The following is a 57671-nucleotide window of genomic DNA, read 5'->3' on the forward strand; positions in this document are numbered from 1 at the left end:
TGCCCTCTGGGGTTTTCCCGGGGCCTCCTTCCCTTGAAGGACGATCGCCGGTCGAGACGCTCCGTGGGTTCCTCCCGCTCTCGCGCACGGACACCGCTCCGCACGACCATCTCGCGGAGCTCGCCGCAGGCGAAGCCCCCGCATCTGTTGTCGTAGGCCGGATGGTCGACCGTGGACATCGGGCTCAGTTCGAGGTCGTCCGCGATCGGCAGGTCGCGTACCATCCGCCGTCCTCGTCTCTCCGGCGAGGAGCCGCGATTCCCTGCCGATCCGCTCAGCGGTCCTAGGCCATCGGACGGAGCCTCCGCCGAGAGTTGCGACGCCGATCGTCCCGAAACTACGGGCTTATGGAACCGAGATGACCCGGTGTTCGGCCAGGACTCGCAGCAAGTTCCTGGAGGTATCCGGCCCGAAGGTCCCCAGATCGAGCCAGCCCTCACCCTCGTGGGAGGTGGAGGCCAGCCAGCCCATCCCGTCCCTGCGGTATAACGCGAGATGCTCCGGGAGATTCGGGGAGATCCAGGCGTAGAGCTTGTCGGCCTTGGCAACGATCTCGATCGACGCCTTCGTGATCGTGTAGCAGCGGACTCGAGCCTTGCCGCCCAGGAGCTTGGTCCCGGGCCATTCGTGGGCATGGCGTTCGTAGCAGAGCCAAGGCTGGAGCCGTCGGGCCAGTTCCCGGGCGGCTGTTCGAAATGGAGCTGGTCCCTCCGACCAGGGCGAACGCATGACAGTGCTCCGCCGCGAAGTCGAGGATGGCCCGGTCCGCTTCATCGGCCGGCTCCTTCTCGAACAGGACCAAGCCCGGCGCGGCTTCGCGGTCCGCATGTGCGCTATGGTGAGAGCTGCCCTCGGGGTTGGAGACCATGCGGTCCGTCGCCCGGATGATCGATCTGATCCGAGGCCAACCGGAGTCTTTGGGCTCGAACACGACTCTCTCCGAGAATCATCCGATCGACAGGCACGGGCATCCGCTCAGCACGGATCATACCGCGTTGATCGGCCCGGCACGCCCTGAAGTGGGGTGCCGCCCTCGTGCTGGCTTCGGCCGAGGCTTTTCGGCCGCCCAGGTTCTTTCAGCGGGGCCGCCGCCGACGTTTCCAGACGGCCTGCACGCCTCGGCCGGAAGGGGCGGGGTGGTATTCGAGGATCAGGCGGTCGAGGTCGGGGATCGTCATGAGGCCCTCGCCGGGGAGCCCGACGGTGCGGGTGAGCTTCAGCCGGTGGAGCTGGGCGGTCAGGGCGCAGACGACGGCGTCGAGCTGGTGCTCCGAGGCGTCGGGGCGTCGCAAGCCAGGGACGAGCGGGCGGAGGGCCCGGTGGATATCGCGCCGGCCCTCGGCCGTGCGCTTGCCGCGCCAGGGGAGGCCCAGCAGCTTGAGGGTGGCGAAGGGGTAGACTTCCAGCGGCGTGCAGCCCGATTCGCGGAGGGCGGCGGCGATCCGCTCGCCACGGCGGGCGAGCACCTTGATGAGGGCCGTCGCGAGCGTCGGCACCCGCATTCGGGCCAGCTCGCGTTCGAGCTGGCGGCTCCGCGTGCCCGGATCCCGGCGACATGGGCAGTCGTCGTCCAGGCAGCACCGCCCCAGCGGCCGGGTCAGCGGCGCGTTGACGGCCACCGTCCCGCGCCGCCCCGCGAGCGCCGCCAGCCGGAGGATCTCGGCATCGGTCGACGCCGAGGTCAGCAGCTCCAGCCGTCCCTCGCGCAGCACCGCCACGCCGGTCTCGCGATGCTCCACCCCCGCCAGGTCGATCCCCACGCAGGCCGGGGCCTTCGACGCGGCCAGGGCCCGGATCTTCCGCTCCGTCGTCGTCATCCCGTCATTGTTCGGGGCGGCGTCATGGTGGACAAGGGGATAGTTATCGCTTCGACTTCATTCCGGCCGGGGCGGGTCGGGCCCGACGGCGAGCCAGGGATAACGGGGGGCGCGTTCGTACTTGACGAGAATCGGCTTCAGTAGGCGACCAGCCGCCTGGCGCGGTCGGGCTCCCTGGGCCGGGCCGCTTGGAAGGACCGGCCCCAAATCCATCGGTCTCGGCGCTCCATCTCCTCGATGCGTCGGCATACTGCGAGCCAACGCTCGCGGGTCCGGTTCTGGGAGTTCTGTCGAGGTGCAGGCCCGACCCGCAGATGCACGACCGCGTCACCCGGACGATGGCGTCCTGGGGTGCAGGAGCTTCGGCATCGTCTTCTCGTCGACGCGGACCCGCAAGGGCCCCCGATCGTTCACGGCCAGGATCGGAGTCGGCGCCTCCCTGGAGTGTCGTCCGGCCGACGGCCTCGGCCCGTCGCGCCCCGCCCCCGGGAGATCTGCGAACCGAGGGCCGGCCCGCGGCCGAGGCGGGCCGCCGGGGGGGTCTCCTCAACGCCCCTTGGACCGGGAAGAGGGGGCCTTCTTCGTCGCGGGCTCGGCCCTTCCCTGCTCGTCGACGATCTCGCCCGTCTTGAGCCTCACGCGGATCGACTTCGCGGGGGCCGCCTCGTCGTCGCCACTTGATGAGAGGGAGTTGCCGATGTTCAGGATCAGCGTCTCCTGCTTCTCGTCCAAGTGGTGGCCGCGGCCCCACCAGATCGAGCTGACGGAATGGGGCAGGCCCTTCACCACCTCCGGGGCGAGGAAGTCCTCCAGGCCCATCGAGCGGACGAGCTTGCCGTCGCGGTCGTACACGACGACGACGTTCGAGCCGTACCCCATCGAATGCCAGTTGTCCAGCGTCACGACCGATCCATCGTCGGCGACCAGGGCGGACGTCGGGGAAACGTCGTTGGTCAGCGGGCGTTCCCAGACGATCCGGAACTCTCCGGCCTCGGTCTTCTCCTCAAGCTTCCCCCTCGCCTTCGGGCGGGAGGCCTCGTCCGGATGGTTTTGAAACAGCTGGATGAACGGGTTCCCGTTCGCGGGCTCCACCGTCAGGCGGTGGCGGCCCTCCTTCGAATCGACCTGGAAAGTCTTCGGGGGCGACCAGGAGTCGGCCCGGGATCGGGTCGGGGCGGCGAGGGCGAGAGCGATGGTGACGGCCAACAAGGCCGGGATGGGGCGAGGCGTCGGCATGATGTCCTCCAACTCCGGGTCGACGGGACGTCCGCCGGGGCTTCGGGTCGAGTGGTCGTCGCCCCCGCGGTGCCGGCGGCGAGGTGCCAGGGGGGCGAAACCCGCCGGACGACCCGCCCTTTCCTTCGACCCAGGATCTGCCCAAGGAGTTCCCTTCAGGATGGACCATCCGGCGAATGCGCCCGTTTCGCGGGCTTGCGCCGGGCCGATTTCGGGGCCGGGCTCGGAGGTCCGGGGCGTCGCCCTCAGGGGGCGGCCGGCTCCAGCTCGGCGACGACCATGGTGTGGACGTCGACGCGGGGGACGAGGACGGCGGAGCCGTCCAGGGGCAGGTCGAGCCCCTCGGGCTCCTGGCGGACGCGGGCGAGGCGGTAGCCGGGGGCGAAGGCGACGCGGACGTCGCGGATGGGGACGACCTCCTCGCGCAAGGGGACGTCGTCGTCGGGCTTCGCGTGGTGGGCGGTGGTGTTCAGGTCGTTGAAGAGGTGGACGATCAGGCGGTCGGACCCGCCGTGAGACTGGCGCATGACGGTCGCGTGGACGCACATCGGGGCCTCCACGGCCACCGGCGGCGGCGCGGGGGCGACGTGGTCCACGGCGGCCTGCAGCAGCAGGCGCTGGTAGGGGTAGGCGTAGAGGTAGTACGCGGCGTCGAACCCGGCGGCGAGGTAGACGACCCGCCCCCGGCCGTGCGCCCGGGCGACGACCGCCGGGGTCTCGGGGGCGTCCGGGGCGTCCTTCGGGCGGATCAGGCCGGCGACCTGCGCGGCCGGGTCCGTCACCTCGACCCTCACGGCCGGGCCCTTGAACGTCACGGGGCGATCGGCCAGCAGCCGGACCAGGACCGGTGCGTCCAGGAACGAGCCGGGGGCGGGGCGGAAGTCGAAGACTCCCTTACGCCTCTCCCAGTACTCGGGGCCGACGGCCTTCGCGAAGTTGACGTCGAGCGCCGTCGGTTCGCCCCCCTTCGCGTCGAGGACGCCCCGGTGCTCGACGCCGAGGACGTCGGCCAGGGCGAGGCGCTCGCGGGGGTCGCCGTACTCGTCGAACAGCGAGGCGTCGAGGCTGGCGACCAGCCCCCCGCCGCTCCGGACGAAGCCGTCGACGGCCGCGGCCTGGGCGTCGTCCAGGCAGGCGACGTTGGGGAGGATCAGGACCTTGTACTTCGCCAGGTCGGCCGGGTTCAGGTTCCAGTCGTTGAGGATCGCGAACGGCCGGTGGGTCTCGGCCAGCGCGCGGAAGGCGCCCAGGACGGCGGCCATCGAGCGCTCCTCGACCAGCCCCGGCGAGCGGCCGTAGAAGTTGCGGGAGTCGTCGCTCAGGACGATCGCCGCCCAGGGCTCGGGCGACTTGTCGACCAGCCAGGGCCTGCGCCGGCGGACCTCGTCGAGGCAGGCGTAGGCGTCCTGCTGGAGCGGCCCCGGCTGCGAGACGGCCAGGCTGGGGGCGGCGCCGTAGGTCAGGGCGAGCATCATCCGGCGCGAGATCTCGTGGGGCGGGAACGAGTCCTTGCCGTAGGGGTTGCCGTGGCTCATCAGGTAGGGCTCGCTGAAGGCGACGCGGTGGTTCGTCGTCGCCCAGATGTACGCGTTGGCGAGGGCCGGGGCGATGGTCGCGCCGCGGTTGGTCTCGTCGAGCCAGAACTCCTGGTCGGGGGCGTCGAGCAGCAGGTTCATCCGCGAGGGCATGTTGCGCGGGACGCTGAGGAAGTGCCCCCAGCGGCCGGCGTTGGTGGTCCAGGTGACGAGGGCCGCGTCGGGCTTGATCCCCTTGAGCCGCGTCTGCATGCGGCGGATCAGGCTTTCCATGCGGCGGTCGGCCCAGTGGCGATAGCGGCGGAAGGCGGGGTCGTCGAGGTTCGCGTCGGGGATCTCGGCGCCGGCGTCGCGGCGGTAGGCGTCCCGGCATTCCTTGCAGTAGCAGACGCCGCCGTCGTGGAGGCCGTCGAAGCTGAAGGCGTCGACGTCCGGGAACAGGGTCAGGATCTCGGCGAGGACCTCGATGAAGAAGTCGCCGTAGGGTCCCTGCAGGCAGAGCATGCCGCCGTAGGGGTTCTGCTTGAGGTCGACCGACGGGATCTCGGTCGTGTTGCGGTCGATCCGCCGCCACTCGGGGTGGGCCTCGTAGACCTCGCCCTGGAGGCAAGGGGGGTAGACGGCCAGCACGCGGACGCCCAGCATCTTGTACTCGGCCAGGTCCTTCTCCAGCCGGTCGGGCGGGACGTGGGGGCTTCGGCGTTTGAGGAGCTTGCTGTCGTAGTAGGCGTAGAACGGGTCGACGAAGCCCAGCTCGCTGATCGTCACGCCGTGGGCGGCGGCCTCGGCCCGGCCCTTCGAGTCCATGCCGGACAGGGTGTAGCCGACGCCCGTCGTCTCGCGGACCCATCGCGGCGGGACGATCGGCCGGAACGGCTCGACGTCGAACGGGGCCTTCGGCAGCGGGTCGCCCCAGATCCCCTCCTGCGCCCCGGCCGGGGCGACGAACGCCCAGGCCAGGACCAACGACGCCAGCGATCGCGGCGGACGGGCCTTCATCGTGCGATCCTCCTCGGGGACGGACGCGGAGTCGGCGACGGACGCGGGACCGGGCAGGTTACCACGGCGGGCGGCCGGTCGGGTTGGAAATCGTGCGAACCCGAGTACAATCCCCGGTGACTGATGGCATCGGCGGGCGACGGACCGCGAGGGAGAGGACGAGGGGACCGGGGCGAAACATGTTCGAATCGTTGAATCAGAACCCGTTCTTCTCGGGCGGGATCTGGCTGATGCTCGTCGGGGCCGCGGCGGCGATGCTGCGGAACCTGCCGGCGCGGATCTGGGAGTTCGTCCAGCGCTGGTTCTCGATCGCGGTCGAGGTGCCGGACCGCGACCCGGCCTTCCGCTGGCTGCAGGTCTGGCTGGCCTCGCAGCCGTACGCGGGGAGGGCGCGCGACCTGAGCCTGGCGACGACCTGGGTGCCGGCCGACCCCGACGCCGAGGCGGAGGCCGCCGTCTCGTTCGACGACGACGAGTCGACCACGCGGGGCGGGGCGTCGCGGGTGAAGTTCCTGCTCTCGCCCGCGCCCGGCGTCCACTGGATGATGTACCAGAACCGGCCGGTGATCCTGAACCGGGACCGTCGCGACCTCCAGGCCGGCGGCGCCCGGACCTTCCAGGAGACGCTCTCGCTGATGGTCCTGGGCGGGTCGCGGGCCCTGCTGGAAGACCTGCTGGAAGAGGCCCGCGCGCTGGCCTGCCCGAAGTCGCCGGGGGTGAGCATCCTCACCAGCCGCTATGAGTCGTGGGAGGCCACGTCGTGGCAGCCCCGGCGGCCCCTGGCGTCGCTGGTGCTGGGCGAGGGCGTGCTGGAGGACGTGCTGGACGACCTGAGGGAGTTCGCCCGGTCGCGCACCTGGTACGTCGAGCGTGGGGTGCCGTATCGCCGGGGATACCTGCTGCACGGGCCGCCGGGCAACGGCAAGACGACCCTCGTGCTGGCGGCGGCGGGAGAGCTAAACCTGTCGGTCGCGGTCCTCAGCCTGAGCAACCGGATTCTCTCGGACGACTCGCTGCGCGCCATGGTCGACGCCCTGCCGCCGGCGACGATCCTGCTGATCGAGGACGTCGACTGCGCGTTCAAGACCGAGCGGACGACCGGCGACCAGACCGGCGTGACCCTCAGCGGCCTGCTCAACGCGCTCGACGGCGTCAGCTCGCGCGAGGGCCGGATCCTGTTCCTGACCACGAACCACCCGGAGCGGCTCGACCCGGCGCTGGTGCGCCCCGGCCGCGTCGACAAGAAGGTGACGCTCGGCAACGCCACGCGGGGCCAGGCCCGCCGCCTCTACCTGTGGTTCTACCGCGGCTGCGGCCTGGCCGACGACCGCCTCGAAGCCCTCGCCGAACTCTTCGCCGAGCAGGTCCCCGAGGGGGAGGTCTGCATGGCCGCCGTCCAGGAGCACCTCCTCCGCCACCGCTCCTCCCCCGAGGCCGCGGCGCACGAGGCGGACTTCGAATCCCCCGCGCCCGACCCGGCCCCGATCGAGCACCCGTCGCATGAACGAGCGAACGCCCCGGCTTGAGTTCGTCCGCCTGCTGGCCCGCGCCGCCGAGGCCGGCCGCGTGCGATGGGACCCGCAAGGGCCCGCCGACGATGTGTTCGTCTGCCGGGCCGTCGCCGACGGTCGCCGGTACGAGTTCCGCTGGATCTGGTGGTACGGCGTGGACGGGACCACGCTCGACCGCCAGGCCGTCGTGGTCGCGTCCGACGCCGTCGCCGTCGCCTCGACCTGGGGGACCGAGGCGATGGACCCGGCCCTCCGCCTGCTCGCCACATCGAAGCCCGGCTGGCGCGAGCACGTCCGCCGGATGGTCGATCCCGAATTCCAAACTCTCCTCGAAGCCCCGGAGCCGACCATGGCCGAGCCCCCGACCGTCTCCGCATCCTGGCGGGACTACGCCGTCGCGATCCGCGACGCCAGCGTCCGCGGGCGGCTCCGCTGGGAGCGTTCGCCCGCGCCCGATGATTGCGAGATATACGTGGCCGAGGTCGACGGGGACCGCTCGCTCGTCGTCGAGATGCTCCGCCCGGTCGAGGGAGAGGATCGGAGGCCCCACCTGATGGCCGTCCGCGTGATGGGCCTCGGCGGCGCGATCTTCGCCGCCGGGACCGAGGGGATGGAATTGATCCGCGAGGCCCTCGCCGCGAGCCTCCCCGACTGGGCCGCGACCCTCGCCGCCGAGCGCGAGGCGCTGGAGGCCGAATGCCGGTTTCTCCGGGAGCCTTGCGGATCGTAGGCGGAAATCGAGGCGGGCTCAGGTTCCCGGCGGCATGGGGACGATGACGAAGGTGTCGTCGGCGTCGAGCTTGAAGTCCAGGCGGTAGCGGTCGAGGATCGTCCAGAGGATCTCCTGGAAGTGCAGGTCGTCCTTCGCGTTGCGGGCGACCTCGACCTTCAGGTCCTTCAGGGCCGGGTCGAGCTTCAGGCGGCGCGGGCCCGAGATGGGCGTGCCCCGCTGGAGGTCGATGTACCACTCCAGCGAGGTGCCCGGGCCCAGGCTGTTGGGGCCGATGCGGGTCGGCTTGCCGAAGCCCGCGACGACGGCGGCGGCGAAGAAGCGGGCTTCGCGAGAGGCCTCGGGGCCGCCGTCGCGGGCGAACTCGGCGAGGAAGTCGCGGGCCGCATCCGATCGGCCGCCCAGCCCGTCGAGCCGCGCCAGGATCGCGACCTTCTCGTCGCGGGGGGCGTCCCCGACGTCGCGCAGCAGGGCCTTGATCCGGGCGAGGTCGGCCGCCGGGTCGGCCTTCTTCTTCGGGGCTTGCTTGCTCGCGGGCTCCTCGGTCGCGAGGAGCGGGCCGGCCACCGGCGAGGCGAGGGCCGCGAGGATGAGGAGGGGGGCGAGGCGACGCGGGCGGGGCTTCATGGCAGGCCTCCTGGGTGGGGCGTCGCGGGTCTGCTCGTCTTCCCTTCCCCCCCGGTGGGGGAAGGTGGCCCGGAGGGCCGGATGAGGGGGACCATCAAGGCGGACTTCACGAATGAGCGACGGCTTTCCGAACCGCCCCCCTCATCCGGCCTTCGGCCACCTTCCCTCAGGGGGGAAGGACGATTCGCGACGGTCGGGCCGCCCGTTTCTCCGTCGCATTCCCTGCTCGTCTTCCCCCTCATCCGGCCGCCTTACCTCAGAGCGTCAGGGCCGGGGGTCCTCGGCGCGGGGGATCCAGGATTCGTCGAAGAAGCCGGCCTGGACGATCTTGCGGGGCTCGCGCTGGGTGGTGGGGGCGGTCACGTCGACGACGGCGAAGTCGGGGAGCTTGGGGGTCTGGCGGGCGTTGTTGAGGTCGTCGAACTCGCGGTAGGTGAAGCCGCTGTTGAGGACGACGTAGCGCGCCGGGTTGAGCGGGTTGGGGAAGATCAGGATCGGCGCGTGCGTTTTCGCGTCGTGAGATTCGCCGGCGATCTCGACGCGGTCGGCGGTCCACTTCACGGGGAGCCCGTCCAGGACCTTCGCCAGCACGGCGTTGCTCCCCGGATCGCCCCAGAGGATCAGGTTGGACGAGGCGACGTCGGCCTCGGTCACGTCCCGGTCGTCCTTCACCGGGGCCCGGCCGCGGAACTGCTTCCGCCAGCGGTCGAGGGCGAGGGAAAGCTCGGCCTGCGCCCAGGCGCCGACCTGTTCGTTCCGAGCCGGGCCGGTGGGGCGGACCATCAGGAAGGAGTCGTAGAAGGCGTCGTCGATCGGCCCCTGGAGCCCGTGACGCTTGGCGAGGCCGCCGTCCTCCTCCTGGCCGGCGAGGGTCCAGTGGCCGTCGGCCCGGCGGAAGCTCGCGGTCCACGAGCGGTCGGAGAGGGGCCTGGGGGCCGCGACCTCGTCGCCGTCGATCCGGACCCGGACCGGCTTGCGGACGTCGAACGGGCAGCGGCCGGGGGGTAGCGACAGGGTCAGCGCGGCGACGTTCCGGGTCTGCAGCTCGGGGCCGATCTCGCCGGGGAGCATGACGCCCCCCTCGTGGAAGGCGTACAGCTCGGCCTCGACGCTCGCCTGCTCCCAGTGCCGCCCCAGGGCGTCGAGCCGGACCCAGGCGGAGCGGTCGTAGCGGAGCGTGAAGGTCGTGAAGAGGACCCGGTCGGGCAGGGGGTCGCGGCCGACGCGGGCGATCGCGTCGAGGCGGCGGTCGATCTCGGCCTTCGCCTCGGGCGTGTACTTGTGGCCGGCCCCGACGCCGATGACGTGCACCAGGTCGATCCCCTCGTCGGCCAGCGCGCGGGCCATGAAGTCGGCGGCCTGCTTCTGGCCGTCCTTCTCGCCGCTGTAGGCGACGGTCGGCACGTTGAACAGGTTGGCGGCGTAGCCGGTGCTGTCGTAGAGCCGCCAGAGGGCCTGCTCGTACCAGGGCGGGGGGGGCGGCGCGCCCGGGCGGAAGATCCCCAGGAAGTCGGCCGATTCCGAGAACCCCGCGCCGGGGGCCGCCGCCGCCCAGACGCCGGGGAAGTGGGTCGCGAACTGCCAGGCGGCCGCGCCCCCCATCGAGAACCCGCGCAGGATCAGGCGGTCCTCGTCGATGGGGTAGTGGGCCTTCACGTCGTCGAGGGCCTCGAACAGGTCGACCTCGCCGGCGAACTTGTTGGCGTTGCAGAACCGGCCGTAGGGGTGCAGCACGAAGGCGTCGGCCGGCGCGAACTCGCCGACGGACGTCATCCGCTGGCGCAGGAAGTTCAGCTCGCTCAGGGTCTCGCCCCGGCCGTGGCACCAGACGTCGAGCCGGGACCGGTGCGGCGAGCCGTCGCGGTACGACTCGGGCACCACCAGGCCGTAGGGCTGGACCGAGCCGTCGATCTTCGAGACGTAGCCGCGGACGACCAGGCCGGTGGCCGCGTCCCAGGGGGCCTCGCCTCGCTCCAGGGCCCCGGCGCGGTCGGCGCCTTGCTGTAGCAGTTCGCGGGCCCAGCCGACCTCCTTCAGGTCGAAGAACTCGCCGTGCCGCAGGGCCGAGCCGACGGCCTCGCGGAAGATCTCGACGTCGGGGAGGAGGGCGAGGAGCTTCGGCCGGTCCTTGAGCGACTCGCGGAGGGCGTCGATCCGCCGGCCCAGGGCGTCGGCCCCGGCCCGCAGCTCGTCGCGGTCGGCGTCGGGCAGGGCGACGCCGGGCGGGGGGATCGGCCGGAGCTTCTCGCCCGGGCCCTGGGCCCGCGACGGGGGGGCCGCGGCGAGCGCGATCGCGAGGCAGAATGCGGCGACGGAGAGGAGGCGCGGCATCGGCGGTTCGTCCTTCCCCGGATCGAGGCGCGTCGATCCGGCCCGGGGGTCATCGAGGTTCGCCCGGCCCGGCGGAGGGCCGCGACCGTCCCGCCCCCGATCATACGGGGAGCGCCCGGCCCCGTCACCAGGGCGTCGGGGCGGTCGCCGACTCCGGCTCGCAATGGCCGGCGTAGATGCTAGGATGGGTCCGTTCCGCGAGCGTCCGGGCGATCGCGGCTTCCTGGTTCCGTCGGGGGTCCGCTTCGCTTATGGTCGAGCAATACGGCGTCTACATCATGCTGGCGGGGCTGGCCCTGATGGTCGTCGGCTGGCTCTGGCTGACCGTCAAGGCGTTCCGCGACCGCACGGCCTGGGGGGTGGCGGTCCTGCTGTTCCCGCCCCTGGCCCCGGCGTACGCGCTGGCGAAGGGGGGGGCGGCCTGGGCTCCGGCGGCCGTGCTGGCGGCGGGGGTGGGGCTCACGGCCTTCCCGCCGCTCTACACCCGGTACGTCCCGGTGGACCTGGGCCCGTACGAGCGGATCGTCGACGGCGAGCGCCACCTCACGCTGACCGGCTGGGACCGCGAGGACTACGCGATCCTGGGGTCGAAGTCCGACGCCGTGGTGCTCCAGATGGCCAACCCCGACGTCACCGACGCCACCCTTCGGAACCTGAAGGGCTTCGACCGGCTCCGCGAGCTGGACCTGAACGAAACGCAGGTCGGCGACGAGGGGCTGAAGGCCCTGGCCGACCTCCCCGCCCTGGCGAGCCTGCGGCTCAAGGGGACGAAGATCACCGACGCCGGGTTCCGGGCGACGCTCCTGAACAAGGAGTCGCTGCGGCGGCTTGACTTGACGGGCACGGCCGTCGATCGTGAGACGGTGGAGGCGTGGCGGGACGCGCAGCCGGGCCGGCGCGCGATGCAATAACAGCCGCCCGCCTCCGCACCGCGACGATCGGGCGACGGGGTCTGTCTCTTCGGGGGGGTCGCAATCGTGTCCACCAAGCTCGACGTCTCGCAGCACGGCAGCCCCCGGAACGCCCTCCTGCTGGGCGAGGCCTGCTCGCTGGCCTACCTGGCCGAGCCCCAGGCCGCGCAGGGCTTCCGCGAGAATCTCGGCCTGGAAGCCCGCCTGATCGCCGCCGACAACACCCAGGTGTATGTGGCGCAGAGCCCCGAGGTGGTCCTGGTGGCGTTCCGGGGGTCGGAGTGCCCGACGAGCCTCGACGGCTTCAAGGATTGGCTGCTGACGAACGCGAACAACTACCTGATCCTCCCCGAGGGCCGGATCGGCACCGACTTCGTGGCGGCGGGGGTGGGGGCGCGGTTCCACCGGGGGTTCATGGGGGCGCTCGACGAGATCTGGACCCCCCTGTACGCGGCCGTGGACGAGGAGCTGCGCCGGGCCGAGCGGCCGCTCTGGGTGACCGGCCACAGCCTCGGCGGGGCGCTCGCACTGCTGGCCGCCTGGCGGTTCGAGCGCAACTTCCTGACGGTCGACGAGGTCGTCACCTTCGGCGCGCCGATGATCGGCAACGAGGCGGCCGCCGCGGCGTTCGAGAAGCAGTTCGCGAAGAAGATCTCGCGGTACGTCAACCTGGAAGACCCGGTGCCGCTGCTCCCCTCGGTCAGCCTGCTGACCAACACCTACGTCCACTGCCCCACCGAGGTCTCGCTCGCCGACGCGGCCGCCGCCGGCTCCGCGCTCGACGCCCTCAAGCAGAAGGCCGGCGCCGCCGCCGACGCGGTCCTCAGCGCCAGCCTGGCCGACGAGGTCTGGGCCGCCGTCCAGGGCCGGATCGCCGCCCATTTCATCGACCGCTACCTCGACCGCATCCGCAAGCGGGCCGACGAGACGGCCTGAGGGCGAAGGCGCGAGGTCGAACGTCGCGAGGGCTCGACCGAGGGAGAGACCAGGCATGCCCTATCAATTCGCGGGATTCTTCGCCCGCCCCGCCGTCCCGAAACCGGCGGATCCCCCGCCGGACGCGGTCTGGCGCGACGTGGCCTCGCCCTTCGTCGGCGTCGGCGTGCTGCTGCCGGAGTGGATCGGCCGCACCCCCGCGCCGGGGCGCGTCCGCGCGCTCGCCCGTCGCCTCGGGCTGGATGCGGCCGAGGGCTGGCTGGACCTCACCTACAGCTGCTGGGGCGGCGACGTCGACTTCGTCTACGGCCTCGGCGTGCGTGCGGGCGAGGCGTTCGGGCCGATCGAGGTGAAGGAAATCGGACGGGCGGAGGCCGCCTACCTCGACCTGATGGGACGGTTCGGGATCTCGGCCGAGGACGCCTTGCGGTTCGAGCCGTTCACGCGGGGCTATTGGGGCGTCCACCGCGACATGGGCTGACCCGCCCTTCGCCGCCTTGGATGCGCCGGCATGGTTCTTGCACTGGATTCCCCGACACGGCGCTCAATCCCGGTCGATGGCGACTCGCGGGCGACCGCGATTCAGGCGTTGTTGAAGGCGGAATCCCTCATGGACCTGGTCATCACCTACTTCCCCAGGCTGGAGCACGTCCACACGTCCTGGCTCCTGCTGGGCATGCTCGTCGGGGCGGCGGCGCTGGCCGGCATCCTGTTCCAGATCGGGCTGGTCGGGTGGGTGTTGCAGATCTTCGGAGCCGTCGCCCGGACGAGCATCCGGGGGGGCTTCCGCACCTGGGAGGCCCTGCTCGGGTGGGCGTCGTGGGAGCAGTACCTGGCGGTCACCCTGGGGCTGCTGGCGGTCGGCGGGATGCTGGGGAGCTGGTTCCCGCCGCTGCGGATCTTCTGCGGCACGGCGACGATCGTCATGGGAGCGTCGGCCTGCCTGGCTTACATGTTCATCGACCTGGAGCGCAACGAGGTCGAGCGCGGCTACAAGGCGGTGCACAACCCGCTCAAGGGGCAGCAGCCGGCCGAGAACCTGCGCAAGCACGGCAAGCAGGTGACGGTGCCGCTCTTGATCTCGGCCACCGTCGCCACCATCGGCGGGTTCGCGCTCCTGAACCAGGGGCTCTATGAGACCGTGGCGTCGAGCTGGTACGCGGTGTCGGACGACCTGGAGGCGCCGGCCTACGTCGACTTCCTGGCCTTCTCGCTGACGCGGGTCCTCCGGCTGGTGGACGTGCTGGACCTGGCGAAGTCGCACCACATCCTCGGGGCGGAGTCGGTCCGCGCGGCGGCCTGGCCGGCGTCGAGCCTGGCGGCGGCCTTCCGGATCTTCTTCACCGTGGTCCTGCTGCACCAGGTCTTCGCCTCGCTCCGCCAGGGGAAGATGCTGGCCGAGACGATCGCCGACTTCTGGAGCCCGCACGAGCCGATCCACGTCCGGGCCCGCAACGCCCTGCCGGTGTACGGGATCGTGGCGATCGGCCCCCTGCTGCGGTCGCTGCGGTCGGTCGAGTCGCTGACCAAGGAGCAGCGCGAGCAGCTGCCGATCGTGCTGGAGTCGATGGGGCCGTCGATCATCCCGGCCCTGGACCGGCACCTGTTCGACTCCCACGAGTACGTGCGGGCGATCTCGGCGTCCGCCCTCGGGCGGCTGCACGCGGCCGACTCGGTCTCGGCCCTGGTGGCCCTGGCCGGCGACGAGAGCCCGGCCGTGCGGCAGAGCGTGGCCGAGGCCCTGGGGCGGATCGGCGGCGAGCCGGCGGGCAAGGCGCGGAAGGGGCTCTTCTTCCGGGGCCGGCCGGGCGGCCGGAGGCGCTGGACGCGCTGGCTCCGCTGGCGGCGTCGCGGCGTGGTGGTCCCGGCCTCGCCCACGGCCGACCCGATCGAGCTGGCGGTGAAGACCCTGGAAGGGGCCCTGGAGGACGAGTCGTCGACGGTCCGGGCCGAGGCGGTCGAGGCCCTGGGGCGGATCGGCCCGGCGGCGGCCCCGGTCGCCCCCCGGCTGATCGCGCTGGCGAAGGAGGAGGACGAGAGCCTGCGCTGCCAGGTGGCGCGCTCGCTGGGGGCCGTGGGCGGCGACCCGGGGCCCACGGTGGAGGCGCTCGTGGCGCTCCTGGGCGACGCCGGGCCGACGGTGAAGGCGGCGGCGGCGGCCTCGCTGGGGGCGATGAAGGCCCAGGCGGCGCCGGCGGTCTCGGCCCTCTCGACGCTCCTGCAGGACCGCGAGGAGTCGGTGCGGACGGCGGCCGCCGAGGCGATCGCGCAGGTCGGCCCGCTCGACGTGGCCGCCACCGAGACCCTGGTCGAAGGCCTGGCCAGCGAGGACACCGTGGTCCGCGCGCAGACCGCCGAGGCGCTGGGGACCATCGGCGCGGCGGCCGAGGAGGCCGCGCCGGCCCTGGTCGAGGCGATGGGCGACGAGAACGACCGGGTCCGCGCCGAGGCCGTCGAGGCGCTGGGCAAGATCGGCGCGAAGGCGGCGGACGTCGCCGTGCCGGCCCTGGTCCGGGCCCTGGACGACGGGGACGACGCGGTCGCCGCGCTGGCCGCCGAGGCCCTCGGCCGAATGGGCCCGGCGGCCGCCCCGGCCGCGCCCGCCCTGGTCGCCGCGCTCGGCCACCTCAGCCCCCGCGTCCGCCACGACGCCGCCGAGGCCCTGGGCGAGCTGGGCCCGGCCGCGGCGGCCGACCGCCCCGAAGTCCGCGAGGCCCTGGAGGCCGCCGCCCGCGACGAGGACGGCGGCGTCCGCGGCCGCGCCCTCCACGCCCTGGGCGAGATCGGCGACCCCTCGCCCGCCGCCCGCCGCCTGATCCTCGACGCCTTCGACGACGAGGACCCGCTCGTCCGCTCGGCCGCCGCCGCCACGGCCGGCCTCTGGGGCGACCCCTACGCGGCCGTCGTCCGCGGCCTGCTCGACCTGCTCGACGATCCCAACGACCAGGTCAAGGTCGAGGCCGCCCGCGTCCTCCCCCGCCTCGCCGGCGCCACGCCGGAGGTGGTCGAGGGCCTCTGCCGCCAGCTCCTGGAGGACGACAGCGACACCGTCCAGGCCCACGCCGCGCTCGCCCTGGGCAAGCTCGGCCCCGAGGCCGCCGCCGCCGGCGAGCCGCTCCTCCGCGCGGCCCGGACCGGCGAGGTCGGCGTCCGCGAGCAGGCGATGCGCGCCATCGCCATGATCCAGCCCCCCGAGGCCGTCGAGGCCTTCGCCGTCGGCCTCAAGGACGCCTCCGTCGAGGTCCGCACCCTGGCCTCGGCCGGCTGGATGAACGCCGAGGCCGTCCCCCCCGAGGCCGCCCCCGCCCTGGTGGAGGCCCTGCGCGACCCCGAGTCCCGCGTGCGAGCCAACGCCGCCCAGGCGATCGCCAAGCTCGACGCCGTGCCGACCGACGCCGTGCCGCTCCTGGTCGAGTGCGCCGCCGAGCCCAACGACGCGCTCCGCCTCGCCGCCGCCACCGCCCTGAAGTCCGCCCCGGCCGAGGCCGTCGCCGAGGTGATGGAGCACCTGACCGAGGACCCCAACCCCCGCGTCCGCCTCGCCGCCGCCGGCGCGATCCTCTCCGTCGACCCCGACGACCACCAGGCCGCCGCCGTCCTCCTCGACGCCCTCGCCGACCCCACCACCCGCGTCCGCGAGACGGCGTTGGAAGTCTTCGAATCCCTCGGCGAGGAGGCCTCCAAGGCCCTCGACGCCGTCCTCCGCGAGCAGGGCGTCGCCATGCCCACCGAGCCGGAACCGGAGCCGGAAGCCACGCCCGAACCCGAGCCCGGCCCCGGCGCGACGCCGGCCGTGACCGCGCCCTGAGCCGACCGATCGAGGACCAAGTGACCGACCGTGAAGCCCTCCACCGCCGCTTCGCCGAGCGGTTTCACGCCGGCAAGCGGATCCGCCCGGCCGCCGAGTCGCAGGTCGACGCGGCCGAGGCCGTGCTCGGCGTCCTCTGGCCCGAATCGTACCGCCGCGTCGCCCTCGCCTGCGGCGTGCTTTCCACGGGGTCGCTCCTCCGCCTGATCGCCGAGCGCGATCCGGGATTCTCGGACGTGCAGGAGTTCCTCACCCCTCGCCAGGTGGTCGTCGAGACGCGGCGCTCGGGCCTGGAGCCCGCCGGGGCGTGGGTCGTCATCGCCACCGACTGCTCGGGCAACCTCTTCGCGTTCCGGGATGTGCCCTCGTCGCCCCCCGGGCCCGACGACGCGCCGGTGTGGCTGTTCGACCACGATGAAGACTCGATAGCCGTCGAGGCCCCGTCCTTCGACGCGTGGCTCGCCCGCTTCCTGGCTTATGTGAAAGCGTCCGACGCCCGCGGAGCCCCCTGCAGCCGGCCGTCCGGCGGGAGGCTCGCGGGGTGACGTTTCGTCGGCTCAGCCCAGGCTCTCCATCGTCGCGACCGACTTCGAGTCGACCGAGGCGCGGACGAGGAGGCAGGCCAGGACGGCGGCGCGGCCGTGTTCGACGGTGCAGACCGGCTCGCTGCGGGTCTGGACCGACTTCACGAAGGCCTGCAGGGCCAGCAGCGTGTTGTTGGTGACCGGGCCGCCGAGGACCTGGTCGGGCTTCTTGGAGTCGGGACGGTACGAGAAGGTGCCCGAATTGAAGTCGACGCCGCCGGCCTTGCCGATCAGGCGGGTGTACTCCTCGTTGAACTTGTTGGGCGCGACCCAGCTGTGGACGATGTTCACGAAGACGTTCCCGGGGTACTCGACGACCCCCGCGTAGTAGTCGTGCACGTCGCGGTCGGGCTGCTTGTCGCGGAAGAGGTCGTCGCGGCCCATCGCCATCGCCCGCACCGGCGCGGCGCCGACGGCCCAGTTCAGGACGTCCCAGTTGTGGACGGCCTGCTCGACGATCCAGTCGCCCGAGCGCTCGCGCTTGCCGAACCAGTCGTAGAGCGGGCCCCACGAGTTCGACCAGAGGATGCGGCCCTCGACCAGGTCGCCGATCTCGCCCTGGTGCACCGCGGCGATGGGCTCGATGAAGTGGGGGTCGGCCCGGCGCTGGTGGCCGATCTGGACGATCTGCTTGCTCCCCCTCGCGGCGTCGACCACGGCGTCGAGGTCGGCCCGGCTGAGGCACATCGGCTTCTCGCCGTACAGGTCCTTGCCGGCCGCGATCGCGTCGAGGTAGCAGCGGGCGTGCAGGTCGCACGGGATCGCGCTGACGATCGCGTCGATCCCGTCCTGCGCCAGGATCTCCTTCCACGAGCCGTCGGTCGACCCGGCGGGCCGCTTCTGGCCGGCGGCCTCGACCGTCTTGAGACCGCGCTCCAGGTGCTCGGCGTCCACGTCGCAGATGGCGCGGACCTCGACGCCCGGGATCTGCAGGAGGTTCTGGAGCAGCGCCGAGCCCCGGTTGCCGGCGCCGATCAGGCCGATCCCCAGCTTCTCGTTCGCCCCTTTCGTCCCGGCGGCCAGCAGGGGGGCCGAGGCCAGGGCCCCGGCCGTCGCGCCCAGGAAGGTTCGTCTCGGCATGCTCTTCATCGCAGGACCTCCGGCCGGGACGGCCCGGACGCTCGGCCCGCCCACCCGAGGGACGGCCCGTCGGCGCTCGCCCGACCGCCGTATTCGACCCGATCCGCCGGCGCGTCGCAAGCCACCGCCGGCGGGCGGGGTGCCTCGATCCGCATCGCTTCCGCCCCCGGATGGCCCGGGGTTTGCACTCTCAGGACGGCCGTGATTCGAGGCCCGCGAAGGCGAGTCCTCGAGGCCCGTTGGATTCCCCATTCGATGAAGGATGATCCCATGAAGACCCGGACCACCAAGCTCGCCGCGCTGGCCCTGTTCGTCTCCCCGGTCCTCTTCCTCGCCACCGGCTGCGAGTCCCAGGGCCCGGCCGAGCGCGCCGGCGAGAGCCTCGACCGCGCCGCCGACAACGTCAAGGACGCCGTCGACCCCCGCGGCCCGGCCGAGAAGGCGGGCGCGGCCGTCGATAACGCCGTCAACAAATGATCGACGACCGTCGACCCTTTTGACGAGACACGAGAGGCCGTCCCTCCAGGGACGGCCTCTTTCGTCGCGCGGCGACGCCCATCCCAACCAACCAGACTCGCCCGTGCTTCGTCCGCCCAGTCCGTCCCGTTTCCGGCCGGGCCGTTCAGTCGATCCCCGGCCCGTCGTGGTTCACGTCGCCCACGTCGTGGGTCTCGCCGCTCGCGATGACGAGGTCCTTCACCAACGCCACACGCCGCGCTTGTGGATATTGCTTCATGCTGGGATCGGGCTTCCAGACGTGGAACGTGTATTTGCGGCCGGGGATGAGCCCCTCCATGCGGAAGCGGCCGTCCGGGCCGGTCTTCAACTGCCCTGGGCGCGGGACTTCGTCGGGCCGGCCGCTGATCCATAGGGTGGCGGGCTCGATCTCCCAGTTGGGGACGGGCCGGCCTTCGGCGTCGACGAGTCGGCCGGCCACTTGGCCGTGCTGCTCCAGCTTCAGGACGACTGGCCCGGCCTCGCCGAACGCGACCTTGACGGTCCCGATGAGCTTCTTCTCCGGCAGGAACGCCGTCACGTTTCGAGGCGCGTTCGGCACGAGCTTCTCCACGACGAACTCGGCCGACGCCTCCGGCTCTCCCGACCCGGCCAGCAGATAGTCGCGCGCCCCCAGGATGACCGCCCCCGCCAGCGGCTCGCCGTCCGGCCCGACGACCCGGCCCTTCACCGTCGGGCTCCGCTCCACGAAAAGCGTGCACGTCGCCTCCGCCTCGCCCGGCTTCGGGTCGATCCCCGCGACGGCCTGGTAGTCGTAGGGCCGGAACCAGTCGGTCAGGGTGTCGACGAGCCCGGATTGGACGTTCTTCCACTTCAGGCCCGGGATCGCGTCCACGCCCGCCCCCCGGCGGTAGGGCATGCCCTCGCCGTCGTAGACGAAGCGCTTGCCGTGGACCTGCGCGGCGAGGGCGCCGGGGCCGAGGCGGGCGATCAGCTCGAAGTTCCCGTCGTCGTCGGTCGTCGGGCCGCCGGGATGCGACGACCGGGAGGTGGCCTCCTGGGTCATGTAGGGATTGCCCGCCAAAACGAAGTAGGAGACGATCGAGCGCACTCCCCGGCCGGTCTCCTTGTCGACGACCCGCCCTTTGACCCGGACCCCGCGACGCAGTTGGAGGTCCACGACGGTCGGCTTCGATCGGTCCCCCTCCCCGATCGGCGTCGTCCCCCACAGGTACGGGGCCCCCGCCATGCGGGCGGCGCCGACCGCGTCGACTCCGGGGGTGAAGGGGCGGTCCTGGGCCGGGAGGCCGACGAGCCTGTAGCGACCCTGGGCGTCGGTGACGGCCTCCATGTCGTAGTCCATGAGCGTCGATTGGCGGACGGGCCACACGGTCGCGCCGGGCACGGGCTCGCCGGTGTCCACGTCGGTGATCGTGCCGACGACCTCGCGCCCTGGCGGTGCGGCGTACTCGAACGTCGCGCCTCGGTAGATCTCCTTCGGGCCGTCCGTGCGGCCCGGGACCAGGAGATTCTCGACGGTCGGCATCTCGCGGGTGGCGACCTGCACCGAGGTCGTCTCGATCCCCTCGCCGGCGATCCGCAGCGTGACCAGCCGCTCGCGGCCGACCCCCCGGAGCGTGAACCGCCCATCCCGATCGGCTACGGCCGGGGGCACGATCGGCGTCCGCGAGAGGTCGGACCTCCAGTGGCGAGGGGCGTCGGCGGCCTGGGGCCCGGGGGAGAGCTCCAGGGGCGGGGCCGCGGCCGGCCCGGGGCCCGACTCGCCGGATCCGAGAGGCGTCACGGTGGTCACGGTCGTCACGGCCTGCGTCGGCCGGAACGCCGCGATCAGCCGGTCCAGGTCGCCGCTCGGGTTCCAGGCGATCGCGTGGACCCGGACCGAGGCCCCGACGACGGGACGGCCCTGGGCGTCGACGACGCGGCCCCAGATCGGCACGTCGTCGCGGACGAGCTTCAGGAGCATCTCCCCCGACACCGGCCGGTCGACGAAGCCGGGGCCGAGACCCTCGGCCGTCGCGACGATCTCGGCGTTCGGGTCGGGGAGTCGGATCGATCCGTCCGGGCCCGAGTCGCCGATCGGGGCCGGGGCGACCGGGGGGGCGCCGTGGAAGGGCGTCGTCGCGTAGACCTTCGCGCCGATCATGGGCCGACCGTCGGGGTCGAGGACGCGGGCCTCGACGCCGGCGCCCGGCTGGATCTTGGCGGGGACCTGCGGCGCGGGGTCGTCGGCCACGGCGATCGGGCGGAGGGTGAGGAGCGAGGCGGCCGCCACGGCCGAGGCGGTGACGAGGCGGGCGGCCAGACGCCATCGGGCGGGGCAGGTGGTCTCGAACCGGGTCTTGCCGTCGATCAGCATGGCGATCCTTCGCTTGATCTGGGAGGGCCTTTCGAACAGCGCGACGGAGCCCCCCGCCGCGCCCCAGAGCCGTTCCGGCTCGCCCCGGGACCAGGCGAGCAGGGCCTCGGCGTAGGCCAGCCGCCCGGAGGAGCCGGCCGCCGAGGCGTCGGCGAGCATCTCCTGGTCGAGGCGGACGCGGCGGCGGAGCCACCAGTAGAGCGGGTGGGCGTAGAGGGCCGGCAGCAAAAACCGCGAGAGCGCGATCAGCCCGAGGTCGCCGTGGCGGACGTGGGCCCACTCGTGGGCCAGGGCCGCGCGCAGGCGGGCCTCCGGCTCGTCCAGAAACCGCGAGGGGAGGAGGATCGTCGGCCGCAGCAGGCCGGCGGCGACCGGCTGCCGGAGCGCGTCGCTGACGAGCAGGGCGGGGGGCTCGGCGCCCTCGCTCACCTCCGCGAGCAGCGCCTCCACCCCCGCCGGGGCCGGTCGCGAGCCCCGCCGCACGACGGCCAGCCGCCACGACCCGATCGCCAGCCAGGCGAGCATCAGCCCGGACCCCGCGAGGAACGCCCCGACGACGATCGCGGCGAGGCTCGGGGGTGACGCGGCGATCGGCCGGTCGGGGATCCCGGCGATCGGTCGGGCGGGCGTGAGAGGGGCCGGCGCGGCGAGGGCGACCGCGGCGGGGCGCCCGGCCGCTTCGGCCGGTCGGGGCGTCGGGGCCGTCCTCGGGGCCGGGTCGACGGCCGCGATCGTGGCGGCGGCCTCGCGACGGCCGTCGCGGCCCAGCCCGACGCGCGGCCAGCCGGGGAGCGAGACGAGGACCAAAAGCGCCAGCAGGCCCGCGAACGCGCAGCGGCAGGCGACCAGGCGACGCGCCGGCTGCCCCATCGCCAGCAGGATCGGGACGGTCGCCAGCAGGAGGCCGGTCGCCAGGGCGTAGTAGTCGGCCAGCCAGTACGCGAGCCTTCCGGCGTCGGTCGTCATCGGCTCCCCCCCTTCCCGTCGTCGCGGGCGCGGGCCTGCGCCTTCGCCTCGGCGATCATGGCCTCGATCTCCTCCAGCTCGGCCAGGCTGGGCTTGCGCGACTGGAGCGCGCGGGCGACGTACTCGCCCATCGCGCCGTCGAAGACCTGGTCGAGGAAGCCGCCGGCGAGCTTGCGGAAGACGCCGTCGCGGCGGGCCTTGGCGAAGTAGGCGTAGGACTTGCCGGCCGGCTCGTGGCCCACGAACCCCTTCCGCTCCATCGTCTGCAGCAGGCTGAGGACCGTGGTGTAGGCCAGCTCCCCCTCGGCGGGGCGCGGCATCTCGGCGTGGACCTCCCGCACGGTCGAGGGGCCCCGCCGCCAGAGGACCTTGAGGGCCTCCAGCTCGCGGGGGGACGGGGCGACGTCGGCCATCTCCGGTCTCCTACGTACGTGTCGGGCAGTCGTTACGGGCTGAATGGTACTAGATGGACAGTAGATGTCAAGACGGCGGCGAGACGCATCGGCCCGCCCGGGGCCGGCGGGAGGACTTCGAGCGCGGTCGGGCCCCGCGGGCCGACGCGTTGTCGGGGGCCTCGGGCGCGGCTTAAGATGTTACGGGCCGCGAGAGGGGGGCGCGCGTCGGGGCGTGCTCGGGCCGGGCTGGAGACTCCTTGCGTCGGGGCGGGATCCGTTTCATGAAGAACGAGGATTTCGAGAGGCTCGGGGTCTTTTATCTGGGCCGGGAGTACGACGTGAAGGCGCGGCGGGCGACGCCGGGCCTCCTGCTGTACGACTCGAAGCAGCTCACGACCCACGCGGTCTGCGTGGGGATGACCGGCAGCGGCAAGACGGGCCTCTGCATCGCGATGCTGGAGGAGGCCGCGATCGACGGCATCCCGGTCATCGCGGTCGACCCCAAGGGGGACCTCGGCAACCTGCTGCTGGACTTCCCCGAGCTTCGCGGCGAGGACTTCCTCCCCTGGGTCGACCCCGACGAGGCCGCGCGCAAGGGGATGGACCGCGAGGCCTTCGCCGAGAAGACCGCCGAGACCTGGCGCGAGGGGCTGGCGGAGTGGGGCCAGGACGGGGCCCGCATCCGGCGGCTCAGGGACTCGGCCGACATGGCGATCTACACGCCCGGCAGCTCCGCCGGGCTGCCGCTGACCGTCCTCCGGTCGTTCGCCGCGCCGACGGCCGCGCTGATCGAGCAGGGGGAGGCGTATCGCGAACGGGTGGCCTCGGCCGTGTCGGGACTGCTGGCGCTCCTGGGCGTGGACGCCGACCCGATGACCAGCCGCGAGCACATCCTGCTGGCGAACCTCCTGGACGCCTCGTGGCGCGAGGGCCGCGACCTCGACCTGACCGACCTGATCCACGGCATCCAGTCGCCGTCGTTCGACAAGGTCGGCGTGATCGACCTGGAGACCTTCTACCCGGCCAAGGATCGGTTCGCCCTGGCCATGCGGCTGAACAACCTGATCGCCTCGCCCGGCTTCGCCGCCTGGATGGAGGGGGAGGCGCTCGACGTCGGCGCGCTGCTCTCCACGCCCGAGGGGAAGCCCCGGATCTCGATCCTCTCGATCGCCCACCTGGGCGACGCCGAGCGGATGTTCTTCGTCACGATCCTGCTGAACGAGGTCCTCTCGTGGGTCCGCGCCCAGCCCGGGACGTCGAGCCTGCGGGCGATCCTCTACATGGACGAGATCTACGGCTACTTCCCCCCCACCGCCAACCCGCCGTCGAAGAAGCCGATGCTCACGCTGCTCAAGCAGGCGAGGGCGTTCGGCGTGGGGGTCGTGCTGGCCACCCAGAACCCGGTGGACCTGGACTACAAGGGGCTCTCCAACTGCGGCTCGTGGTTCCTGGGCCGGCTCCAGACCAAGCGCGACAAGGAGCGGGTGCTGGAGGGGCTGGAAGGGGCGTCGAACGCCGCCGGCCACGGCTTCGACCGCGACGAGATGGACAAGGTCCTGTCGTCCCTGGGCCAGCGGGTGTTCGTCCTGAACAACGTTCACGAGGACCGGCCGATCGTCTTCGAGAGCCGATGGGCCCTCAGCTACCTGCGCGGGCCGCTCAACCGCGAGCAGATCCAGACGCTGATGGCCCCGAAGAAGAAGGCCAGGGCCGCCGCGCCCGCCCCGGCCCCGGACCCCGCCGCCAAGCTCCCCCCCGCCCGGCCCGCCCTCGTCCCGGCCGACCCCGATCCCGACCCCGCGCCGGCCGCGATTCCGGCGTCCCGGTCGTCGGCCGCGCCCTCGACGGGACGGCGGCCGGTGCTGCCGCCCGACGTCCCCGAGTTCTTCGTGGCCGACGCCCCGTCGGCGTCGGCGAGCCCCCCGGCGTATCGGCCGGCGCTCCTGGGGGTGGCCCGGCTGCACTACGTCGAGAAGAAGGCGGGGGTCGACTACTGGGAGACCCTGGCCGTCCTCCGGCCGATCGGCGGCGAGGTCCCGGCCGACGTCTGGGAGGGGGGGAAGAACCTCACCGGGCGGATCCCCGTGATGGACAAGACCCCGGAGCCGGGCGCGACGTTCGCCGAGCTTCCCGCCGCCATGGCCCGGGGCAAGAGCTACGCCGAGTGGACCAGGTCGCTGAAGAACCACCTGTATCGCGACCGCCGGCTGACCATCTGGACGTGCCCCGAGCTGAAGGCCTACGGCCGCCCCGAGGAGACCGCCCGGGACTTCCGCGCCCGGCTCGCCCAGGCCGCCCGCGAGCGCCGCGACGCCGAGGTCGAGAAGCTCCGCGCCGAGTTCGGCCCCCGCCGCGCCGCGCTGGAGGCCAAGCTCCGCGGCGCGCACGAGGCGCTCCAGAAGGAGCAGGAGCGGGCGTCGCGGTCGGGGTGGGACGCCGCCGTGTCGTTCGGCACGTCGATGCTCGACGCCTTCACCGGCCGCAAGACCTGGACCAAGACCAAGGTCACCAAGGTCGGCTCGGCCGCCAAGGCCGCCACCAAGGCCATGCGCGAGCGCGAGCAGGTCGGCACGGCCCAGGAGCGGGTCGACGCCCTCAACCGCGACTACGTCGACCTGGAGACCGAGTTCCAGACCGAGCTGGAGCACATCAAGGCCACCCGCAGCCCCGAGCTGCTCAAGCTCGTCCCGATGGAGCTCACCCCGCGCAAGGCCGACGTCACCGTCGACCAGGTGGTCCTCGCCTGGACCGCCGGCCCCGTCGAGGCGAGCGACGGGGCCTGACGGCCTCGGGTCGTCGGTTCGATCATGGGATGTAGACGACGCCCCGGGAGTTCGTCAGGTCGACGTTCCCCCGGGCGTTGCCGACGATCGTGGAGTTCCGCACGACGGTGCCGGCGGAGTCCCCCTCGGCGTAGAGGCCGTAGCCCTGGTTGGAGAGGATCTCGACGCCCTGCACGGCGTTGTTCCTCGAGGACCGGACGGCCAGGCCGTCGCCGCCGTTGCCGGCGATCCTGACGAAGAAGGGCGAGGCGTCGCCGCCGATCCGGGTCCCCTTGGTCCCGGGTCCCAGCAGCACGCCGCCGAGCCGGTTGCCCAGGATGCCGAGGCCCTCGGCGTCGGTGCCGACGTAGGTGTGGAAGATCGCGTTGTCGCGGGCCTGCTCGACGACCTCGATCCCGTAGCCGCCGTTGGCCGAGACGGTCACCCGAGGCTCCACCGAGGGCTGGAAGCCGCCGATCGCGTTGCCCCGGGCGCGGCCGGCGATCCGGATGCCGCTGCCGCCGTTGGGGATGGCCGTCTGGATGTTGGTGTTGGTGCCGATCGACGTGTCGGTGATCTGCACGCCGGTCGCCTTGCCGCTCAGCTCGATCCCGTCGCCCAGGTTGCCCGAGACGATGCTCGTGCGGACCAGGTTGTCCCCGCCGCTCGACGTGATCAGGATGCCGTCGCCCCGGTTCGGCGCCGCGCCGGCGAACGCGAAGATGCCGGCGAACGTGTTGAACGAGATGAAGCCGCTGGCCTTGTCGCGGACCTCGATGCCGTTGCGGTCGTTGCCCGAGATCACGTTCCCCAGCGGGATCACGCCGCCGACCTGGGTGTTCCGCGAGCTTCCCGAGATCAAGAGGCCGTTGCCGCCGTTGGCGACGATCGTGGCGTTGTCGGCCCCGGCGCCCAGGAAGTTCGCCTGGACGACCGTGTCGTTGGAGTTGGTCACCCGCAGGCCGTTGCCGCCGTTGCCGCTGAGCACGTTGTAGAAGACGAACGGGCTCTGCCGGAACGTGGTGCCGAGGAGCTGGTTGCCGTTCGCGCGGTCGATCGCCACGCCGTCCAGCCGGTTCCCCAGCGCGGCGACGCCGGAGGCGGTCGTCCCCACGAAGTTGCCGGCCAGGACGTTCCGCGAGGCCCCGCCGTTCAGGAGCACGCCGTTGCCCCGGTTGCCGGAGATCAAATTGCCCTGCGGGGGCCGGACGAACACGCCCCCCGTGGGATTATTGCCGCCGGTCGCCTCGCCGCCGATCAGGTTCCGCGAGGCCCCCTTCGTCACCAGCACGCCGCTGCCGCGATTGCCCCGGGCCGAGGTCCCGGAGGCGTCGGTGCCGATGTAGTTCATCCCCAGGACGTTGTCGTCCGAGCCGTAGATCCCCACGCCGTTGCCGCAGTTGCCGGCGATCACGTTGGAGAGCTGGAAGCCGACGTTGATCGTCGCCTGGTACGAGAAGACCCCCGTGTCCGCCAGCACGATGCCGACCACCTGATTGCCGACCACCGAGTCCGACGTGACCGAAGCGTCCACGCCGGGGTACGACAGGTCCACCCAGGCCGCCTCGCCGAAGCTGCCGTCGGTGTTGCGGCGGACGGTCGCGACCGAGCCGAGCTCGAAGGTGCTCGTCCCGGTCAGGCTCGACCCCGCGCTTAGCGTGTAGACCCCATTCTCGACGCTGCTGATCCCCTCGAAGTGGGTGACGAACTCCAGGCCCGCCGGCGATTGCGGGTGCTCGTAGGACTTCCAGTTCGTGAACGCGCCGGTGGCCGAGTCGTAGTCGACGATGTAGCCCTCGCCGATCGGCCGGTGCTGGTCGTCCAGGTTGTTCACCGGGGTCTGGGCGTAGCCGCCGACGATGGTGTAGCTCGTCCCGCCGTTGTACCAGATGCCGTAGGCGGTGTTGCTCAGCGAGCCGGGGAAGGTGATGTCGGTGACGAACGACGCCGTCGCCACGTCGTAGAGGAAGGCGCGGCCGGGGCCGATCGGCTCGCCGTTCTGGGTCGGGCCGTCGTAGTTGCCGACGGCCAGGCCCCCCATCGTGCTGTGGACGTAGTTGAACTTCGCGTCGGGCTTGGCGATCGTCCGGTAGTTGGCCGCGTTCGTCAGGTCGGCGGTCGTCCCCTCGAAGACGAAGCCGTTGACCACCCCCTCGCCGGTCCGGTAGCTGCCGACCAGGCGGACGCGGTCGCCGTCGAGGTTGTCCGGGCCGTAGACGCTGGTGGTCGTCGCGCCGGGGTAGTTGACCGCGTAGCTGGTCCCCCCCGCGCCCGAGATCGGCCCGACGTAGAGCAGCCCGGCGCTGTTGGAGGTGCCGCTGATGAGGTACTGGCCGGCGGAGTCGGCCTGGCGGATCCCCTGCCAGCCCGAGACCGGCTGCATGCTCACGGCGTCGGCGTTGTAGTAGGTGATGCTCGAAACCGGGTCCTCGCGGCCGATCAAGTTGCCGTGCGAGGAGCCGTTGATCCGCACGCCGTCGCCCCGGTTGGCGGCGACGGTGGAGCCGTCGGCGAGCAGGCCGATGTAGTTCCCCTGCACGGTGATCCGCGAGGCGTTCAGGGTCACGCCGTCGTTCCCCGCCCGCACGATCGCCAGCGACGAGAGCGTGGAGCCGTCGCTGCCGCGATCGAACCGGAAGCCCTTCGAGTTCTGGAAGTCCACCGTGACGACCGGCGCGCCGGCGAAGCCCGGAGCCGAGCCGCCGTCGATCGTCACCGCGTCGGTGATCGCCGGCAGCGACCGCCGGCCGACCCCGATCGTCCCGGAGACCGCGAAGTCGATCGTGTCGGGCCCGGGCCTGGCGTTCGACTCGACGATCGCCCACCGCAGCGAGCCCTGACCGTTGGGTGCGAGGCTGTCCACCGTGAAGGTCGACAGGAGCTGTCGCTCCTCCAGCGACTCCAGGGCCAGCTTGGGCCGGACGGTCGCGCGCCGGCCGCCACGCGGCGAGCCGATCCGGGAGGGGGATGCGGGGCGATGGTCGGGGCGGGAAACCGTCATGGTGGGATCCTCAGAGGGTGCGTGAGACGACGGGGGCCTCTGCGTAGGGCCCCGGAAAGACGATCGCCGGCGACGTCGCCGCAAGCGCGGTGCGCGGCCAGGGCGTCGGGGATTTTGAAAGGAATCTAGGACACGAAAGGGGAAGTAGCGCGGACAAACAGGTGGGGGCGAGATTCGAAGGAGGCCCAATATCCTTCCCCCCTCGCGGGGGAAGGTGGCCGAAGGCCGGATGAGGGGGAAGACAAGCACGAACGCCGTCGCGGTCTCGTCGGGCCCGACCGCCTCGTGATCCACCCCCGACAGTGCTGCGAGTTGCTATGCAGCTGCCCCGAGTCTCACACTGGGAGCGGACTCGTTTGAAGGGGGCAGGTCACCGCCGACCCCCGCCAAGGCGTCGCTGATGGCCCCGTCGTCGATGTCAGCCCCCTGAGGGGGGCGTTGCTGATCGCTAGGGACCTGACGGTTCCCGTCGCCTCCTAAGCCCGCTCGCCCGCCCCGCCTCGCTGGGCCGCCCCGACGTCGTCGCGGACCTCGCCCCACGAATCGCCACCCAGAAGCCTGCTTTGCTCAATCTCCGAGACCCTGAGACGGGCCAATACATCGTCTACAGCCGGACGAACTACTCACTCCCCAACACGACCCGCTTCGTGGTCAACGACCCCGGCAAGCGGGCTTCCCCGACGGCCTCGAAGGACGCGTCGGCGACGCCTTGAAGCGGGGCGTAACCTCGAACTGCTACCGGGGTGGGCGCTCGTCCCGCTCGATGCGATGGGTCCCCGGACGCGGGGCCTGGAACTGGCGACCCGTTCCGTCCTGGCCACCTCCTTGCCCGCGTCGCCCCCCGAATTCACGGACGTCCTCCGCGGCAAGTCCGCCGTCGGCCTCCTCGGCGTCCGCTTCGCGAGCATCAACGGCCGACATCAACTGGCGAGCATTACGACGAAGACGTCGGCCACGGCGGCGGGATGGATCGCGGACGGGGATCCGGCCCCCAAGGCTCCCCGATCGTCGAGGACCCGGGCGGCGGGACGAAGACGCTCGCGGTGTCGAGGATCGTCGAGCGGAAAGTTTGGAATTCGAACGACGACGACTTGGGGTAGACCCAACAGTCGTGTCGCCAGCCGCCATTAGGCGACGGCACCCTCGGTCCGATCACGAGGCATCACCACATCCGGCGCTCGGTCCTTCCCGGTCACCCGCCAGCAGCTGTGCGAGGATCGTTTCCAAATCACGCACACGCTGTAGGAGTTGCTCGCTGCTCGGGGGCGGTCCTGAGGGGGCCAGCGACTCCCGACGGATCTCGTTCAACCGGGCTGCCGCCTCGGCCGCGATCGAATTCGTCTCCGAAAAGCGAGGCGGGGCGGGAGGCGTGGAGGTGCACATCATCCTGGCGACAGTTCGGTGATATTGGTTTTGCAGCCGGCCACTGAAAGGGAAAGAGAAATTAAAAATGTTGTGGTCACAAATAAGTTTAGAACCAAGATCGTAGTCGTCGCGGGTGCCTGCTTTAATCGCGACTTGCTCGTTCTGGGCGAAGAAATTCCTGTCAACGATGCAGGATTGCGCCGGGCACCCACGCACCAGCACCCCGCTCGACACCCCGCCCCTTGGATTGCCGTTGCTCTGCGGAATCCCTGGCATCCAAACCGAATTATTCATAAATACGTTGCAGTGAATATAAATATACTGGCTCGTCCGATTGGGCAGTTCGGTGCACCGGTTGACTACGCGGTCGGGAGTCGGAAACGCCAATTCGATGGAGGCTTCTATGTCGTCTTCATCGTCCTGATCCGAGCCGTCGATCACGGTTCCCGTTTGGTTGAGGTGGACGTCGAAGGCGCTTCCGTGAGGGTCGTCGATAAAGTTTCCCCTCGCCTCGTAGCCGGTTTCGAACTCCCCGTTCGACGCTACGCCATGCCAGTTGTCCTGGAAATAATTCCCCTCGACCAGGATGAACGTCGGTTGGGTTCCGACGAAAATTGGGTAGGCCCGATCTAGGCCGCGGGGAATGCCTAGAGCGGGATTTTCATTGAATCTTTTGAAACTTACAAACGAACAGTTTCTCACGACGGAATCGATGCTTCGACCGAACCCCACTCCCGTCCCGGGCACGCTCCGGAAGTCGCAGCTCTCGATAGTGCAACGGTTAGCGTCGACTACCGCAACCATGTTCGCGCGAATGCCGAGTACGTTCACATCGGGGCCTGAAATTCGAACGCCGACCAATCGGGCGTCGTCGCCGGACAAGCGGATGAACGACGAATACACCCCGGTGGGATTGCCGTCTGAATCTGTCGCGTGTCCGCCACCTGCGACGTTGTCGTAGGTGACGAAGAGCTTTGCGCCCTGTGAGTAGGAAAAACGCCCCCGGGGGTCTCTGATGAATTTACCCCTGCCACTCGCCAGCGTAACGCCTGCCTTTATGACAAGTTCCCTGGTGGTCCCGTCGTCGAAGACGTCTGTTCCTTCGTCGCACCGGATCTCCAACGCATCATCCACATAGACGATATCTCCCGGTAGGGCCCGGTCCAGCAGGCCCCTCAATTCGTGGTAGTTTGTGTTGTTGCTTCCAGATTCGCCTAGAACGTACATGGTCATTCTGCAACGTACCTTCTGTGAACGGGCGATTTGGGGATCCAGCAGTCAGTGCCACAATACTCCATCAAGTCCGAGTTTTGCGGTCAAGAATCCAGTGCCACCAAACTGCACTTTCCGGAACTTTGTTCGTTCGACCGAAGTCAGGCGTTCTGAGCGAGGGATCGCCTGAGGAATAGGTCCCCGGTGTGATCCTCCCGACACATTCCCCGAACTTCCGGGGGTCGAGTCTGGCGAAGACTGACCTGCCCCCCACAGTGCTTCCGGTTGCTATGTTAGTGCCACGTGCGAGAAACGGGGGCGGACTCGTCGGAAGGGGGCAGGCGGCTACCGGATTCGAAAGACTCCGGCCGCCGTGACCGGTCGCCCGCGATCAATCGAGCCGTACGGTCTTCCCCTCGGCGGCGGAGCGGCGGGCGGCGTCGAGGATCTCGACGACGAGGAGGTTGTTGCGCAGGGAGGAGGGGCCGGAGGGCTCGATCTCGCGGCGGACGACGGCGGCGAAGTAGCGGAGGAAGTCGTCCTCAGGGGCGGACAGGGGGGCGGCGCGGCGGGTTTCTTCGGGCCGGCCTTCGAGGCGGACGCGGACGCCGTCCTGGGCGACGGTGAGGACCTGGCCGGTCCGGCCGTAGACCTCCATGTCCTTGCGGTCGAAGGGCCAGTTCCACGAGGCCTGGATGATCGCCTGGGCGGTGGGGTACTCCAGGATGATGGTGGCCTCGTCGTCGACGCGGGGGTAGACCTCGGGCTTGAACCGCCGGGTGACGGCGGTGACGGACAGGGGGCGGGCGTCGTCCATCAGCCAGGTCATGAGGTTGGCGCCGTAGCAGCCGAAGTCGAACAGGGCCCCCGCGCCGTTGCGGTCGGGGTCGGTGAGCCAGTCCAGGAACTCGGGCTGGACGCCGATCTCCTTCGGCCCCCCGTGGCCGTCGTGGAAGACGACCTTGCAGATCGCGCCCAGGGCCTTCGCGGTCTTCGCCAGGGCGTAGGCGGCGTGGTTGGACGGGTGCCAGGTCGTCTCGTAGTTCACCAGGACCGGGACGCCCCCCTCGGCCGCCGCCTTCTCGATGGCGCGGGCCTGCTCGACCGAGACGGCCAGCGGCTTCTCCATCATCACCGGGATCTTGCGGCGGGCGCAGGCCTCGACGACGGCCAGGTGGTCGACGGTGCTGGTGAAGGCGACGACGGCCTCGGGCTTCGCGCGGTCGAGCATCGCGTCGAGCGAGCCGTGGACCCGCGCCGGGTCGAGCCGGGAGCGCTCGACGTAGCGCGCCGCGACGGCGCGGTCGGGCTCGGAGACGCCGACGAGGTCGACCTCCCGGGAGTCGCGATAGCGGCCCAGGAACCCGGCCGCGTGGCCGTGAACCAGCCCGGCCATCCCCAACCGCAGGGGCGCCGCCGCCGCCGGGGCCGGGGCCGTCGCGACCAGGGCCCCGGCCGTCGTCCCCAGGAACGTCCTTCGCTTCATCGTCGCACCCCCCTCGCCAGGTCGACCGCCGGACAGGCCGCGACTCGATCCTGACGCGCCCCCGGGCCCGACGCCAGCCCCGGCCGCCGGGCCGCCGCGATCAGCGGAGCTGGGGCAGCACGCGGCCGGCGAAGGTCTCGATGAAGGCGTCCTGGTTGCGGCCGAGGTTGTGCAGGTAGATGCGCTCGAAGCCGAGTTCGGCGTCGCGGGCGAGCCAGTCGACGAACCGGGAGGGGTCGCTGGAGACCCGCAGGCGGTCGCGGATCATCTCGGGCGTCACGGCGCGGGCGGCCTCGGCGAAGGCCTCGGGGGAGGGGAGGTCGGCGAGCCGTCCGGGGTCCAGGCCGGCCTGGCGCCATTCGCGGTGGGCGGCGCGGAGGGCCTCGTCGTCGGTCTCGGCGTAGGAGAGGGCGACCTGGAGGAACAGGGGCTTGCCCTCGCCGCCCCCCTCGCGGAAGGCGTCGATCCGCTTGCGGAGGGGGTCGGGCTCGCCGGCGACGGTGATGAGGGCGTCGGCCCAGCCGCCGGCCCAGCGGGCGGTCTCCTCGGTGAGCGCCGCGCCGACGACGAGCGGCGGCGTCTCGGGGGTCGTATAGAGCCGGGCGTCCTTCACGGTCACCAGCCCCTCGTGGTCGACCGTCTCGCCCCGCCAGAGGGCGCGTATGGCCTCGACGCATTCGAGGGGCCGGGCGTGGCGGGCGGGCTTCGGCGGCCAGGGGGCGCCGGTGACGTGCTCGTTCAGGGCCTCGCCGCTGGCGACCGAGAGCCAGAACCGGCCGGGGAACATCTGGCCGAGGGTCGCCGCCGCCTGGGCGACGATCGCCGGGTGGTAGCGGTCGCCGGGCGCGCAGACGGTCCCGAACGAGAGCCCGGTCGCCTGCATCGCCGCGCCGAGCCAGGCGAACGAGAAGCCGGACTGGCCCTGCTCGGGGAGCCAGGGGTGGAAGTGGTCCGAGCACATCCCCGCGCCGAAGCCCGAGGCCTCGGCGAGCCGGGCGAGCCGGAGCAATTCGGACGGGGCGTGCTGCTCGTGGGCGCAGTGGAATCCGATGGTCGCCATGCTTCGCCTGGGCATCCGATGGGCGTCGTGGGTCCGGGGACGTCCCCGGGCGAAGCTGCAAGACGCGCGCCGAGCGGCCTCGAACCCGACGGTCAGGGCGTCGTCGCGTCCCCCTTCGCCGTCGAGACGGTCGCCGCCGTCCGCGTCGCCGGGTCGCCCATCGGGAAGTGGGGCGCCGGGGGCGGGCGTCGCGTCGTCGGCGTCCGGCGGGCCAGCCGCAGGGCCGGGCGTTCGACCAGCCGGAGGCTCAGGAAGGCGCAGGCCCCGGCGATCGCCCAGGCGGACAGGAACAGCGAATACGGCCCCAGTTGCGGGCGATACGCGGTGACCAGCATGACCTGGATCGGATAGGCGTACAGGTAGAGCCCGTACGAGTAGTCGCCCAGCCAGGCCAGCCGCGCCGCGAGCCCGCGCGGGCGGAGGGCCGCGAACAGCAGCGCGTAGGTCCCGAAGATCGGGAACGCCGGCGACATCACGCGGTACGGCCAGAACCAGTACGGCGCCCAGCCGGCGGCGAACCAGGCCAGGCCGGCCGTCGACGCGGCGAACCACGCCCACGAGAGCGGGATCCGGTCGCGGTAGGCGTGGCAGGCCGCCCCGGCCAGGAAGCCGGTCAGGAAGCGGGGGTGCTGGTCCTCGATCCCGCCCTCCACGCCGGAGACGAACCAGGCCGCGTACACGGCCCACGAGGCCGCCGCCATCGCCAGGATCGGCCAGCGCCGGGCGAACAGCCCGGCCGACCCGACCAGGCCGATGAACAGGTAGTAATAGAAGTCGTAGCGGATCGTCCAGAGCGAGCCGTTCATCGCCAGCTCGCGGTAGTCGAGCATCAAGGCCGGCAGGAGGAAGCCGCTCCAGAACGGCAGGTCCGGCCTCGCCTGGCCTCGGGCCGCGAGCCACGGCCCGGCCGCGTAGCTGGTGAAGACGACCGCCGCGAGGAAGCCGGGATAGACCCGAAGCGCCCGCCGGGTCAGGAAGTCGGCCCAGCCCCGAGAGCTTTCCCAGCTCCGCGCGACCAGGAAGCCGCTGAGGACGAAGAACGCGTCGACCGCGATCCTCCCCACCGTGTACTGGCCGCAGGTCAGCCGCACCAGCGGGTCGCAGTCGAGCGACGCGACGTAGAAGTAGAACGAGTGCGAGAGGATGACGAGGCTCGTGAGCACGAACCGCAGCAGGCCGACGGCGTTCTCGCGATCGCCCGGGGGACGATCCAGGGTTGGGCGGTTTTTCATGACGGCGTCGATCGTCGGAGAGGCCTGGGCAGCCTCCGGTTGACGGAGAGAGGGCCCGCGTCCTTGCGGAAGCCGCGCGCCGCGATGCGCCGGCCTCCCCCGGGAGGGTCGGCGTCGGACGCGCGACCGCCCGCGTTCTCCGGTTATCGACCGGAGGTCGGAGGATTCTCCACCCCCGACCCCGGCGATCGCGGAACCGGCCCGATCAGGCGTCCGGCTCGGCTTCGAGCTGCGCGCGGGCCTCCTCGATGGCCGCCAGCTTGTCGGGCGTGACCTCGGGGTACTTCAGGTCCAGGTCTTCGAGGGCCTCGGCGATGGTGTGCGCGACGATGGCGCGGGCGACCCACTTGTGGTCGGCCGGCACGACGTGCCAGGGCGCCCACTCGGTGCTGGTGGCGGCGATCGCCTCTTGATAGGCCTTCATGTAGTCGTCCCACCGGCCCCGCTCGGAGAGGTCGGACGCCGAGAACTTCCAGTGCCGCGACGGGTCGTTCAGCCGCTTGAGGAACCGCTTGCGCTGCTCGTCGCGGGAGAGGTTGAGGAAGAACTTGAGCACCTTGGTCCCGTTGCGGGCCAGGTGGCGCTCCAGGTTGTTGATGTCCTCGAATCGGTCGGACCAGAACGAGCCGTCGATCTTCGCGTCCGGGATCCGCTCGGCCTGCACCAACTCGGGGCGGACGCGGACCACGAGGACTTCCTCATAATACGACCGGTTGAAGATGCCGATCCGCCCCCGCTCGGGGAGGGCCTTGGTGTACCGCCAGAGGAAGTTGTGGTCCAGCTCCTCGCTGGAGGGCTGCTTGAAGCTGAAGACCTGGCAGCCCTGGGGGTTGACGCCCGACATGACGTGCTTGATGGTGCCGTCCTTGCCGGCCGCGTCCATCGCCTGGAGGACCACCAGCACGGACCAGGCGTCGGACGCGTAGAGCCGCTCCTGGGACTCGGCCAGCTCGGCCACGCTTTGGGCCAGGATCTTCTCGGCGAACTTCTTCCGCTTGGGCTTGGGGACGTCCTCGTCGCCGGCCCACGAGGGGTCGTGGTCCTTGAGCCGGAACTTCTTGCCGTGGGCGACCCGGCACTTGGCGACGACGTCTTCGAGCTTCAGCATGGACGGGCTCCTCGGTGCGGCGTGGCGTGGCGGGGCGGGCGTCGTCGGCCCCTCGCGGGCTTCGGCGTCCGGGAACCTCCGTTTTACGAGGTCCCGAGGCGCGCGTCGACGCCCCGCCGCGGCGGGCCCGGCCGTTTGCAATCCCGGCCGGAGGCCCCCAGAATGGACCCCCACCCATCCCCCGGAGGCCCCCATGATCCCGACCCGACGGCGACTCCTCGGCTTCCTCCCGGCGCTCCTCCTGGCCGCGGCCCCGACGGCGGCCGACGAGCCGCGCCGGCCCAACGTCCTGTTCCTCTACAGCGACGACCACCGGGCCGACGCGATCGGAGCCCTCGGCAACCCGGCCGTGCGCACGCCGAACCTCGACGCGCTGGTCCGGCAGGGGACGGTCCTGACGCGTGCCTACTGCAACGGCTCGATGCAGGGGGCCGTCTGCGTCCCCTCGCGGGCCATGCTGCTGACCGGGCGCGGGCTCTTCCGCGTGCACGAGAAGATGGAAGGGCAGGGGACCTGGCCCGAGGCCTTCGGCGCGGCCGGCTACGAGACCTTCGCGACCGGCAAGTGGCACAACGGGCCGGAGTCGCTCCGCCGGTCGTTCCGGAAGGCCGAGGCCGTCTTCCTCGGCGGCATGGGCGACCCCTACGCGCTGCCGCTCCGCGACCTCCTCCCCGACGGCTCGCTCGGCGACCCGCGCCCCAGCGGCCGGCACTCGGTCGAGGTCTTCGCCGACGCCGCCTCGCGGTTCATCAAGGGCCGCAAGCAGGGGGACCCGCCGTTCCTCGCCTACGTCGCCTTCAACGCCCCGCACGACCCCCGCGTCGCCCCGGCCGAGTACCGGGCGAAGTACCGCGACGAGGCCGTGCCGCTCCCGGCGAACTTCCTCCCCGAGCACCCCTTCGACGACGGCGAGATGCTGATCCGCGACGAGCGGCTCGCCCCCTGGCCGCGCACGCCCGAGGTCGTCCGACGCCACCTGGCCGACTACTACGCCGCGATCGAGCACCTCGACGCCCAGGTCGGCCGGATCCTCGACGCCCTCCGGGACGCGGGGCGGCTGGACGACACCCTGGTCGTCTTCGCGGGCGACCACGGCCTGGCGATCGGGAGCCACGGCCTCTTCGGCAAGCAGAACCTTTACGAGCACTCGATGCGGTCGCCCGTCGTCCTGGCCGGCCCCGGCGTCCCGGCCGGGCGGACGGTCGACGCGCTCGCCTACCTCCACGACCTCTTCCCCACCCTCGGCGAGCTGGCGGGCGTCGCCGGCCCCGAGGGGAGCGAGGGCCTGAGCCTCGTCCCCGTCTTCGAGGGCCGCGAGCCCTCCCGCCGGGCCGACCTCCTCACCGCCTACCGCGACGTCCAGCGCGCGATCCGCGACGGCCGCCGGAAGCTGATCGCCTACCCTCGCATCAACAAGGTCCAGCTCTTCGACCTCCGCGACGACCCCGACGAACTCCGCGACCTCGCCGCCGACCCCGCGTCCGCCGCCGAGGTCGACCGCCTCACGGTCCTCCTCCGCCGCCGCCAGGCCGAGGCCGGCGACGACCTCCCGCTCCGCTCCGAGAAGCCCCGGCCCGAGGCGTTCGAATTCCCCCGGGTGAAATAGGGAGGAGGAATCCGAAGGGTCTCGGGGCGGGCGGGTCGGATTCGCCTCCGCCGCGGGCCGGCGGTAGAATGTCCGGGCGGCGGCGAGGGCGCCGTCGACGCGAGCATCGTGAGGAGCGCCGGGCGCCCGCCATGAGAGAGATCATCGAAGACGAAGTCGGGGCCGTCGGCCGGATCGAGGCCGTCTCCCGCATCCTGGAGGTCGTCTGCCGCACGACCGGGCTGGGCTTCTCCGCCGTCGCGCGCGTGACCGAGTCTCGCTGGCTGGCCTGCGCGGTCCGCGACGAGATCGCGTTCGGCCTGGCGCCCGGCGGCGAGCTGGTCCTGGAATCGACCCTCTGCGACGAGGTCCGGCGCCACGGCGAGATGATCGTGATCGAGGACGTCGAGGCCGACGAGCGGTACGACCGCCACCCGGTCCCCCGGATATACGGCTTCCGGAGCTACATCTCCGTCCCCATCATCCTGGCCGACGGCCGGTTCTTCGGCACGCTCTGCGCCATCGACCCCAGCCCCGCGCCCTTGAAGAAGCCCGAGACGGTCGAGATGTTCCGGCTGTTCGCCGAGTTGATCGCGTTCCACCTGGACTCCCAGATCCGCCTGACGGCCAGCGAGAAGGCCCTGCTGGACGAGCGCGAGGCGTCGCAGCTCCGCGAGCAGTTCATCGCCGTGCTGGGCCACGACCTGCGCAACCCGCTGGGGGCGGTCCGGTCGGGCCTGCTCCTGCTGGGCCGGCTGCCGAAGGGGGCCGAGTCGGAGAAGGTGCTGGCGATGGTCGAGCGGAGCGTCCTGCGGATGACCGGGCTGATCGACGACGTGCTGGACTTCGCCCGCGGCCGGCTCGGCGCCGGCCTCTCCTTCGACCGCGAGCCCGAGTCGAACCTGGACGGCCTGCTGGAGCAGGTGGTCCGCGAGCTGGAATCCGCCCGGCCGGGCCGCACGGTGGATCGCGAGATCCGGATCGACCGGGTCGTCTTCTGCGACGGCCGCCGGCTGGCGCAGATGCTCTCGAACCTGCTGGGCAACGCCCTCACCCACGGCGACCCGGACGGCCCGGTCCGGGTCCGGGCCCTGGTCTCGGCCGACGCCCTGGAGATCGCGGTCGAGAACCGGGGGCCGACGATCCCGCCGGAGGTCCTCGCCCGCCTCTTCCAGCCCTTCTCCCGGGGCGACGCCAGCCCCGGCGGCCAGGGCCTCGGCCTGGGGCTCTACATCGCCTCGGAGATCGCCCGCGCCCACCGGGGCCGGCTGGACGTCGAGTCGGCGGCGGGCGAGACCCGCTTCACCTTCCGGATGCCGCTCGACCCGCCGTGACCGGCCCGGCCGGCCCCCGGATTCGCGACTTGGCCGGGCGATCTCCAGGCCCTACAATGGAGGCGTGGAGCCGGGTGCGGGGCGGTGGCACGACGGGACGATCGGGGCGCGCATGCAGGGCGAGGGGCCGGTGGGGATCGAGGGCGGGGTCGCGGTCGAGGCCGCGTCGAGGCGTCCGCTGTTCGCGGCGTCGGCCGACGAGCTGCGCGCCTGGGTCGCGGCGAGCGGGCACAAGCCCTACCGCGTCAAGCAGATCCAGCAGTGGGCCCTGCACCGCCGGGCGCGGTCGTTCGCCGACATGAGCGACGTCCCGCTCGACCTCCGCAAGAAGCTCGACGCCGAGTGGACCCTGTTCGCGACCGAGCTGGCCTACCGGGGCGTCGCCGACGACGGCACCGACAAGCTCCTGCTCCGCTGCCGGGACGGCCGCAACATCGAGTGCGTCCTGATGGGCGAGCCCGGCGGGACGCGGCGGACCGTCTGCATCAGCACCCAGGTCGGCTGCGGCATGGGCTGCGTCTTCTGCGCCAGCGGCCTGAAGGGGGTCGAGCGCAACCTGACCTCGGCCGAGATCTTCGACCAGGTCTTGCAGGCCCAGAACCTGCTGCCGCCGGGGGAGTCGGTCTCGCACATCGTCGTCATGGGGATGGGCGAGAGCCTGGCGAACCTGGACGCCCTGCTCGTCGCGCTCGACCGGGTCTGCTCGCCGGCCGACGGCCTGGGGATGAGCCAGCGTCGGGTGACGATCTCGACCGTCGGCCTGCCCGAGAAGATCCGCAAGCTCGCGGCCCAGGACCGCCAGTACCACCTGGCCGTCTCGCTGCACGCGCCGACCGAGGCGCTCCGCGACGAGCTGGTCCCGGTGAACGAGAAGATCGGCCTGGCCGCCGTGCTGGAGGCCGCCGACGACTACTTCCGGATCACCGGCCGCCAGGTGACCTATGAATACGTGCTGCTCGGCGGCGTGAACGACCGCCGCGAGCACGCCCGGGCGCTGGGCAAGCTCTTGAAGGGCCGCAAGTCGCACGTCAACCTGATCCCGTACAACCCAGTCGCCGGCCTGCCGTTCCGCCGTCCCGAGCCGGAGGACGTCCGGCGGTTCGTCGCCGACGTGGAGAGCTACGGCGTGTCGCTCACCATCCGCCGCACCAAGGGGCGGTCGATCGACGCGGCCTGCGGCCAGCTCCGCCGCCGGTTCGAGGACCGGGCCCGGGACGAGACCGAGCCCGTCGCGATCGGCGGGCCGTCGTGAAGCGGGCGGCGACGCCGGCCGGGACCGACCTCCGAGTTCGAGGCTGAAAGGAGCGCCCGTGAGCCGTGGAGAACTCGACGCGCTGGAGCGCCAGCTGGAGGCGCGCGACCCGGACGTCCGGCTGATGCTCCAGATCCGCGACGACGTCCCCGGGGCGTTCGAGGCGATGGTCTCGCGGTATCAGGACCGGCTGGTCGGCGTCCTCTTCCACATCGTGGGCAACCTGGACGAGGCCGAGGACCTCTCGCAGGACGTCTTCCTGCGGGTCTACAAGGCGCGCCGGGGGTACCGGCCCAAGGCGAAGTTCTCCACCTGGCTGTTCACGATCGCCAACAACCTGGCGATGAACCACGCGCGGACCAGGGGGCGGAAGCCGGCCGGCTCGCTCGGCTCGGCGCCCGACGATTCGCGGGCGGAGAGCCCCGCCTACGGCGTGCCCGGCCGCGAGACGACCGCCTCGGCCCAGATGCGCAAGGTCGAGCTGTCCGAGATCGTCCGCGACGCCTTGCAGGTCCTGAACGAGGACCAGAAGATGGCCGTCCTCCTGAACAAGTTCGAGGAGATGAGCTACGCCGAGATCGCCCAGGTGATGAACCGATCGCCGGCCGCGGTGAAGTCGCTCCTGGCGCGGGCCCGCAACGAGCTTCGCGAGCGGCTGGAGCCCTACCTGGAGCTGGACGCGGCCCCGCCCCCCCCCCCGCCGTCTTCCCGGCCCCGCGCCGCGGGGGGCTGACGTGACGATCGCCGGCCGCCTCGGCCTCGGCCCCGCGAGGCTCGCCTTCGCCTGCCGGGCCGCCGGGAAGGCCCTGGGGGACCTCCTCTTCCCCTGGCGTTGCCTGCTCTGCGACGAGGCCGGGCCGGGGCTCGCCGCCCCCTTCTGCGAGCCCTGCCGCGCCGGGCTGTTGGGCCTGGCCGCGACCTACCGGGCGGCCTCCTGCCCGCGCTGCGCGTCCCCCGTGGGGCCGTTCGCCGACCTGCGGGGGGGCTGCTCCGGGTGCCGCCGCCGCCCCCTGGGGTTCGACGCCGCCGTCGCCCTGGGCCCGCACGAGGCCCCCTGGCGCGACTTCGTCCTGGGGCTGAAGCGCGAGCGCGGGGCGTTCCTGGCCCCGGCGTTGGCGTCCCTGATGGTCGAGGCCCGCCGCGAGGCCCTGGACGCGATCCCCGCCGACGCGCCGGTCGTGCCGATCCCCCAGCACTGGCTCCGGCGGCTGGGGAAGCGATACAATCAGGCCGAGGCCCTGGCCCACGCGCTGGCCGAGGCGACCGGCCGCGAGGCCCGCGACGCCCTGCGGCGGGTCAAGCCCACGCCCCACCTCGTCGGCCGGGGCCGGCAGGCCCGCGCCCTGGCGCTCCGGGGGGCGTTCGCCGCCCGACGGGGCGTCGACCTGAAGGGCCGCACCGTCCTCCTCGTCGACGACGTGCTGACCACCGGTGCCACCCTCGGCTCGGCCGCCCGCGCCCTGAAACGGGCCGGAGCCCGCCGCGTCGTGGCCGTCGTCGTCTCGCGGGAGAAATGAGAAGCTATTGCAGAAGATGACGTTCGACCCGGACGACGGCCTTCCCCCCTGGCGGGGGAAGGTGGCCCGAAGGGCCGGATGAGGGGGGGGGCGAGCGAGAAGGCCCTCGGAGTTTCAGCAAGGCATCCCGAGGCCGTCGGCCGCGCAGGCGGGGCTGCGAAATCCAAAGCTCCCCGCGAGCGTCCCCCCCCCATCCGACCCCTGCGGGGTCTGCCTTCCCCCGCCAGGGGGGGAAGGCGTCGAAAGGCCCGCCTTGTGACTTTCAGGAATAGTCCTTGAGCTCGCCCCCTCTTCTTTTGACCCGAGTCTCGCCGCCATGACCTCGCCCTCCCCGACCACCCCCGACCGCATCCGAATCGGCACCCGAGGGAGCCGCCTGGCGCGCTGGCAGGCCGAGTGGGTGGCCGCCGCCCTGCGCGAGCGCCGCCCCGGCCTCGTCGTCGAGCTGATCGAGATCAGGACCCACGGCGACCGCGACCGCAACTCGCCGCTGTCGGCCATCGGCGGCACCGGGCTGTTCACCAAGGAGATCCAGCGCGCCGTGCTCGACGGCGCGGTCGACGTCGCCGTGCACAGCCTCAAGGACCTCCCGACGTTCGGCCCCGAGGAACTCGTCCTGGGCGCCGTGCCGGGCCGCGAGGACGTGGCCGACGCCCTGATCGCCCCGACGCACCAGACCCTGGAGGCGCTCCCCCCCGGGGCGCACGTCGGCACGGGCTCGCACCGCCGCCGGGCCCAGGTCCTCCACGCCCGGCCCGACCTGATCGTCTCGGCCGTGCGCGGGAACGTCGAGACCCGGATGAACCTGGCGCTCGACGGCAAGCTCGACGCCGTGATCCTCGCCTGGGCCGGCCTGCACCGGCTGGGCCTGCACGACCGCGTCACCCAGCGGCTGGAGCCCCCCGCGGTGCTCCCCGCCGTGGGGCAGGGGGCCCTGGGGATCGAGTGCCGCCGCGACGACCCGGCCACCCTCGCCCTGCTGGGCCTGCTGGACGAGCCGAACTCCCACCGCGCCGTCGTCGCCGAGCGCCGGGCCCTGGCCGAGCTGGAGGGGGGCTGCATGATCCCGATGGCCGCCTGGGGCCGGACCTCGCCCGAAGGCCGACTCCTCCTCGACGCCGCCGTCTTCGACCCCGACGGCCGCACCCGCGTCGGCACCTCCCTCGAAGGCCCCGCCGACGACCCAGACGCCCTCGGCCTCCGCGCCGCCGAAGCCCTCCGCGCCCAGGGCGCCGACGCCATCCTCGACGCCTTCCGGGCCGGCCGCTGAGCCGGCCCTCGACATTCCGGATACAATAGCCCGATGGACGGACTCCTGATCAAATCGACCGGCGAACCCGCGACGCGCGACCCTTCTTTCTGGAAGTACTTCAAGCCGATCCGCGGGAACCTCGACCGCCTGGCCTGGTGCTTCCGGGATCGACCCTGGTGGGGCGAGCCGGCGGATTTCCGAGACGATCACGCGGCGATGATGGACTTCGACGGGGGCTCCATGACGAGCCTCCAGCTCTGGAGCCCCGGGTCCCTCTCCCGCTACGCCGACCGCTTCAGCGAGGAATCCATCGAGATGTGGGGCGTCGACCCCGACCGGCACGACCCTCCTGCGGTCGCGGCCCTCTACACCGCGGCCCCCTGGAACGAAGCCGACGAGGTCATTCGGCGTCATGCGTCGGTCTGGATGAGGTACACCGACGGGGCGTGCTGGGAGATCTACGCGGAGGGGCGAGACCTGCCGGACTTCCTGGCCCGGCAGCTCCGCCGCAGGCCCGACGTGGAGGCCCACCCGTCCCGCTGCGACGCGCGTGAGGAAGCCTTCCGCGCGGCCGGCCTCGACGCGACCTGGGAGGCCCTCGAAGGGCGAGGCTGACGCCCCGACGATTCGTTCGGACTCCGCGCCTCGCCGCCCGACTCGCGCCGCACGTCGAGGGGACGCCTTGATGCGACGGGCTTGCAGCGCGAGGGGCCTCGCCCCGCGAGGACGTCCGCGACTTGTTCGAGGCGAGGGCCGTGGGGCGGGTCCGGCCCCTCGCCCTCAGGCGGTCCGCCGCTTTCGATTGTAGGCGAACCACGTGTAGCCGCACTCGACGTCGAACCCCAGGGCCTCCAGGTTCGCCTTGAGATCCGCCGGACCTCGGCCCGGGACCGGATGGATCTCCATGGCGATCTGATCGATCCGGTCCGCGATCTCCGGCGAGAGCGACTGGAAGATGCCGTACTCGCTCCCCTCGCAGTCGACCTTCAGGAGATGGATCCGGTCGATCCGGCTCTCCGCCATCAGCGTCTCCAGCGAAACGCAAGGGATCGCCAGAGAGACCTGATCGACGCCGTCGCGGTTCCCCATGTGCGCCGTGGACAGGGCCGATTTGCGGGACACCATCAGCTCCAGGATCCCATCCGCCGCATCGACGGCCTGGCATCGGCATTCGACGTTGTCCAGGCCGTTCAGCGCCACGTTCGCTTTCAACCTCTCGAAAGTCTCGGGGACGGGTTCGCAGGCGATGACCCGCCCGCTCGGCCCGGCGACGGAGGCCGCGAGTATCGAAAACGTGCCGATGTTCGCGCCGATGTCCACGACGGTGTCGCCGGGCTTCAGCGCGATCTCGCCGCCCAGGTAATCGCGACGGACCAGATTCTCGTAGAAGGTGAAGCTCTCGCCGACGCTCGGCCTGATCGCCAGCTTGAGGCCGTCCCTGGACACGGCGACGAAGCCGGTGCGCTTCAGCCTCAAGGCGTCCATCGACAGCGCGATCGGCGTGCTGGAATGGATGAAGAAGGACGAGATCTGCCGGATCTTATCCGAGATGTGAGGCAGCATTGTGTTGGGTGTCCGGCGATAATCGAGGGGACTCGCTCAAAGCGGAACGCTTTGGCAGACAAGTTTGATGAGGGTAAATTCAGGAGAGAATGGAATCAAGGGGTTGTCGCATCAAATCGACGCGCGGAGATTTTTCGATGACCGCAGACCGAGATCGGGGGGGGCGTATCCCGCTCGACGCGACGTCACCGAGATCCCGACCTGATCGCGTGAGGGGGCCGGCTGATCGACCCTGGAAGCCCCCGCGTGATCGCCCGGCCTTCGCTCCACCTCGCTGTTCGGCCTGGATCGATCCACGGCCTTCGGCCCGCCCTCGCCGCGACGAGGACGATCGCCCGCTGCGGCGGGGGGCGCCGGCTGGGGGACGCATGATCCCGATGGCCGCCGGGGGGGGAAGGGCGTCCCGGCGGATCTCAGCAGCAGGCCTGGTGGCGTTCGAGGCAGGTGCGCAGGACCTCGTCGGGGGGGCGTTTCCACCAGTCCTCGGCGGAGAAGATCTCGACCTCGTGGAAGCCGTCGTAGCCCTGGGCCTCGACGGCGGCGCGGAGGGCGCGGACGTCGATGACGCCGTCGCCCATCATGCCGCGGTCGAGCAGCAGGTCGCGGGTGGGGACGAGCCAGTCGCAGACGTGGAAGGCCAGCAGCCGCTTCCGGCCGGCGCGGGCGACCTGGGCGGGGAGGTCCGGGTCCCACCAGACGTGGTAGACGTCCAGCGCGATCCCCAGGCCGTCGTCCCCCAGCTCGTCGCAGAGGTCGTTGGCCTGGGCCGTCGTGTTGACGCACGCGCGGTCGGCGGCGTACATCGGGTGCAAGGGCTCGATCGCCAGCGGCATCCCGCGCGGGCGGGCGTAATCGAGCAGCTCGCCGATCCCGTCGCGGACCTGCCCCCGCGCGCCGGCGAGGTCCTTCGACCCCTTCGGCAGCCCGCCGACGACCAGAACGAGGCACCGCGCGCCGAGCGCCAGCGCCTCGTCGACCGCCCGCCGGTTGTCGTCGCGCGCGGCCAGCCGCTCGGCCGGCGTCGCCCCCGGGAACATGCCGCCGCGACAGTAGCCCGTCACGGTGAAGCCGTGCTCGCGGACCTTCGCCGCGGCCTCTTGTAGGCCCATCGCCTGAACCTGGTCGCGCCAGGGGGAGACCCCCCGGATGCCGTGCCGCGCGCAGCCGTCGAGGATTTCTCCCAGGCCCCAGAGGGCCCGGACGGTCGCCGTGTTGATCGAGAGCCGGCCGGAGTCGGGGGCGGCGATGTTCACTGGTCGATCCCCTGGACCGTCAGGAAGGCCCGCATCCGCGAGGCCGCGCGGTCGGGGTCGTCGAGCAGGCCGGCGGCGTCGGCCAGGCGGAACAGCTCGGCGTAGTGCAGGGCGCTGCGGGCGCTCTGCTGGCCGCCGACCATGACGAAGTGGCTCTGCCAGCCGTTCAGCCAGGTCAGGAAGACCACGCCCGACTTGTAGAACCGCGTGGGCGCCGCGAAGACGTGCCGCGAGAGGGGCACGGTCGGCGCCAGGATCCGACGGTACTCGGCCGCGTTCCCCGCCCCCAGCGCCTGGAGCGCGGCCGAGGCCGCCGGCGCGATCGCGTCGAAAATCCCCAGCAGGGCGTGCGAGAACCCCCGGTCGTCCCCCTCGATCAGCTCCGGGTAGTGGAAGTCGTCGCCCGTGTACATCTTCACGCCTTCGGGAAGGCGGCGACGCATGGCGATCTCCTTGTCCTTGTCGAGCAGGGAGATTTTGATCCCGTCGACCTTCGGCGCGTGGGCGTGGATGATCCGCAGGCAGACGTCCATCGCCTCGTCGAGGTCCTCGGAGCCCCAGTAGCCGGCCAGCGCCGGGTCGAACATGGGGCCGAGCCAGTGGAGGATGACGGGCTCGCGGACCTGGGACAGGATGGCCCCATAGGCGTGCTCATAGTCCTCGGGCGACCGCGCGGCGGCGGCCAGCGCGCGGCTGGCCATGAGGATGATCCGACCGCCGACCCCCTCGACGGCCGCCGCCTGCTCCTCGTACGCGGCGATCACGTCGGCCGTCGTCAGGCCGGGACGCGGGGCGAGCTGGTCGGTCCCCACGCCCGAGGCGACGAGCCCCCCCGGCCGTCCCTTCGCCATCTCGACCGTCCGCTTGATGAGCTCCAGGGCCGTCGGCCAGTCCAGCCCCATCCCGCGCTGGGCGGTGTCCATGGCCTCGGCCACGCCCAGGCCGAGGGAGAGCAGGTGCTCGCGATACCGGAGCGTCGCGTCCCAGTCGATCGCCGCGCCGACCCAGGGGTCGACGGGGCTGCGGGCGTCGGCCACGACGTGCGCCGCCGAGAAGGCGACGCGGTTGAAGGCGGGCTTCGCGGGAGGGGTCCAGGAGCGGACGCCCTTGGTTTCATAGGCTTCGACCGATCCGTCGGCGATCGGCAGGTTGACGCGGGGCATCGAGGATCCTCGTACCAGGGTCGAACGATCGGGCGTGGCGAATCGTCCTTCCCCCCTCGTGGGAGAAGGTGGCCGCAGGCCGGACGAGGGCGGAGGAGCACGTAGGCCGTCGGATCTTCGAGATCGGTCCTCTTCGCACAGGCCGCGATGATTGTGGAAAATGCGTGCGACTCCCGTCGATCTTCAAGGTCCGAAAGTCGACGCCGGATGGCCGCCATGTTCCACGAACGCCAGCACCTCCTCCGCCGTCAGGAATCGGTGCCGCTCGTCCCGAGTATAGGCATGCTCATCGAACTGTCGCCCGTCCTGGCACGCTTCCCACGTCAGGACGAAGGCCCCATCGTGGGCCCACGCTGAGATCAGCCCCGATTGCCCGCCTTCTTGGTAGATGCAGTTCACGGACTTGCCCGAACGCAGCCGTCGAAGGAAGCCTTCCGAGGTCATCGCCATTTCGGGCCTCGCTTTCCGACCCTTATTCAGAGCGGTCCTGATCCGCGTTCCTTCGTCCCGCCAGGTTCCTACTCTCGATCGGACGGCACCGGAAGCTCGGCCTGATTTCCCAGAGCTTCTTGGTGCGTCGACCCCTCATCCGCCCATGCGGGGCACCTTCTCCCTCAAGGGGAGAAGGGGAGTTCACTTATACGTCCTCCAGCTCCGGCACGTCGACCCATCGCCGTTCGCGCCAGGATTGCAGGCCCAACTCGACGAGTTGGACCCCCTTGGCGCCTTCGACGAGGTTCCAGGGGAAGTCGCCCTCGCCGTGGACGTGCTTGAGGAACAGCTCCCACTGGGCCTTGAAGGCGTTGTCGTAGGGGACCGTGTCGGGGACGAGGGCCCAGTCGGCCAGGAAGTCGTGGGTGTTGCGGACGTCGGGGTTCCAGACGGGCTTGGGGGTGTTCACGCGCGACTGGGTCCGGCAGTCGGTCAGGCCGGCGACGGCCGAGCCGAGCACGCCGTCGACCTGCAACGTCAGCAGGTCGTCGCGGCGGACCCGAACGGTCCACGAGCTGTTGATGTGGACGATCACGCCGTTCGCCAGCTCGAACGTGGCGTAGGCGGCGTCGTCGGCCGTGGCGTCGTAGCGCTCCCCGCGCTCGTCCCAACGCTCGGGGATGTGGGTCGCGCCCAGGCACGAGACGCTCTTGACGGGCCCGAAGACGTGGTCGATCAGGTAGCGCCAGTGGCAGAGCATGTCGAGGATGATGCCGCCGCCGTCCTCGGCCCGGTAGTTCCACGAAGGGCGTTGGGCGGGCTGCAGGTCTCCCTCGAAGACCCAGTAGCCAAACTCGCCGCGGACGGAGAGCATGCGGCCGAAGAACCCGGCGTCGCGCAGTTGCTTGAGCTTGCGGACGCCCGGCAGCCAGAGCTTGTCCTGGACGACGCCGTGCTTGACCCCCGCGGCGCGGGCCTCGCGGACGAGGTCGAGGGCCGAGGCCAGGTCGGTCGCGACCGGCTTCTCGCAGTAGACGTGCTTGCCGGCGGCGATGGCGCGGCGGAGGACCCCGGGCCGGCCCTGGGTGGTCGCGGCGTCGAAGAAGACCGCGTCGTTGGGGTCGGCCAGGGCCGCGTCCAGGTCGGTCGACCAGCGCGGCACGCCGACCCGGCGGGCCAGCGCCGCGACCTTCTCGGCGTCGCGGCCCACGAGCAAGGGGTCGGGCACGAGCCGGTCGCCGTCCGCCAGGGCCACGCCCCCCTGGTCGCGGATGGCGGCGATCGAGCGGATCAGGTGCTGGTTCATGCCCATCCGGCCGGTCACGCCGTGCATGACGACGCCGATGCGATGCTCTGCCATCTTGGTGCTACGTCCTCTTCGTCGGCGGGGTTTCGGTCCGTGGATGCGAGGCGGCCCGGCTCCGTTCAGGGCCGCTCGCCCGAGAGCGCGCGGGCGAAGGCGGAGGCCGCGCGGCGGGCGGGGGGGCGGGGGGCCTGGGGGTCGTCGCGGAAGCCGCGTTCGAGCCGCGCGAGGAACTCGTCGCGGGGGATCTCGCGGGCGCCGAAGCGGAGGAGGTGCTCGCTCTTGACCTGGCAGTCGAGCATCTCCACCCCCTCGGCCTCCAGGCGCTCGACCAGCGCGACGAGGGCCGCCTTGGAGGCGTCGGTCTCGGTGTGGAACATGGACTCGCCGGAGAAGCAGCGGCCGGCGAGCACGCCGTAGACGCCCCCCACCAGCTCGCCGTCGCGCCAGGCCTCGACGCTGCGGGCGACGCCCAGCTCGTGCAGGCGGGCGTAGGCGGCCTGCATCTCGGGGGTGATCCAGGTGCCGTCCTCGTGGTCGCGCGGGGTCTCGGCGCAGGCGCGGACGACCCGGGCGAAGGCGGTGTCGCGGCGGATCTCGAACCGGCCCGAGCGGAGGGTCCGGCGGAGCCGCCGCGAGACCCGCAGCTCGGCCGGGAAGAGGACGAGCCGCGGGTCGGGCGACCACCAGAGGATCGGCCCGCCGGGCTCGTACCAGGGGAAGACGCCGCGGCGGTAGGCGGCGATCAGGCGGTCGGCCGACAGGTCGCCGCCGATCGCCAGCAGCCCCTCCGGCTCGGCCAGGTGGGGGGGCGGGAAGATCGGGTCGGGGCCGAGTCGGTAGAGCGCCATGAAGCCTGCTCTCGATGCGCCGAGCGTCCGATCGCGCCGCCCCTCGCGGCCTCGCCTCGGGCCGATCAGGCCTTGGCGGCGGCCCGCAGGGCTTCCAGCTCCTCGGCCGGGCCGAAGTTCGCCCGGTACCGCGCGATGAACTCGTCGAGCGAATACGCGTGTTCCTGCGGTCCAGGATGCTCGATCGCATAGACCGCCGTCAAGGAGGCCATCCGGCCGACCACCGGCCACGGCAGCCCCAGGCTCATCCCCGCCACGAACCCGCCGCGGAACGCGTCGCCGGCGCCGGTGGGGTCGACGACCTTCCCCGGCTTCGCCGGCGGGATCTCGTACTCCGTCCCCTCGACGGTGATCAGCGCGCCCTTCTCGCCCAGGGTCATCACGGTGATCGGCACGCTCTTGCGCAGCTCGGCCTCGGTCACGCCCAGCTTCTCGGCCATCATGCCGAACTCGTAGTCGTTGCCGGCGAGGATCTTGGCCCCCTTGCGGCCCTCCTCCAGCTCGGCCTTGTCCATCCGCGGCAGCTGCATCGACGGGTCGTACAGGTAGGGGACGCCGGCCACCGTGCACTCGGCGGCGTAGCGGCCCATCGCGGCCGGGTCGTTGGGGGCGATCACCACGAGGTCGTCGGCCGTCGCGCCCAGGTCCTTCGGCGAGACCGTCGAGGCCTTCGACATCGCGCCGGGGTAGAACGCGATGATCTGGTTGTCCGCCAGGTCCGTGTTGACGAAGCAGCTGGCCGTGTGCTCGTCCTTGATGACCTTCACGCCGGAGTCGTCCACCCCCCGGGCCGTCAGGTGCTTGCGGTAGTCCTCGAAGTCCTCGCCCACCGTCCCCACCAGGGTCGGCGTCCCGCCCAGCAGGGCCAGGTTGTAGGCGATGTTCGCCCCCGTGCCGCCGCGACGGCGGGTCAGCGAGTCGACCAGGAACGACACGCTCAGGACGTGGACCTTGTCGGCCAGGATGTGGTCCTGGAACTTCCCGGGGAAGACCATGATGTAGTCGTACGCGATCGAGCCGGTGACGAAGATCCGCATGAGCTGGGGAGATCCTGGGGTTGGAGGGACGGGGCGTCGGCGGCCCGCAGGGCCGGATGAGGGTGACCATCAAGGCGGATGAATCAACGGACGAACGTTCTCTCCTTCCCCCCTAGTGGGGGAAGGTGGCCCGAAGGGCCGGATGAGGGGGATCATCAAGGCTGGTCAAGGAAGCAGGTGGGAATGATTTAATGGATTGTAGTGGTGCCGCGGATCGGCGAGAACTACTCCAATTCCGTAACCGTAACCGCACCGAACCGTCTGACCAAACGGGTCACCACTTCACCCAAGTAACGATTACCCGACCCGCCGTAAACACAGAAGTAGGCACCGTCCGGTTCGAGTTGCATCGAGGCATCTGGCATTCCGCCGCCGATTTCCTGGTCTCGAAGTTCAAAAGTGCAGTCGTCGTGTGCTGACCTACGGAAGGCGGCCATACTTTCGAGAAGTTCGATGACGACCGCTAGGCCAGGGGAAGTGAACCGCAGCTTATACTCCATCCCCATACGAACACTTCCCTATTCTTTGGGGGTGTCGTTTCTCCAGGTCATTCGTGCGCCTCCTAAGCGAGCCGCCAACCGCGTAGCGAACCGCTTGTTTCTCCGAGCGGCTTCCGTGTTCGTCTTCCCCCTCATCCGGCCTCCGGCCACCTTCCCCCGCCAGGGGGGAAGGACGATTGCGAAGTCCGCTTCCATCACGAGGCGGGCGCGGATCGGCGGCGGCCCGGGCTCAGGCGCCCGCTTCGAGCATCGCGATCGCCTGGGCGATGCGGGCGCGGCAGGCTTCGCGGCCGACGAGGACGAGGCAGTCGTAGAGGCCCGGGCCCACGCCCTGGCCGGTGGTCGCCACCCGCAGGGGGTTGACCACGTCGCCCATCTTCCGGCCGGTCTTCTCGGCGTAGTCGTGGACGGCCTTCTCCAGCGTCGCCAGGTCGTACGGCTCGGTCTCGGCCAAAAGCGCGTCCAGCTCGCGGAGCATCTCGGGGACGCCCGGCTTGCGGAGCCGCTTCTTGACCGCGTCGGGGTCGAAGGCGACCTCGTCGGCGAAGAAGAAGCGGCCCATCTTGACCACGTCGGAGAAGACCTTCATCCGGTCGCCCAGGGCCAGGATCACGGCCTCCAGCTTGGACCGGGTCGCGTCGTCGAGCGGGTCGGAGGCCAGCCCCTCGGCGACGAGGAACGGCAGGGCGCCGGCGACCTTGTCGGCCAGGGGCGTCTCCTTCATCCACTCCCCCTCGATCCAGAACAGCTTGTCCGGGTCGAGGCTGGCGGGCGAGCTGTTGACGCGTTCGAGCGAGAACTTCTCGATCAGCTCGGCCCGCTTGAACAGCTCCTGGGAGTCGTCGTAGCTCCAGCCCAGCCGCGAGAGGTAGTTCACCAGGGCGTCCGGCAGGTAGCCCTTCTGGACGTACTGGTGGAGGAAGACCAGCACCCCGCGCTTCTCATATTCCTCGGTCTTCCGCTTGGACATCTTCGCGTGCGAGCCCGGCTCGGCCACGTACGGGATGTGTGCGAAGGCCGGGGCCTCGGCCCCCAGGGCCTCCAGGACGAGGATCTGCGGGAAGGTGTTCGACAGGTGCTCCTCGGCGCGGACGACGTGGGTGATCTTCATATCCACGTCGTCGACCACGCTGGCGAAGTTGTACAGCGGCTGGCCGCCGGGCCGGACGATCACGAAGTCGCCGATCTCGTCGGTGGCGAACGTGACCTCCCCCTTGACCAGGTCGTTCAGGACGAGCGTCCGGCCGGACGGCACCTCGAACCGCAGGGCGTACGGCCGGCCCTCGGCTTCGAACCGGGCGAGGTCGGCGTCGGAGTACTCGATCCGCCGGAAGCGGTAGGCCCGCTTGTCCTTCTTGGCGGCGTCGCGGTCGACGTTGCGCTCGGCGTCGGTGCTGTAGTCGCGGTAGACCTTGCCGTCGGCGACCAGCTTGTCGATCGCGGCCCGGTAGCGGTCCTGGCGCTGCGACTGGTAGTACGGCCCGCAGGGGCCGCCGACCTCGGGCCCTTCGTCCCAGTTCAGGCCCAGCCAGCGGAAGCCGTCGAGGATCTTCTGCACCGCCTCGTCGACGTGCCGCTCCTGGTCGGTGTCGTCGATCCGGAGGATGAACTGGCCGCCGTGCTTCCGGGCGAGCAGCCAGTTGAAGAGCGCCGTGCGGACGCCGCCGATGTGCAGGTGGCCGGTGGGACTGGGCGCGAATCGGGTGCGTACGCTCATGAGTCTCGATCGATCGATGGGAGGCCACGGGACGGCGAGGCGGCCGCCGCGGCGCTCCCTCGGCCCCGACGATCGCTCGAACGGCTTGGACGCGAACGAATTGGGGTCAACGATAGGATCTCCGCCCCCGGCTGTCAACGGCCGCCGTCGCCCCCCGGCGGCGGCGGCCTCGCGGTGGAAATCCCGCCCTTCGACATTCCCTTTGGATTTTTCAGCCTGCGCCGATTACCCTCCGGGGGCGCCGGGCCCGCTCGTCGATCGCTCCGATCCGATCCGAGGCGCCGGCCGACCTCAGGGAGCTTGAGCACGCGATGGACAAGCGCAAGATCGCCTATTGGGCGGCGACCGGGATCACCGCCTTCGTGTTCCTGGCCGGCGGCGCGGCCGACCTGATCCGCCCCGCCGAGGTCGTGAAGGGCATGGCCGAACTCGGCTACCCCGCCTACTTCCTGCTCATCCTTGGCGTCTGGAAGGTGCTCGGCGGCCTCGTCGTCCTGGCCCCCGGGACGCCCTTGCTGAAGGAGTGGGCCTACGCCGGCATGATCTTCGACCTCACCGGCGCGTCGGCCTCCCACGCCGCCGTCGGCGACCCGACGGCGAAGGCCGTCATCCCGCTCGTCATCGCCGCCGTCGTCATGGCCTCGTGGGCCCTCCGCCCCGCGAGCCGCCGGCTCCCCGGCGTGCCGTTCGCGCGAACCGCGACGACGGTCGAGCCCGCCCTGGAGGCCGCCCGCTGAACCAGGGGGCCGAAGGAGCCCGACCGCCGGGGAGTCGTCGAGCATGGCGAAGGCGAGGAAGGCCCGGGACGATCCCGGCGAGACGGTGGCCCGGCTCGTCCGGGAGCTGGCCGAGGTCGACGCCCGGTCGGCCCCCGGCCCGGCCGTGGGCACGCCCGAATACGCGTTCAACCTGATGCGGGGGCGGGGACCCCTCTGGGAGCCGCTCCGCACGGAGCTGCGGCGGGCCCCCGCCCTCCCGGACGCCACGCTGCTCGCCCTGCTGCGGTGGCTGGCGACGACCGAGGCGGGGCACTCCGACTGGCCCGGCATGGCGGTCCTCGCCCTGGGCCCGCTGGGACGCCGGGCCGAGGCGGCCCCGCTCGACGACGACTTGACGGCCGCCCTGCGGGCCCTGCGCGACCGCCTGGCGTCGCGACCGGCGTGGGACGGCCGCGACCGCAAGGCGAGCGATCGCCTCGACGAGCGGCTCGCGGCCCTGATGAGGGAGGACGACGCGATGAAGCTCATCCCCGGCGAGGCCTGGTCCGACGCGGCGATCGCCGACCTGGAGGCGATGGAGCCGGCCCGTCGCGCCGCCTGGCGGGCGCTGTTCGCCTCGTGCCAGGAGGCCGGGGCCGGCGGCGGGAAGCCGACGGCCCGCTGGCTCAAGGCGGCGGCCCCCCTGGTCGACGCCGTGGGCCGCGACGAATTCCGGGCGAGGTTCCTGGCCTGGGCCCCGCTGGTCGACCGACCCCGGACGGGGAAGATCCCCGCCAGGCATCGCTGGGCGACCGAGGACTGGGCCCCCGAGGCCCATCAGCAGATCCCCATCCCGCCCCACGTCGACCTGCTCAAGGGGCTCGCCTGGTGCGCCGCCGTCGGGGCCGACGCCGAGGTGACGCGGGCGCTCGCGGCGCTGGCGGAGTCGTCGTTCCGGAAGCTCCCCGGGTTCGGGCCGAGGTCCATCGCCCTGGGCAACGCGGCCGCCGTCGCGCTCGGGATGACGCCCGGCCTGGAGGCGGCCGCCCTGCTCGCCGTCCTCCGCAAGAAGCTCAAGGGCGCCACGCCGCGGAAGGCCCTCGACAAGGCCCTGGCGGCCATCGCGGCCCGCAACGGCCTCGCCCGCGACGAGGTCGAGGACCGGGCCGTCCCCACCTTCGGGCTGGTCGACGGGGTCCGCCGCGAGACCCTGGGCGAACACGTCGCCGAGCTGGCCGTCGACGGCCCCCACGCCTCCCTGCGCTGGAGCAAGGGGGGCAAGGCGATCAAGTCCGTCCCCGCGATCGTCAAGCAGGAGCACGGCGACCGGCTCCGGGCGCTCCGCGCCGAGGCGAAGGAGGCCGGCGCCCTGCTCGCCGCCCACCGCCAGAGGCTCGAGGCGTCTTACCTGGCCCGGCGCACCTGGAACTTCCCGGCCTGGCGGGAGCACGTCCTCGACCACCCCCTCGTCGGCGCGATCGCCCGCCGCCTGATCTGGACGTTCGACGCCGACGGCCGGGCCGTCGCCGGCGCCTGGCTCGACGACCGGATCATCGGCGTCGACGACGCGCCGCTGGAGGGGCTCGGCGAGGCGACGAAGGTCGCGCTCTGGCACCCGATCGACCGCCCCGTCAACGAGGTGACGGCCTGGCGCGACCGGTTCGACCGCCACCGGGTCCGCCAGCCGTTCAAGCAGGCGCACCGCGAGGTCTACGTCCTGACCGACGCCGAGCGGGCCACCCGCGTCTACTCCAACCGGTTCGCCGCCCACGTCCTCCGGCAGCACCAGTTCCACGCGCTCGCCGAGGACAGGGGCTGGGCCGACCGCCTGCGGGTGAACGCCGACGTGGACCAGCCGCCGACCCGCCTCGCGATCCCCGAATGGAACCTCCGCGCCGAGTTCTGGGTCGACCCCACGGGCGACCTGGCCGCGTCCGGCGTCTTCCTCCACCTCGCCGCCGACCAGGTCCGCTTCTACGACCTGGACGCCGGGGAGCGAGCCCAGCCGATCCCCCTCGACCGGATCCCGCCTTTGGTGCTGAGCGAGGTCTTCCGCGACGTCGACCTCTTCGTCGGCGTGGCGAGCGTGGGCAACGACCCCAGCTGGGCCGACGGCGGCCCCGAGGGCCGGTTCGTCGACTACTGGCAAAGCTACAGCTTCGGCGACCTCTCGGCCAACGGCAGGACCCGCAAGGCGGTGCTCGAACGCCTGATCCCGCGCCTGAAGATCGCCCCCCGCTGCTCGTTCGCCGACAGGTTTCTGGTGGTGCGCGGCGATCTGCGGACGTACAAGATCCACCTGGGGAGCGGCAACATCCTGATGGAGCCGAACGACCAGTACCTCTGCATCGTCCCGAAGCGCGGGGGCGAGCCGACGGGCGACGGCGTCTTCCTCCCCTTCGAGGGGGACGCGACGCTCTCGATCATCCTCAGCAAGGCCCTGATGCTCGCCGACGACCGCAAGATCAGCGACTCGACCATCACCAGCCAGATCCGCCGGGGGTGAGGCGGTTCAGGCGATCGGGGCCAGCTCGGCGAGGGCTTCCTGGACGTCCTTGAGCTTCACGGGCTTGGAGAGGACGACCTGCTTGTCGGCGGGGGGCAGCTTGGCCTCGAGGGCGCCCTGGCGGGGGCCGAGGAGGACCAGGACGCGGAAGGGGACGCCGTCTTCCTCGGCCTTGGCGCGCATGTCGGCCAGGTGGCGGAGGGCGCCGGGCCCCTGGCCGTCGAGGTCGAAGATCACGGCCTCGGTGGGCCCTTCGCGGTAGCGGTCGGCGGCGCGTTCGGCGTCGGCGATCAGGAGCACGCGGTAGCCCTTGCGGGTCAGGTTCTTGCGCAGGGCGTCCTGGATCTCGGCCTGGGACTCGACGCAGAGCAGGGTGTGGGGGACGACCGCCGGGGCCGCCTCCGGAGGGGGGGCCGGCTCGGGTTCGGGCTCGGCCTCGGGGGTCGGCTCGGGGGCGAAGCCCAGGAGTTCGCCCAGCGAGTCGGCGTCGCCCGACCCGACGTTGGCTTCGAAGGTCGAGAGGTCGAGCGCCAGGGCCTCCTCGGCCGACGGCGCGGCGTCGGGGTCGTTGCTGTGGCTGAGGAACGGGTTCTGGAAGATCGAGGAGCCCAGCTCCAGGTCGAGTTCCAGCTCGTCGTCGGACTTCGGCGCGGCGGTCGAGGCCCCCCCCTTGCGGGCCTCCTGATAGGCCTGCAGGTCGGCGGCGACCTCGGCCATGGCCTGGTAGCGGGCCTTGACGTCCATCTTCATCATCTTCTCGACGATCCGGCTCAGGCCCGGGTCGGGGGCGTAGGGGTGCTCGCTCAGGGGGCGGATGCCGCCGAACGACCGCTTGAGCATCTTCTTGAGCGGGTCCTTGCTCTCGGAGTCCTCCAGCGGGACCTGGCCGGTGAGCATGTTGTAGAAGACGCAGCCGAGGAAGAAGACGTCGGACCGGGGGTCCCCCTTGGGGCTGCCGCAGGAGCGCTCCAGGGCCGAGTAGTCGACGGTGCGCTGGCTCTTCATCGCCTGGCCGGACTCGGCCTGGATGGTGGCCAGGCCGAAGTCCACGAGCTTGGCGACGCCGGAGTTGGCGATCAGGATGTTGGTGGCCTTGATGTCGCGGTGGGTCACGCCGTGCTCGTGCGAGTACTCCAGGCCCTCGGCCAGGCCGACCATCAGGGGGAGGGCCTCGTCCCCCTTCAGCCGGCCCCGGAGGCGGAGGAACTCGCGGAGGTTCATCCCCTCGACGTACTCCATCGCCATGTAATGCTTGTCTTCCTGGCGGCCCGAATCCAGGATGTGCACGATGTTGTCGTGCTTCAGCCGCATGCCGGCCTCGGCCTCCTTGTGGAACGACTCCACCGCCTCGGGCAGGGCCGCGAACCGGCCCCGCAGGACCTTGATCGCGATCGGCTCGCCGGTGCCGGACCGCTCGCCCCGATAGACCCGCGCGAAGGTCCCCTCGGCCAGGTGGAAGAGCGCCCGGTAGGGCCCGAAGAAGAAGTGCGAGGCGTCCCCCTTCTTCAGCCGCTCCACCTGCCAGCTGGTGATCCACCCCTTGCGCAGGCAGGCGCGGAGGACGGCCTCGGGCGAGCCGTCCTCGGCCTCGGCCTTGGCCTCGCGATACTGGTCGCGGGAGAGCAGGCCGATGAGCGGGAGCTGCCCCACGAGGGTCTCGGCGTCGAGTTCCGGCATGTGTCGTGTCCTGACCGGGATGGGGGAGGTCGGGTCGTCCGTGAGGTCCGGGTCGAAATCGGCGGCGAACCAATCAACCCTTACGGCGCCCCCGCCCCCTCGTGACGCCCCCTCGCGGAAAAGTCCGGAAGTCGCCCGAAACGGCGGGGGCGCCGAAAAATGCGGTCCGGTTGTCCGGGTTCGTCGGCGCGGCGTCGTAGGTTCCAGGATGAAGGCCGCGGGGGACGTCGCGAGGCCGAAACGCCACGCGACGCCCATGGGCGATGATCGCAGGCCACGACGACGGTCGGCGGACCCCCGCGGCGGCCAGCCCGCGACAAGGGATCCCTGAGGAGCACCTAGGATGTACGAGGCGACCGGACGATCGCAGGCGGCCCCGCTCGGGAAGACGACGAGGACCCCCATCATGGCGAAGGCGAAGACCACGGAAGCGAACCCGCCCTCGCCCGCCCACGCCGTCTCCCCCCCGGCCGAGCCCGCCGAATGGCTGAATCGACGCGCCAGCG

At 71.6% G+C, this 57671-nt stretch carries 45 protein-coding genes (1 of these 45 running past the window's edge); 20 read left to right on the forward strand and 25 right to left on the reverse strand.

Going from position 1 to position 57671, the window contains the following annotated elements:
• The 5 genes from G6O68_RS32430 to G6O68_RS19885 form a co-directional block, all read right to left on the reverse strand.
• Window positions 1–224: hypothetical protein (locus G6O68_RS32430; RefSeq protein ID WP_206108156.1), on the reverse strand; the 224-nt coding region annotated here is incomplete at its 3' end.
• A 121-nt stretch (window positions 225–345) separates the two neighbouring features.
• Window positions 346–729, reverse strand: a complete 384-nt coding sequence (locus tag G6O68_RS19870; protein WP_165250392.1) for a hypothetical protein — start codon at window positions 727–729, stop codon at window positions 346–348.
• Window positions 730–1076: 347 nt separating this feature from the next.
• Window positions 1077–1817 carry a DUF429 domain-containing protein gene (locus G6O68_RS19875; RefSeq protein WP_165250393.1) on the reverse strand — a complete coding sequence of 247 codons (741 nt, stop codon included), beginning with the start codon at window positions 1815–1817 and terminating at the stop codon, window positions 1077–1079.
• Between the two features lie 546 nt (window positions 1818–2363).
• On the reverse strand, window positions 2364–3053 hold the full coding sequence (locus G6O68_RS19880) for a hypothetical protein (protein ID WP_165250394.1): 690 nt from the start codon (window positions 3051–3053) through the stop codon (window positions 2364–2366).
• A 245-nt stretch (window positions 3054–3298) separates the two neighbouring features.
• Window positions 3299–5587 (reverse strand): alpha-amylase family protein, encoded by a 2289-nt coding sequence (locus tag G6O68_RS19885; RefSeq protein WP_206108157.1) that lies wholly within the window; start codon window positions 5585–5587, stop codon window positions 3299–3301.
• 179 nt (window positions 5588–5766) lie between these two features.
• Between G6O68_RS19885 and G6O68_RS19890 the strand changes: the two genes are divergently transcribed.
• Entirely contained in the window at window positions 5767–7113 is a 1347-nt protein-coding gene (locus tag G6O68_RS19890) for an AAA family ATPase (protein WP_165250395.1), read from the forward strand.
• On the forward strand, window positions 7088–7828 hold the full coding sequence (locus G6O68_RS19895) for a hypothetical protein (RefSeq protein WP_165250396.1): 741 nt from the start codon (window positions 7088–7090) through the stop codon (window positions 7826–7828). The genes G6O68_RS19890 and G6O68_RS19895 overlap by 26 nt, the downstream gene beginning before the upstream one ends.
• Window positions 7829–7846: 18 nt before the next feature.
• On the opposite strand, the gene G6O68_RS19900 is transcribed toward G6O68_RS19895, so the two are convergent.
• Together G6O68_RS19900 and G6O68_RS19905 are read right to left on the reverse strand one after the other, a co-directional pair.
• Window positions 7847–8455 (reverse strand): hypothetical protein, encoded by a 609-nt coding sequence (locus G6O68_RS19900; RefSeq protein WP_165250397.1) that lies wholly within the window; start codon window positions 8453–8455, stop codon window positions 7847–7849.
• A 264-nt stretch (window positions 8456–8719) separates the two neighbouring features.
• Entirely contained in the window at window positions 8720–10786 is a 2067-nt protein-coding gene (locus tag G6O68_RS19905; RefSeq protein ID WP_165250398.1) for a prolyl oligopeptidase family serine peptidase, read from the reverse strand.
• 251 nt (window positions 10787–11037) lie between these two features.
• On the opposite strand from G6O68_RS19905, the gene G6O68_RS19910 reads away from it, so the two are divergent.
• From G6O68_RS19910 to G6O68_RS19930, 5 genes are all read left to right on the forward strand, one after another.
• Complete coding sequence (locus G6O68_RS19910) at window positions 11038–11697, forward strand: hypothetical protein (RefSeq protein ID WP_165250399.1); 660 nt, start codon at window positions 11038–11040, stop codon at window positions 11695–11697.
• A 66-nt stretch (window positions 11698–11763) separates the two neighbouring features.
• Window positions 11764–12633, forward strand: a complete 870-nt coding sequence (locus tag G6O68_RS19915; protein ID WP_206108158.1) for a lipase family protein — start codon at window positions 11764–11766, stop codon at window positions 12631–12633.
• 55 nt (window positions 12634–12688) lie between these two features.
• Window positions 12689–13114, forward strand: a complete 426-nt coding sequence (locus G6O68_RS19920; protein ID WP_165250400.1) for a hypothetical protein — start codon at window positions 12689–12691, stop codon at window positions 13112–13114.
• A 129-nt stretch (window positions 13115–13243) separates the two neighbouring features.
• Window positions 13244–16441 (forward strand): HEAT repeat domain-containing protein, encoded by a 3198-nt coding sequence (locus G6O68_RS33335; protein WP_165250401.1) that lies wholly within the window; start codon window positions 13244–13246, stop codon window positions 16439–16441.
• A 20-nt stretch (window positions 16442–16461) separates the two neighbouring features.
• Window positions 16462–16986, forward strand: a complete 525-nt coding sequence (locus G6O68_RS19930; RefSeq protein ID WP_165250402.1) for an SMI1/KNR4 family protein — start codon at window positions 16462–16464, stop codon at window positions 16984–16986.
• A 12-nt stretch (window positions 16987–16998) separates the two neighbouring features.
• On the opposite strand, the gene G6O68_RS19935 is transcribed toward G6O68_RS19930, so the two are convergent.
• Window positions 16999–18105: a Gfo/Idh/MocA family protein gene (locus tag G6O68_RS19935; RefSeq protein ID WP_165250403.1), complete on the reverse strand. Its 1107-nt coding sequence runs from the start codon at window positions 18103–18105 to the stop codon at window positions 16999–17001.
• 270 nt (window positions 18106–18375) lie between these two features.
• Between G6O68_RS19935 and G6O68_RS19940 the strand changes: the two genes are divergently transcribed.
• On the forward strand, window positions 18376–18582 hold the full coding sequence (locus G6O68_RS19940; RefSeq protein WP_165250390.1) for a hypothetical protein: 207 nt from the start codon (window positions 18376–18378) through the stop codon (window positions 18580–18582).
• A 145-nt stretch (window positions 18583–18727) separates the two neighbouring features.
• On the opposite strand, the gene G6O68_RS19945 is transcribed toward G6O68_RS19940, so the two are convergent.
• Together G6O68_RS19945 and G6O68_RS19950 are read right to left on the reverse strand one after the other, a co-directional pair.
• Window positions 18728–21904: a M56 family metallopeptidase gene (locus G6O68_RS19945; RefSeq protein WP_165250404.1), complete on the reverse strand. Its 3177-nt coding sequence runs from the start codon at window positions 21902–21904 to the stop codon at window positions 18728–18730.
• Entirely contained in the window at window positions 21901–22317 is a 417-nt protein-coding gene (locus G6O68_RS19950) for a BlaI/MecI/CopY family transcriptional regulator (RefSeq protein WP_165250405.1), read from the reverse strand. The genes G6O68_RS19945 and G6O68_RS19950 overlap by 4 nt, the downstream gene beginning before the upstream one ends.
• Window positions 22318–22580: 263 nt before the next feature.
• Here G6O68_RS19950 and G6O68_RS19955 point away from each other — a divergent pair, with 263 nt between their 5' ends.
• Window positions 22581–25082 (forward strand): ATP-binding protein, encoded by a 2502-nt coding sequence (locus G6O68_RS19955; RefSeq protein ID WP_165250406.1) that lies wholly within the window; start codon window positions 22581–22583, stop codon window positions 25080–25082.
• Between the two features lie 22 nt (window positions 25083–25104).
• On the opposite strand, the gene G6O68_RS19960 is transcribed toward G6O68_RS19955, so the two are convergent.
• Complete coding sequence (locus G6O68_RS19960; RefSeq protein WP_165250407.1) at window positions 25105–28062, reverse strand: beta strand repeat-containing protein; 2958 nt, start codon at window positions 28060–28062, stop codon at window positions 25105–25107.
• A gap of 563 nt (window positions 28063–28625) precedes the next feature.
• Between G6O68_RS19960 and G6O68_RS19965 the strand changes: the two genes are divergently transcribed.
• Complete coding sequence (locus G6O68_RS19965) at window positions 28626–28775, forward strand: hypothetical protein (RefSeq protein WP_165250408.1); 150 nt, start codon at window positions 28626–28628, stop codon at window positions 28773–28775.
• A 439-nt stretch (window positions 28776–29214) separates the two neighbouring features.
• Here the strand turns inward: G6O68_RS19965 and G6O68_RS19970 are convergent, their stop codons facing one another.
• The 5 genes from G6O68_RS19970 to G6O68_RS19990 all read right to left on the reverse strand — a co-directional run bounded on the left by G6O68_RS19970 (window position 29215) and on the right by G6O68_RS19990 (window position 35525).
• Window positions 29215–30660, reverse strand: coding sequence for a hypothetical protein (locus G6O68_RS19970; protein ID WP_165250409.1), 1446 nt, complete (start codon window positions 30658–30660; stop codon window positions 29215–29217).
• A gap of 370 nt (window positions 30661–31030) precedes the next feature.
• On the reverse strand, window positions 31031–32125 hold the full coding sequence (locus tag G6O68_RS19975) for a Gfo/Idh/MocA family protein (protein WP_165250410.1): 1095 nt from the start codon (window positions 32123–32125) through the stop codon (window positions 31031–31033).
• A 100-nt stretch (window positions 32126–32225) separates the two neighbouring features.
• Window positions 32226–33185 carry a TIGR03885 family FMN-dependent LLM class oxidoreductase gene (locus G6O68_RS19980; protein ID WP_165250411.1) on the reverse strand — a complete coding sequence of 320 codons (960 nt, stop codon included), beginning with the start codon at window positions 33183–33185 and terminating at the stop codon, window positions 32226–32228.
• Window positions 33186–33277: 92 nt separating this feature from the next.
• Window positions 33278–34417: an acyltransferase family protein gene (locus tag G6O68_RS19985; protein WP_165250412.1), complete on the reverse strand. Its 1140-nt coding sequence runs from the start codon at window positions 34415–34417 to the stop codon at window positions 33278–33280.
• Window positions 34418–34622: 205 nt separating this feature from the next.
• Window positions 34623–35525, reverse strand: coding sequence for a polyphosphate kinase 2 family protein (locus G6O68_RS19990; RefSeq protein WP_165250413.1), 903 nt, complete (start codon window positions 35523–35525; stop codon window positions 34623–34625).
• Window positions 35526–35718: 193 nt separating this feature from the next.
• Between G6O68_RS19990 and G6O68_RS19995 the strand changes: the two genes are divergently transcribed.
• The 7 genes from G6O68_RS19995 (at window position 35719) to G6O68_RS20025 (ending at window position 43080) form a co-directional block, all read left to right on the forward strand.
• On the forward strand, window positions 35719–37131 hold the full coding sequence (locus G6O68_RS19995; protein WP_165250414.1) for a sulfatase-like hydrolase/transferase: 1413 nt from the start codon (window positions 35719–35721) through the stop codon (window positions 37129–37131).
• A 131-nt stretch (window positions 37132–37262) separates the two neighbouring features.
• Window positions 37263–38444: a GAF domain-containing sensor histidine kinase gene (locus tag G6O68_RS20000; protein WP_165250415.1), complete on the forward strand. Its 1182-nt coding sequence runs from the start codon at window positions 37263–37265 to the stop codon at window positions 38442–38444.
• Between the two features lie 112 nt (window positions 38445–38556).
• Complete coding sequence (rlmN, locus tag G6O68_RS20005; RefSeq protein WP_165250416.1) at window positions 38557–39696, forward strand: 23S rRNA (adenine(2503)-C(2))-methyltransferase RlmN; 1140 nt, start codon at window positions 38557–38559, stop codon at window positions 39694–39696.
• A 58-nt stretch (window positions 39697–39754) separates the two neighbouring features.
• Entirely contained in the window at window positions 39755–40429 is a 675-nt protein-coding gene (locus tag G6O68_RS20010; RefSeq protein ID WP_240911400.1) for an RNA polymerase sigma factor, read from the forward strand.
• A 1-nt stretch (window position 40430) separates the two neighbouring features.
• Window positions 40431–41213, forward strand: a complete 783-nt coding sequence (locus G6O68_RS20015; RefSeq protein WP_240911401.1) for a ComF family protein — start codon at window positions 40431–40433, stop codon at window positions 41211–41213.
• A gap of 316 nt (window positions 41214–41529) precedes the next feature.
• Window positions 41530–42483: a hydroxymethylbilane synthase gene (gene hemC / locus G6O68_RS20020; protein ID WP_165250417.1), complete on the forward strand. Its 954-nt coding sequence runs from the start codon at window positions 41530–41532 to the stop codon at window positions 42481–42483.
• A gap of 33 nt (window positions 42484–42516) precedes the next feature.
• A complete protein-coding gene (locus G6O68_RS20025) occupies window positions 42517–43080 on the forward strand; it encodes a hypothetical protein (protein ID WP_165250418.1) in 564 nt (187 codons plus the stop codon).
• A gap of 165 nt (window positions 43081–43245) precedes the next feature.
• On the opposite strand, the gene G6O68_RS20030 is transcribed toward G6O68_RS20025, so the two are convergent.
• From G6O68_RS20030 to gltX, 8 genes are all read right to left on the reverse strand, one after another.
• Window positions 43246–44028, reverse strand: coding sequence for an FkbM family methyltransferase (locus G6O68_RS20030; protein ID WP_165250419.1), 783 nt, complete (start codon window positions 44026–44028; stop codon window positions 43246–43248).
• Between the two features lie 413 nt (window positions 44029–44441).
• Window positions 44442–45275, reverse strand: a complete 834-nt coding sequence (locus G6O68_RS20035; RefSeq protein ID WP_165250514.1) for a sugar phosphate isomerase/epimerase family protein — start codon at window positions 45273–45275, stop codon at window positions 44442–44444.
• Between the two features lie 2 nt (window positions 45276–45277).
• Window positions 45278–46444, reverse strand: a complete 1167-nt coding sequence (locus G6O68_RS20040; RefSeq protein ID WP_165250420.1) for a dihydrodipicolinate synthase family protein — start codon at window positions 46442–46444, stop codon at window positions 45278–45280.
• A 183-nt stretch (window positions 46445–46627) separates the two neighbouring features.
• The gene (locus tag G6O68_RS20045) at window positions 46628–46894 is read right to left on the reverse strand and encodes a hypothetical protein (RefSeq protein ID WP_165250421.1); all 267 of its coding nucleotides are present in this window, start codon (window positions 46892–46894) and stop codon (window positions 46628–46630) included.
• A 187-nt stretch (window positions 46895–47081) separates the two neighbouring features.
• Window positions 47082–48236 carry a Gfo/Idh/MocA family protein gene (locus G6O68_RS20050; RefSeq protein WP_165250422.1) on the reverse strand — a complete coding sequence of 385 codons (1155 nt, stop codon included), beginning with the start codon at window positions 48234–48236 and terminating at the stop codon, window positions 47082–47084.
• Between the two features lie 65 nt (window positions 48237–48301).
• Complete coding sequence (gene aat, locus G6O68_RS20055) at window positions 48302–49030, reverse strand: leucyl/phenylalanyl-tRNA--protein transferase (protein ID WP_165250423.1); 729 nt, start codon at window positions 49028–49030, stop codon at window positions 48302–48304.
• A 65-nt stretch (window positions 49031–49095) separates the two neighbouring features.
• Complete coding sequence (locus G6O68_RS20060; protein ID WP_165250424.1) at window positions 49096–50067, reverse strand: carbohydrate kinase family protein; 972 nt, start codon at window positions 50065–50067, stop codon at window positions 49096–49098.
• Between the two features lie 729 nt (window positions 50068–50796).
• Window positions 50797–52284, reverse strand: coding sequence for a glutamate--tRNA ligase (gene gltX / locus G6O68_RS20065; RefSeq protein WP_165250425.1), 1488 nt, complete (start codon window positions 52282–52284; stop codon window positions 50797–50799).
• Between the two features lie 311 nt (window positions 52285–52595).
• Here gltX and G6O68_RS20070 point away from each other — a divergent pair, with 311 nt between their 5' ends.
• Together G6O68_RS20070 and G6O68_RS20075 are read left to right on the forward strand one after the other, a co-directional pair.
• Entirely contained in the window at window positions 52596–53021 is a 426-nt protein-coding gene (locus G6O68_RS20070) for a DoxX family protein (protein ID WP_165250426.1), read from the forward strand.
• 43 nt (window positions 53022–53064) lie between these two features.
• Entirely contained in the window at window positions 53065–55488 is a 2424-nt protein-coding gene (locus G6O68_RS20075; protein WP_165250427.1) for a DUF4132 domain-containing protein, read from the forward strand.
• A gap of 6 nt (window positions 55489–55494) precedes the next feature.
• Here the strand turns inward: G6O68_RS20075 and G6O68_RS20080 are convergent, their stop codons facing one another.
• The gene (locus G6O68_RS20080; RefSeq protein ID WP_165250428.1) at window positions 55495–57165 is read right to left on the reverse strand and encodes a serine/threonine-protein kinase; all 1671 of its coding nucleotides are present in this window, start codon (window positions 57163–57165) and stop codon (window positions 55495–55497) included.
• A gap of 406 nt (window positions 57166–57571) precedes the next feature.
• Here G6O68_RS20080 and G6O68_RS20085 point away from each other — a divergent pair, with 406 nt between their 5' ends.
• A protein-coding gene (locus G6O68_RS20085) for a hypothetical protein (RefSeq protein ID WP_165250391.1) crosses the window boundary here: on the forward strand, window positions 57572–57671 show its 5' end (the start). It continues 227 nt past the right edge of the window; 100 of the gene's 327 nt are visible here — the first part of the coding sequence; the start codon lies at window positions 57572–57574; its stop codon lies beyond the right edge, outside the window.

The organism is Paludisphaera soli (genome assembly GCF_011064595.1).
Lineage (GTDB): Bacteria > Planctomycetota > Planctomycetia > Isosphaerales > Isosphaeraceae > Paludisphaera > Paludisphaera soli.

Bases quoted from the DNA above. Each gene is read 5' to 3' on its own strand.
- G6O68_RS19870 (WP_165250392.1), bottom strand. From the start codon at position 729: ATGCGTTCGCCCTGGTCGGAGGGACCAGCTCCATTTCGAACAGCCGCC.
- G6O68_RS19875 (WP_165250393.1), bottom strand. From the start codon at position 1,817: ATGACGACGACGGAGCGGAAGATCCGGGCCCTGGCCGCGTCGAAGGCC.
- G6O68_RS19880 (WP_165250394.1), bottom strand. From the start codon at position 3,053: ATGCCGACGCCTCGCCCCATCCCGGCCTTGTTGGCCGTCACCATCGCT.
- G6O68_RS19885 (WP_206108157.1), bottom strand. From the start codon at position 5,587: ATGAAGGCCCGTCCGCCGCGATCGCTGGCGTCGTTGGTCCTGGCCTGG.
- G6O68_RS19890 (WP_165250395.1), top strand. From the start codon at position 5,767: ATGTTCGAATCGTTGAATCAGAACCCGTTCTTCTCGGGCGGGATCTGG.
- G6O68_RS19895 (WP_165250396.1), top strand. From the start codon at position 7,088: ATGAACGAGCGAACGCCCCGGCTTGAGTTCGTCCGCCTGCTGGCCCGC.
- G6O68_RS19900 (WP_165250397.1), bottom strand. From the start codon at position 8,455: ATGAAGCCCCGCCCGCGTCGCCTCGCCCCCCTCCTCATCCTCGCGGCC.
- G6O68_RS19905 (WP_165250398.1), bottom strand. From the start codon at position 10,786: ATGCCGCGCCTCCTCTCCGTCGCCGCATTCTGCCTCGCGATCGCGCTC.
- G6O68_RS19910 (WP_165250399.1), top strand. From the start codon at position 11,038: ATGGTCGAGCAATACGGCGTCTACATCATGCTGGCGGGGCTGGCCCTG.
- G6O68_RS19920 (WP_165250400.1), top strand. From the start codon at position 12,689: ATGCCCTATCAATTCGCGGGATTCTTCGCCCGCCCCGCCGTCCCGAAA.
- G6O68_RS33335 (WP_165250401.1), top strand. From the start codon at position 13,244: ATGGACCTGGTCATCACCTACTTCCCCAGGCTGGAGCACGTCCACACG.
- G6O68_RS19935 (WP_165250403.1), bottom strand. From the start codon at position 18,105: ATGCCGAGACGAACCTTCCTGGGCGCGACGGCCGGGGCCCTGGCCTCG.
- G6O68_RS19940 (WP_165250390.1), top strand. From the start codon at position 18,376: ATGAAGACCCGGACCACCAAGCTCGCCGCGCTGGCCCTGTTCGTCTCC.
- G6O68_RS19945 (WP_165250404.1), bottom strand. From the start codon at position 21,904: ATGACGACCGACGCCGGAAGGCTCGCGTACTGGCTGGCCGACTACTAC.
- G6O68_RS19950 (WP_165250405.1), bottom strand. From the start codon at position 22,317: ATGGCCGACGTCGCCCCGTCCCCCCGCGAGCTGGAGGCCCTCAAGGTC.
- G6O68_RS19955 (WP_165250406.1), top strand. From the start codon at position 22,581: ATGAAGAACGAGGATTTCGAGAGGCTCGGGGTCTTTTATCTGGGCCGG.
- G6O68_RS19960 (WP_165250407.1), bottom strand. From the start codon at position 28,062: ATGACGGTTTCCCGCCCCGACCATCGCCCCGCATCCCCCTCCCGGATC.
- G6O68_RS19970 (WP_165250409.1), bottom strand. From the start codon at position 30,660: ATGACCATGTACGTTCTAGGCGAATCTGGAAGCAACAACACAAACTAC.
- G6O68_RS19975 (WP_165250410.1), bottom strand. From the start codon at position 32,125: ATGAAGCGAAGGACGTTCCTGGGGACGACGGCCGGGGCCCTGGTCGCG.
- G6O68_RS19980 (WP_165250411.1), bottom strand. From the start codon at position 33,185: ATGGCGACCATCGGATTCCACTGCGCCCACGAGCAGCACGCCCCGTCC.
- G6O68_RS19985 (WP_165250412.1), bottom strand. From the start codon at position 34,417: ATGAAAAACCGCCCAACCCTGGATCGTCCCCCGGGCGATCGCGAGAAC.
- G6O68_RS19990 (WP_165250413.1), bottom strand. From the start codon at position 35,525: ATGCTGAAGCTCGAAGACGTCGTCGCCAAGTGCCGGGTCGCCCACGGC.
- G6O68_RS19995 (WP_165250414.1), top strand. From the start codon at position 35,719: ATGATCCCGACCCGACGGCGACTCCTCGGCTTCCTCCCGGCGCTCCTC.
- G6O68_RS20000 (WP_165250415.1), top strand. From the start codon at position 37,263: ATGAGAGAGATCATCGAAGACGAAGTCGGGGCCGTCGGCCGGATCGAG.
- rlmN (WP_165250416.1), top strand. From the start codon at position 38,557: ATGCAGGGCGAGGGGCCGGTGGGGATCGAGGGCGGGGTCGCGGTCGAG.
- hemC (WP_165250417.1), top strand. From the start codon at position 41,530: ATGACCTCGCCCTCCCCGACCACCCCCGACCGCATCCGAATCGGCACC.
- G6O68_RS20025 (WP_165250418.1), top strand. From the start codon at position 42,517: ATGGACGGACTCCTGATCAAATCGACCGGCGAACCCGCGACGCGCGAC.
- G6O68_RS20030 (WP_165250419.1), bottom strand. From the start codon at position 44,028: ATGCTGCCTCACATCTCGGATAAGATCCGGCAGATCTCGTCCTTCTTC.
- G6O68_RS20040 (WP_165250420.1), bottom strand. From the start codon at position 46,444: ATGCCCCGCGTCAACCTGCCGATCGCCGACGGATCGGTCGAAGCCTAT.
- G6O68_RS20045 (WP_165250421.1), bottom strand. From the start codon at position 46,894: ATGGCGATGACCTCGGAAGGCTTCCTTCGACGGCTGCGTTCGGGCAAG.
- G6O68_RS20050 (WP_165250422.1), bottom strand. From the start codon at position 48,236: ATGGCAGAGCATCGCATCGGCGTCGTCATGCACGGCGTGACCGGCCGG.
- aat (WP_165250423.1), bottom strand. From the start codon at position 49,030: ATGGCGCTCTACCGACTCGGCCCCGACCCGATCTTCCCGCCCCCCCAC.
- G6O68_RS20060 (WP_165250424.1), bottom strand. From the start codon at position 50,067: ATGCGGATCTTCGTCACCGGCTCGATCGCGTACGACTACATCATGGTC.
- gltX (WP_165250425.1), bottom strand. From the start codon at position 52,284: ATGAGCGTACGCACCCGATTCGCGCCCAGTCCCACCGGCCACCTGCAC.
- G6O68_RS20070 (WP_165250426.1), top strand. From the start codon at position 52,596: ATGGACAAGCGCAAGATCGCCTATTGGGCGGCGACCGGGATCACCGCC.
- G6O68_RS20075 (WP_165250427.1), top strand. From the start codon at position 53,065: ATGGCGAAGGCGAGGAAGGCCCGGGACGATCCCGGCGAGACGGTGGCC.
- G6O68_RS20080 (WP_165250428.1), bottom strand. From the start codon at position 57,165: ATGCCGGAACTCGACGCCGAGACCCTCGTGGGGCAGCTCCCGCTCATC.